Source organism: Finegoldia sp. BIOML-A1, assembly GCF_009678325.1.
GTDB lineage: Bacteria > Bacillota > Clostridia > Tissierellales > Peptoniphilaceae > Finegoldia > Finegoldia magna.
On sequence record NZ_WKZF01000009.1, the window covers coordinates 1 to 56,064 of the forward strand.

Annotated in this window: 54 protein-coding genes and 10 tRNA genes; 50 read left to right on the plus strand and 14 right to left on the minus strand. The window is 30.3% G+C overall.

The window, feature by feature from the left end; genetic code table 11:
- The first annotated feature begins 114 nt into the window (after positions 1 to 114).
- From GKG00_RS07320 to GKG00_RS07365, 10 genes are all read left to right on the plus strand, one after another.
- Positions 115 to 188 (plus strand) — tRNA-Gly (locus tag GKG00_RS07320).
- Positions 189 to 193: 5 nt separating this feature from the next.
- Positions 194 to 270, plus strand: a tRNA-Arg gene (locus tag GKG00_RS07325).
- Between the two features lie 7 nt (positions 271 to 277).
- Positions 278 to 354: transfer RNA gene (locus GKG00_RS07330), tRNA-Gln, on the plus strand.
- 4 nt (positions 355 to 358) lie between these two features.
- Positions 359 to 434 (plus strand) — tRNA-Lys (locus GKG00_RS07335).
- A gap of 5 nt (positions 435 to 439) precedes the next feature.
- Positions 440 to 528: transfer RNA gene (locus GKG00_RS07340), tRNA-Ser, on the plus strand.
- 19 nt (positions 529 to 547) lie between these two features.
- Positions 548 to 638, plus strand: a tRNA-Ser gene (locus GKG00_RS07345).
- A gap of 20 nt (positions 639 to 658) precedes the next feature.
- Positions 659 to 735, plus strand: a tRNA-Ile gene (locus tag GKG00_RS07350).
- Between the two features lie 69 nt (positions 736 to 804).
- Positions 805 to 880 (plus strand) — tRNA-Phe (locus GKG00_RS07355).
- Positions 881 to 955: transfer RNA gene (locus GKG00_RS07360), tRNA-Trp, on the plus strand.
- Between the two features lie 215 nt (positions 956 to 1,170).
- Positions 1,171 to 1,246: transfer RNA gene (locus GKG00_RS07365), tRNA-Arg, on the plus strand.
- Positions 1,247 to 1,332: 86 nt separating this feature from the next.
- On the opposite strand, the gene GKG00_RS07370 is transcribed toward GKG00_RS07365, so the two are convergent.
- From GKG00_RS07370 to GKG00_RS07380, 3 genes are all read right to left on the minus strand, one after another.
- A complete protein-coding gene (locus GKG00_RS07370) occupies positions 1,333 to 1,716 on the minus strand; it encodes a prepilin-type N-terminal cleavage/methylation domain-containing protein (RefSeq protein WP_154254909.1) in 384 nt (127 codons plus the stop codon).
- An 83-nt stretch (positions 1,717 to 1,799) separates the two neighbouring features.
- Positions 1,800 to 2,411 (minus strand): hypothetical protein, encoded by a 612-nt coding sequence (locus tag GKG00_RS07375; RefSeq protein ID WP_154254910.1) that lies wholly within the window; start codon positions 2,409 to 2,411, stop codon positions 1,800 to 1,802.
- Complete coding sequence (locus GKG00_RS07380) at positions 2,404 to 3,249, minus strand: ribonuclease H-like domain-containing protein (RefSeq protein ID WP_154254911.1); 846 nt, start codon at positions 3,247 to 3,249, stop codon at positions 2,404 to 2,406. The genes GKG00_RS07375 and GKG00_RS07380 overlap by 8 nt, the downstream gene beginning before the upstream one ends.
- 92 nt (positions 3,250 to 3,341) lie before the next feature.
- Here GKG00_RS07380 and GKG00_RS07385 point away from each other — a divergent pair, with 92 nt between their 5' ends.
- The 21 genes from GKG00_RS07385 (at position 3,342) to GKG00_RS07485 (ending at position 23,847) form a co-directional block, all read left to right on the plus strand.
- Positions 3,342 to 4,469, plus strand: a complete 1,128-nt coding sequence (locus GKG00_RS07385; protein WP_154254912.1) for a cysteine desulfurase family protein — start codon at positions 3,342 to 3,344, stop codon at positions 4,467 to 4,469.
- A complete protein-coding gene (thiI, locus tag GKG00_RS07390) occupies positions 4,470 to 5,645 on the plus strand; it encodes a tRNA uracil 4-sulfurtransferase ThiI (protein ID WP_094223344.1) in 1,176 nt (391 codons plus the stop codon).
- A gap of 8 nt (positions 5,646 to 5,653) precedes the next feature.
- The gene (locus GKG00_RS07395; protein ID WP_094205491.1) at positions 5,654 to 6,208 is read left to right on the plus strand and encodes a LemA family protein; all 555 of its coding nucleotides are present in this window, start codon (positions 5,654 to 5,656) and stop codon (positions 6,206 to 6,208) included.
- A 12-nt stretch (positions 6,209 to 6,220) separates the two neighbouring features.
- The gene (locus GKG00_RS07400) at positions 6,221 to 7,060 is read left to right on the plus strand and encodes a TPM domain-containing protein (protein ID WP_154254913.1); all 840 of its coding nucleotides are present in this window, start codon (positions 6,221 to 6,223) and stop codon (positions 7,058 to 7,060) included.
- Positions 7,061 to 7,202: 142 nt separating this feature from the next.
- Entirely contained in the window at positions 7,203 to 7,742 is a 540-nt protein-coding gene (locus GKG00_RS07405) for an XRE family transcriptional regulator (RefSeq protein ID WP_094206981.1), read from the plus strand.
- Positions 7,743 to 7,754: 12 nt separating this feature from the next.
- Positions 7,755 to 8,801, plus strand: a complete 1,047-nt coding sequence (gene potA / locus GKG00_RS07410) for a spermidine/putrescine ABC transporter ATP-binding protein (protein WP_154254914.1) — start codon at positions 7,755 to 7,757, stop codon at positions 8,799 to 8,801.
- Positions 8,791 to 9,600, plus strand: a complete 810-nt coding sequence (locus tag GKG00_RS07415; RefSeq protein ID WP_094205495.1) for an ABC transporter permease — start codon at positions 8,791 to 8,793, stop codon at positions 9,598 to 9,600. The genes potA and GKG00_RS07415 overlap by 11 nt, the downstream gene beginning before the upstream one ends.
- A gap of 1 nt (position 9,601) precedes the next feature.
- Positions 9,602 to 10,375 (plus strand): ABC transporter permease, encoded by a 774-nt coding sequence (locus GKG00_RS07420; RefSeq protein WP_035109446.1) that lies wholly within the window; start codon positions 9,602 to 9,604, stop codon positions 10,373 to 10,375.
- 1 nt (position 10,376) lies between these two features.
- Positions 10,377 to 11,402 carry a spermidine/putrescine ABC transporter substrate-binding protein gene (locus GKG00_RS07425; RefSeq protein ID WP_154254915.1) on the plus strand — a complete coding sequence of 342 codons (1,026 nt, stop codon included), beginning with the start codon at positions 10,377 to 10,379 and terminating at the stop codon, positions 11,400 to 11,402.
- 102 nt (positions 11,403 to 11,504) lie between these two features.
- A complete protein-coding gene (locus GKG00_RS07430) occupies positions 11,505 to 12,338 on the plus strand; it encodes an undecaprenyl-diphosphate phosphatase (protein WP_110058493.1) in 834 nt (277 codons plus the stop codon).
- A 129-nt stretch (positions 12,339 to 12,467) separates the two neighbouring features.
- Positions 12,468 to 14,642, plus strand: coding sequence for a UvrD-helicase domain-containing protein (locus tag GKG00_RS07435; RefSeq protein WP_154254916.1), 2,175 nt, complete (start codon positions 12,468 to 12,470; stop codon positions 14,640 to 14,642).
- Positions 14,642 to 16,630, plus strand: coding sequence for an NAD-dependent DNA ligase LigA (gene ligA, locus GKG00_RS07440; RefSeq protein ID WP_154254917.1), 1,989 nt, complete (start codon positions 14,642 to 14,644; stop codon positions 16,628 to 16,630). Before GKG00_RS07435 ends, ligA begins: the two co-directional genes overlap by 1 nt.
- Positions 16,631 to 16,680: 50 nt before the next feature.
- Entirely contained in the window at positions 16,681 to 16,962 is a 282-nt protein-coding gene (gene gatC / locus GKG00_RS07445; RefSeq protein WP_154254918.1) for an Asp-tRNA(Asn)/Glu-tRNA(Gln) amidotransferase subunit GatC, read from the plus strand.
- The gene (gene gatA, locus GKG00_RS07450) at positions 16,962 to 18,353 is read left to right on the plus strand and encodes an Asp-tRNA(Asn)/Glu-tRNA(Gln) amidotransferase subunit GatA (RefSeq protein ID WP_154254919.1); all 1,392 of its coding nucleotides are present in this window, start codon (positions 16,962 to 16,964) and stop codon (positions 18,351 to 18,353) included. The genes gatC and gatA overlap by 1 nt, the downstream gene beginning before the upstream one ends.
- 1 nt (position 18,354) lies before the next feature.
- Positions 18,355 to 19,776 carry an Asp-tRNA(Asn)/Glu-tRNA(Gln) amidotransferase subunit GatB gene (gatB, locus tag GKG00_RS07455; RefSeq protein WP_154254920.1) on the plus strand — a complete coding sequence of 474 codons (1,422 nt, stop codon included), beginning with the start codon at positions 18,355 to 18,357 and terminating at the stop codon, positions 19,774 to 19,776.
- The gene (gene rdgB / locus GKG00_RS07460; protein WP_094206990.1) at positions 19,776 to 20,378 is read left to right on the plus strand and encodes an RdgB/HAM1 family non-canonical purine NTP pyrophosphatase; all 603 of its coding nucleotides are present in this window, start codon (positions 19,776 to 19,778) and stop codon (positions 20,376 to 20,378) included. The genes gatB and rdgB overlap by 1 nt, the downstream gene beginning before the upstream one ends.
- Positions 20,359 to 20,823, plus strand: a complete 465-nt coding sequence (locus GKG00_RS07465; protein WP_154254921.1) for a metallophosphoesterase — start codon at positions 20,359 to 20,361, stop codon at positions 20,821 to 20,823. The genes rdgB and GKG00_RS07465 overlap by 20 nt, the downstream gene beginning before the upstream one ends.
- Positions 20,820 to 21,623, plus strand: coding sequence for a bifunctional 5,10-methylenetetrahydrofolate dehydrogenase/5,10-methenyltetrahydrofolate cyclohydrolase (locus GKG00_RS07470; RefSeq protein ID WP_094206992.1), 804 nt, complete (start codon positions 20,820 to 20,822; stop codon positions 21,621 to 21,623). Before GKG00_RS07465 ends, GKG00_RS07470 begins: the two co-directional genes overlap by 4 nt.
- Positions 21,624 to 21,703: 80 nt before the next feature.
- Positions 21,704 to 22,297, plus strand: a complete 594-nt coding sequence (locus GKG00_RS07475; protein WP_278725464.1) for an NTP transferase domain-containing protein — start codon at positions 21,704 to 21,706, stop codon at positions 22,295 to 22,297.
- Positions 22,275 to 23,087: a selenium-dependent molybdenum cofactor biosynthesis protein YqeB gene (gene yqeB / locus GKG00_RS07480; protein WP_154254923.1), complete on the plus strand. Its 813-nt coding sequence runs from the start codon at positions 22,275 to 22,277 to the stop codon at positions 23,085 to 23,087. The genes GKG00_RS07475 and yqeB overlap by 23 nt, the downstream gene beginning before the upstream one ends.
- Positions 23,077 to 23,847 carry an XdhC/CoxI family protein gene (locus GKG00_RS07485; RefSeq protein WP_154254924.1) on the plus strand — a complete coding sequence of 257 codons (771 nt, stop codon included), beginning with the start codon at positions 23,077 to 23,079 and terminating at the stop codon, positions 23,845 to 23,847. The genes yqeB and GKG00_RS07485 overlap by 11 nt, the downstream gene beginning before the upstream one ends.
- 36 nt (positions 23,848 to 23,883) lie before the next feature.
- Here the strand turns inward: GKG00_RS07485 and GKG00_RS07490 are convergent, their stop codons facing one another.
- Entirely contained in the window at positions 23,884 to 24,297 is a 414-nt protein-coding gene (locus GKG00_RS07490) for a Fur family transcriptional regulator (RefSeq protein ID WP_154254925.1), read from the minus strand.
- 166 nt (positions 24,298 to 24,463) lie between these two features.
- Here GKG00_RS07490 and GKG00_RS07495 point away from each other — a divergent pair, with 166 nt between their 5' ends.
- The 7 genes from GKG00_RS07495 to GKG00_RS07525 are packed head-to-tail and all read left to right on the plus strand — an operon-like array spanning position 24,464 to position 31,642.
- Positions 24,464 to 25,657 (plus strand): DegT/DnrJ/EryC1/StrS family aminotransferase, encoded by a 1,194-nt coding sequence (locus GKG00_RS07495; protein ID WP_154254926.1) that lies wholly within the window; start codon positions 24,464 to 24,466, stop codon positions 25,655 to 25,657.
- A gap of 1 nt (position 25,658) precedes the next feature.
- A complete protein-coding gene (locus tag GKG00_RS07500; protein WP_094205512.1) occupies positions 25,659 to 26,291 on the plus strand; it encodes a sugar transferase in 633 nt (210 codons plus the stop codon).
- Positions 26,292 to 26,298: 7 nt separating this feature from the next.
- The gene (locus tag GKG00_RS07505; protein WP_094224562.1) at positions 26,299 to 27,525 is read left to right on the plus strand and encodes a glycosyltransferase family 4 protein; all 1,227 of its coding nucleotides are present in this window, start codon (positions 26,299 to 26,301) and stop codon (positions 27,523 to 27,525) included.
- Positions 27,525 to 28,712, plus strand: a complete 1,188-nt coding sequence (locus tag GKG00_RS07510) for a DegT/DnrJ/EryC1/StrS family aminotransferase (protein ID WP_154254927.1) — start codon at positions 27,525 to 27,527, stop codon at positions 28,710 to 28,712. The genes GKG00_RS07505 and GKG00_RS07510 overlap by 1 nt, the downstream gene beginning before the upstream one ends.
- Positions 28,712 to 29,290 (plus strand): acyltransferase, encoded by a 579-nt coding sequence (locus tag GKG00_RS07515; RefSeq protein WP_002836185.1) that lies wholly within the window; start codon positions 28,712 to 28,714, stop codon positions 29,288 to 29,290. Before GKG00_RS07510 ends, GKG00_RS07515 begins: the two co-directional genes overlap by 1 nt.
- Positions 29,283 to 30,614, plus strand: a complete 1,332-nt coding sequence (locus tag GKG00_RS07520) for a nucleotide sugar dehydrogenase (RefSeq protein WP_154254928.1) — start codon at positions 29,283 to 29,285, stop codon at positions 30,612 to 30,614. Before GKG00_RS07515 ends, GKG00_RS07520 begins: the two co-directional genes overlap by 8 nt.
- Positions 30,615 to 30,622: 8 nt before the next feature.
- Positions 30,623 to 31,642: a Gfo/Idh/MocA family oxidoreductase gene (locus tag GKG00_RS07525; protein ID WP_154254929.1), complete on the plus strand. Its 1,020-nt coding sequence runs from the start codon at positions 30,623 to 30,625 to the stop codon at positions 31,640 to 31,642.
- A gap of 59 nt (positions 31,643 to 31,701) precedes the next feature.
- On the opposite strand, the gene GKG00_RS07530 is transcribed toward GKG00_RS07525, so the two are convergent.
- On the minus strand, positions 31,702 to 32,658 hold the full coding sequence (locus GKG00_RS07530; protein WP_154254930.1) for a 3-hydroxyacyl-CoA dehydrogenase: 957 nt from the start codon (positions 32,656 to 32,658) through the stop codon (positions 31,702 to 31,704).
- A gap of 300 nt (positions 32,659 to 32,958) precedes the next feature.
- Here GKG00_RS07530 and amaP point away from each other — a divergent pair, with 300 nt between their 5' ends.
- Genes amaP through GKG00_RS07545 form a run of 3 tightly spaced genes read left to right on the plus strand, consistent with a single transcriptional unit; the run spans position 32,959 to position 34,294 of the window.
- Positions 32,959 to 33,504 (plus strand): alkaline shock response membrane anchor protein AmaP, encoded by a 546-nt coding sequence (gene amaP / locus GKG00_RS07535; RefSeq protein WP_154254931.1) that lies wholly within the window; start codon positions 32,959 to 32,961, stop codon positions 33,502 to 33,504.
- A gap of 9 nt (positions 33,505 to 33,513) precedes the next feature.
- Complete coding sequence (locus GKG00_RS07540) at positions 33,514 to 33,813, plus strand: DUF2273 domain-containing protein (protein WP_154254932.1); 300 nt, start codon at positions 33,514 to 33,516, stop codon at positions 33,811 to 33,813.
- Positions 33,814 to 33,835: 22 nt separating this feature from the next.
- Positions 33,836 to 34,294 (plus strand): Asp23/Gls24 family envelope stress response protein, encoded by a 459-nt coding sequence (locus tag GKG00_RS07545; protein ID WP_227905412.1) that lies wholly within the window; start codon positions 33,836 to 33,838, stop codon positions 34,292 to 34,294.
- Positions 34,295 to 34,327: 33 nt separating this feature from the next.
- Here the strand turns inward: GKG00_RS07545 and GKG00_RS07550 are convergent, their stop codons facing one another.
- The 8 genes from GKG00_RS07550 to GKG00_RS07585 form a co-directional block, all read right to left on the minus strand.
- Positions 34,328 to 35,182 carry a DegV family protein gene (locus GKG00_RS07550; protein WP_154254933.1) on the minus strand — a complete coding sequence of 285 codons (855 nt, stop codon included), beginning with the start codon at positions 35,180 to 35,182 and terminating at the stop codon, positions 34,328 to 34,330.
- A 100-nt stretch (positions 35,183 to 35,282) separates the two neighbouring features.
- Complete coding sequence (locus GKG00_RS07555; RefSeq protein WP_154254934.1) at positions 35,283 to 36,986, minus strand: PAS domain-containing sensor histidine kinase; 1,704 nt, start codon at positions 36,984 to 36,986, stop codon at positions 35,283 to 35,285.
- A complete protein-coding gene (locus tag GKG00_RS07560; RefSeq protein ID WP_154254935.1) occupies positions 36,986 to 37,654 on the minus strand; it encodes a response regulator transcription factor in 669 nt (222 codons plus the stop codon). Before GKG00_RS07560 ends, GKG00_RS07555 begins: the two co-directional genes overlap by 1 nt.
- The gene (gene phoU, locus GKG00_RS07565) at positions 37,651 to 38,307 is read right to left on the minus strand and encodes a phosphate signaling complex protein PhoU (protein WP_154254936.1); all 657 of its coding nucleotides are present in this window, start codon (positions 38,305 to 38,307) and stop codon (positions 37,651 to 37,653) included. The genes GKG00_RS07560 and phoU overlap by 4 nt, the downstream gene beginning before the upstream one ends.
- A gap of 14 nt (positions 38,308 to 38,321) precedes the next feature.
- Complete coding sequence (gene pstB, locus GKG00_RS07570) at positions 38,322 to 39,074, minus strand: phosphate ABC transporter ATP-binding protein PstB (protein ID WP_154254937.1); 753 nt, start codon at positions 39,072 to 39,074, stop codon at positions 38,322 to 38,324.
- Positions 39,074 to 39,949 carry a phosphate ABC transporter permease PstA gene (pstA, locus tag GKG00_RS07575; RefSeq protein WP_154254938.1) on the minus strand — a complete coding sequence of 292 codons (876 nt, stop codon included), beginning with the start codon at positions 39,947 to 39,949 and terminating at the stop codon, positions 39,074 to 39,076. Before pstA ends, pstB begins: the two co-directional genes overlap by 1 nt.
- Positions 39,939 to 40,808 carry a phosphate ABC transporter permease subunit PstC gene (gene pstC, locus GKG00_RS07580; protein ID WP_154254939.1) on the minus strand — a complete coding sequence of 290 codons (870 nt, stop codon included), beginning with the start codon at positions 40,806 to 40,808 and terminating at the stop codon, positions 39,939 to 39,941. The genes pstA and pstC overlap by 11 nt, the downstream gene beginning before the upstream one ends.
- Positions 40,809 to 41,014: 206 nt before the next feature.
- Positions 41,015 to 41,950, minus strand: coding sequence for a substrate-binding domain-containing protein (locus GKG00_RS07585; RefSeq protein WP_154254940.1), 936 nt, complete (start codon positions 41,948 to 41,950; stop codon positions 41,015 to 41,017).
- A gap of 142 nt (positions 41,951 to 42,092) precedes the next feature.
- Between GKG00_RS07585 and GKG00_RS07590 the strand changes: the two genes are divergently transcribed.
- Both GKG00_RS07590 and GKG00_RS07595 read left to right on the plus strand, forming a co-directional pair.
- A complete protein-coding gene (locus GKG00_RS07590; RefSeq protein ID WP_154254941.1) occupies positions 42,093 to 43,091 on the plus strand; it encodes an asparaginase in 999 nt (332 codons plus the stop codon).
- A 103-nt stretch (positions 43,092 to 43,194) separates the two neighbouring features.
- Entirely contained in the window at positions 43,195 to 43,725 is a 531-nt protein-coding gene (locus tag GKG00_RS07595; protein ID WP_154254942.1) for a DUF6648 family protein, read from the plus strand.
- Here the strand turns inward: GKG00_RS07595 and GKG00_RS07600 are convergent, their stop codons facing one another.
- Positions 43,726 to 44,115 carry a hypothetical protein gene (locus GKG00_RS07600; RefSeq protein WP_154254943.1) on the minus strand — a complete coding sequence of 130 codons (390 nt, stop codon included), beginning with the start codon at positions 44,113 to 44,115 and terminating at the stop codon, positions 43,726 to 43,728.
- Positions 44,116 to 44,175: 60 nt separating this feature from the next.
- On the opposite strand from GKG00_RS07600, the gene GKG00_RS07605 reads away from it, so the two are divergent.
- The 7 genes from GKG00_RS07605 (at position 44,176) to GKG00_RS07635 (ending at position 55,908) form a co-directional block, all read left to right on the plus strand.
- Positions 44,176 to 45,141: an RluA family pseudouridine synthase gene (locus GKG00_RS07605; protein ID WP_154254944.1), complete on the plus strand. Its 966-nt coding sequence runs from the start codon at positions 44,176 to 44,178 to the stop codon at positions 45,139 to 45,141.
- Positions 45,134 to 46,753 (plus strand): nucleoside kinase, encoded by a 1,620-nt coding sequence (locus tag GKG00_RS07610; protein ID WP_154254945.1) that lies wholly within the window; start codon positions 45,134 to 45,136, stop codon positions 46,751 to 46,753. Before GKG00_RS07605 ends, GKG00_RS07610 begins: the two co-directional genes overlap by 8 nt.
- Entirely contained in the window at positions 46,746 to 49,424 is a 2,679-nt protein-coding gene (locus tag GKG00_RS07615) for a PD-(D/E)XK nuclease family protein (protein ID WP_154254946.1), read from the plus strand. Before GKG00_RS07610 ends, GKG00_RS07615 begins: the two co-directional genes overlap by 8 nt.
- Positions 49,417 to 52,320, plus strand: coding sequence for a UvrD-helicase domain-containing protein (locus tag GKG00_RS07620; protein WP_154254947.1), 2,904 nt, complete (start codon positions 49,417 to 49,419; stop codon positions 52,318 to 52,320). The genes GKG00_RS07615 and GKG00_RS07620 overlap by 8 nt, the downstream gene beginning before the upstream one ends.
- A 36-nt stretch (positions 52,321 to 52,356) precedes the next feature.
- Entirely contained in the window at positions 52,357 to 53,046 is a 690-nt protein-coding gene (locus GKG00_RS07625; protein ID WP_094224581.1) for a response regulator transcription factor, read from the plus strand.
- 122 nt (positions 53,047 to 53,168) lie between these two features.
- Positions 53,169 to 54,452: a HAMP domain-containing sensor histidine kinase gene (locus GKG00_RS07630; RefSeq protein WP_241673563.1), complete on the plus strand. Its 1,284-nt coding sequence runs from the start codon at positions 53,169 to 53,171 to the stop codon at positions 54,450 to 54,452.
- The gene (locus tag GKG00_RS07635; protein ID WP_154254949.1) at positions 54,436 to 55,908 is read left to right on the plus strand and encodes a hypothetical protein; all 1,473 of its coding nucleotides are present in this window, start codon (positions 54,436 to 54,438) and stop codon (positions 55,906 to 55,908) included. Before GKG00_RS07630 ends, GKG00_RS07635 begins: the two co-directional genes overlap by 17 nt.
- The last annotated feature ends 156 nt before the right edge of the window (positions 55,909 to 56,064 follow it).

Genomic DNA, 56,064 nt, shown 5'->3' on the forward strand with positions numbered 1-56,064 from the left:
CCCGAGTGGCCAAAGGGGACGGACTGTAAATCCGTTACTTTATGTTTCGGTGGTTCAAATCCACCCTCCTCCACCAATTAAATTTTACAAAATAATAAGATTAATTACCTATATGCGGGTGTAGCTCAGTGGTAGAGCCCCAGCCTTCCAAGCTGGTTGCGAGGGTTCGATTCCCTTCACCCGCTCCAATTAAGCACCTATAGCTCAGCTGGATAGAGCAACGGACTTCTAATCCGTGTGCCGGAGGTTCGAATCCCCCTAGGTGCGCCAATAATAGTGGGGTGTCGCCAAGTTGGTAAGGCACAAGACTTTGACTCTTGCATTCCACAGGTTCGAGTCCTGTCACCCCAGCCAATATGGTTCATTAGCTCAGATGGTAGAGCACCTGACTTTTAATCAGGGTGTCCCGGGTTCGAGTCCCGGATGAGCCACCAAATGTGGAGAGGTATCGAAGTGGTCATAACGAGGCGGTCTTGAAAACCGTTTGGGGGCAACCCCGCGTGGGTTCGAATCCCACCCTCTCCGCCATTTTAAATTACTTTATTTAGGAGAAATACTCAAGTGGCTGAAGAGGCTCCCCTGCTAAGGGAGTAGATCCTTAACGGGATGCGAGGGTTCAAATCCCTCTTTCTCCGCCAAGAATATATGATTTATTCTTGGGCCTTTAGCTCAGTTGGTTAGAGCGCCCGGCTCATAACCGGTAGGTCCCGGGTTCGAGTCCCTGAAGGCCCACCAATTTATTTCTTGATTTATTCAAGAAATATTTTTTTATAATATTGAAATCATTTCCTAAATAAAGTACGTGCCCAGATAGCTCAGTCGGTAGAGCAAAGGACTGAAAATCCTTGTGTCGCTGGTTCGATTCCGGCTCTGGGCACCAAGGGGATTAGTTCAGTGGTAGAACGTCGGTCTCCAAAACCGGATGTCAGGGGTTCAAGTCCTCTATCCCCTGCCACAACTTAACGGCTTGGTTCTATGTGTTATTAGACATCGAATCAAGCCGTTTTTATGTTTTATATATTTAATCTACGATTATAAAACGTAACAAGAAACATAACAATTTTTTATGAGATTATATATTTTCAGTGTAAGTAAAATTTATAATACGTAAATTATGTATTGTTTTATAAAAAACTATAATGTAAGTTGTAGTCATAAATGATAGGGTATAGAGATTTAGTTTAATTGGTAAAATCTCAGACTCCGAATCTGAATGATGAAGGTTCGATTCCTTCAATCTCTGCCATATAGAAAAAGGTAGCTTATTGCTATCTTTTTTGCATTAAAAAACCTGCTTGATTAAGCAGGTTTGAGTTTTAATTTGTGTTCTTATTAATTTTGTTTTGGGTTTGTCTGACTACTATCACTGTTGTCCTTATCTACTTCTCCTGGTTTTATATTTCCATCCTTATCTATATCATATTCTTCTGAACCTTCAACTGCACCTGCTGGGACTTTTGGAACACTTTTAATATATTCGGGTTCTAACTTTTTTAACCCATCAGGTAATTTACCATCATGATCTTGCCTATAACTTTCCACAGCTGTTTCTAAGACTCTCACATTTGCGTTGTGTGCAGTTATGGCTGCTTTTTCTTTTTGGTTTTTGTAGACAGGGATAGCTATTGCTATAAGGATAGCCAGTATGGCAAGTACTACCAATAATTCAAGTAATGTAAACCCTTTTTTCTTCTTTTTTAACGTTTGTAGTTTCATAATTTCCTCCAGTTATTTATTATTTTACTTACTTTTATTATAATCAAAATTAAGGATTATTCAATACAAATAATTAAATATTTTTAAATCTCTTCAAAAATTAAATTTTTAGCCAAATTCCTATAAAATACAATTAGTGGGCCTGATAAAAATCCTAAAAATATAGTTCCTATTCCGATTTGTTCTCCAAATAACAGACCAACCACGATGCATATTATGTCTAATACGATCCTTGTATACTTGTATGATAAATCTCTTTTAACTATATTGTCCATAACATAGGGCATAGCGTCATAAGCACTGGCACCTAGGTCAGCTTCCAAATAAATTCCAACTCCTATACTCATAACATTTATTCCAATTATCAACAGAATAAAGTTTACCCAAAATTTGTCAGTATCCATAAACTTTAGTAGCATATACGAAAAATCAGCACTGTAACCTACAGTCGCCATATTTATAACTGTTCCAAGTCCGATAGATTTTCTGTGGCCAATAAAAACTATAACGATTAGTATGAAATTGGTCACAGTAATTACAGTTCCAAAATCTTTTTTCAAAAAGTCTGAAAATCCACTATTCATAAAGCTAAGAGGATCTACGCCTAATTTTGATAGTCTGAGTATTCCTATACTAAATCCTATTATTAAGTTTCCTAATATTGCAAACAATATTTGTTTTGTCTTTTTATTCATTAAAAATCTCCGTAAGTGTGTATTTTACTAATTCTTTAATATTATCATAAATAAACTCTTCATTTATGACTAAAGGGTAGTAATTGTTTATTAAATTATAATTGTTGTCCATACTTGTCATTGTGCATTCCACAAAATCATCATCAATGTATCCTTCATGCAAACTCAAACATAAAGTTATAAACATTCCTTGTGATTTGATTTGAGTTGATTCATACATGGCATCAATTTCCATTTTATTATCTGTAATCAAACTAATTTCTAAGTTATTTTTTATTTTCTTAATATCATATAACAAATATCTAACAAAATTTGAGTATACTTCAAACGTATCACAATTTTCTTCGAAGAATTCTCTCATATAATTGTACAGTTTTATCTTAAAACTCATTGATGTTTTGGCAAATTCTATTAATTCATCTGAAATACGATTTGATTTTGAAATCTTTTTGTATAGTTTCACTGATTTTGATTTATCATCTATATTAATATCGAATAATTTTGATGACAAATCTTTTGCTTTAAGGGAAGTGAATTTTGAATTGTAGTAATTTCTAATTAATTTTTGCAAGTAAATGCAATTGTTAATTACATCAAATTCTGTGTATTTTATTAATTTTGTATTGAAAAATTTCACGTCAAATTCACTAAAACTAATAATTTGTTTGTTTTGTAAGATTTTATAAGCTGATTTTATGATTTTTTCTTCAGATTCATTATTGTTTGAGTAGAAATTATAGTATCTATCATTTGTGAATATATTTATAAGATAAATATGGTTTTTGTGAGGATCAATTCCTGTTGTTTCTATATTTATAATAGCCTGATTTTCATTCATTTTATCACCATTTCCATTATACTATTATTTTGGTAAATTTTCTCTACATGTTATAATATTAATATGATTTTAAATAGAAATGAAGGGATATAATGATATATTTAGACAATGCTGCTACTACGAAAGTGTCAGAAAATGCGGTAAAAGAAATGGTTAATGCAATGACTGTTGATTTTGGGAATCCTTCAAGTTTATACGATTTTGGAATGAGAGCGGAAAAGCTTGTTACTGATTCCAGAAATTCAATTGCAAACTTATTAAATGTTAGACCAGAGAATGTGTTCTTTACATCTTGCGGAACTGAAGGTAATAATATTTCTATCAATGGAAGTGTTACTAATGATAAAAAAGAAGAATTTATAACAACAAATATAGAACATTCTTCTGTGTTTAAAACTTATAATAAGTTGAAGGAAAATAGGACTGTTCATTTTGTAAATGTAAGTGATGATTTTAAAGCTGACGATATCATTGATTTGATAAATGAAAAAACACGTTTAGTTTCAGTTATGCATGTTAATAATGAAACTGGAAAAATTCTTCCAATTACAGAATTGGGCAAAAAAATTAAAGAAAAAAATCCGAATACTTTGTTTCATGTAGATGGGATTCAAGGTTTTGGCAAGATTAAATTAGATATTAATGAAGCGAAGATTGATTTTTACACAATTAGTGGTCACAAAATCCACGCTCCTAAGGGAATTGGTGCGATTTTCATAAGAAATCCTGAAAGAGTGAAGCCTCTTATAATAGGAGGTTCACAAGAATCGGGAATTTCACCTGGAACCGAAAATGTAGCGGGGATTGTGGCTTTAAAATGCGCTAGTGAAGAAGTTTTTTCTAAAATTGATGAAACTTACGACAGATTATACAAGATGAAGTCATATTTGATGAATGAATTATCAAAAATTGACGGTGTGTATTTTAATTCTAAGCTAGAAGGATATAGTCCATACATTACGAATGTGTGCTTTAATTACATTAAGAGTGAAGTATTGCTACACTATTTGGAACAAGATGAAATATACATTTCTACTGGGAGTGCATGCAATGGTTCCAAAAAATCGAGAATTATCCAAAGCATCAACACACCTGATGAGTTTTCAGATGGATGTATAAGAATTTCATTTACAGATGATACGTCTGAGGATGTTTTGGATGTGTTTGTAGAGAAACTAAAGCTTAGATTAGAAGATATTAGAGATATTATGAGGAGATAAATGTTAGATTGGTATATTTCGGTTAGTTTTGGAGAACTAACCTTAAAAGGAAAAAACAGACACACTTTTGAGAAGCGTGCAATAAGTAAGATTTTGGATGCGATTTCTGATTATAAAATTGAAGAATACTATCAAGAACAAGGTAAGTTGTACATCAAGGCTGATGTCAATGATTTTGATGAAATTATAGTTAGAATTAAAAAAGTTTTCGGGATTGTGTACATTAGTCCTTGCATAAAATGTGAAAAAACGGTTGAAAGTATGCAAGATGGGGTATTAAAGATAATAGAAGGTAAAATTATCGAAGATAAACTTCAAACCTTCAAAGTTGATGTTCATAGAGTTGACAAAAACTTTGAACCAAAATCTCCAGAATTAAATCCACTTTTAGGTGGTACTATATTAAAAAAATATGGAAATTATGTTAAGGTTGATATCAAAAATCCTGACTTTTTTGTTTATGTAGATATTAAGGATAATTGTTATGTTTACACGGATAGAATAAAAGGTTGGGGTGGTCTTCCAATTGGTAGTTCTGGAAGAGGTTTGTTGTTATTATCTGGTGGTATAGATAGCCCTGTGGCTGCTTTTCTTATGGCAAAAAGGGGAGTTCGTGTGGATTGTTTGCACTTCCACAGCTACCCATTCACAAGTCAAAGAGGTTTTGAAAAGGTTAAGCAATTAGCAGAGGAAGTTTCGTATTATACTGGTAATATTAACTTTTATTCTGTGAACTTGCTTCCAGTGTACAAAGCTATCACCAAAAACTGCAAGGAAAGAATGATGACTATCATTTCTAGAAGATTTATGATGAGGATTGCAGAAAGAATAGCAAATGAAAATAAAATTGACGCTTTGATTACAGGAGAAAGCTTAGGTCAAGTTGCAAGTCAAACTATTCAAGGGGTCTCAGTAATTAATGAAGTAACAAGTCTTCCTATTTTAAGACCTTTAATTGCAAGTGACAAAACAGAAATCATAGAAATTGCAAGGGAAATAGGAACGTATGAAACATCGATTTTGCCTTTTGAAGATTGTTGCACGGTGTTTACACCAAAAAGACCAGTCACTAAACCAAGAATTTACGATGTCAAAAGAGAAGAAGAAAACTTAGACATTGAAGGCTTGGTTCAAGAATGTATAGATAATATGGAATTAATTAAGATTAGACAATAGGAGGAAGTATGAAAAAAGCAGGAGTTATTATAGGTATTATTGTTGTGTTAGCATTATTACTAGTGCCACAATACAACGGTTTGGTTCAATCAAAGGAAGATGTGAATGAGGCTTATGCACAAGTTCAAAACGTTGTTCAAAGAAGGGCGGATTTGATTCCAAACTTAGTTAACACAGCAAAAGGATTTGCAAAGCATGAAGAAGATGTATTCATCAAAGTTTCTGAAGCTAGAGCTGGTGTAAAAAATGCCAAAGATCCAGAAGAATTAGCAAAAGCAAATGATGAATTGACAAGTGCATTAAATGGTATGAATGTTGTTGTAGAAAGATATCCTGAACTAAAATCAGATACCCACTTTACACAACTTATGGATGAATTAGCAGGTTCAGAAAACAGAATCGCTACAGAAAGAAAGAATTACAACACAGTTGTAAAATCATACAATCAAAAAGTTAAGAGATTCCCAACAGTAATATTTGCTAGATTAATGGGATTCAGCTCTGAAAAATACTTTGAAGCAGATGCTTCAGCACAAAAAGCACCACAAGTTAACTTTGAATAGGACAAATAAATAATGAGAAAGCAATATAGATTGATATTCTCATTTGTTTTAGCTTTTTTATTAATTTTTAATGTAAATGCTTTTGCCCAAGATTTGCCGAAATCACCGGATACTTTTTATCTTGATGAGATGGGTGTGATTAGCCAGGAAGTTAAAGATAAAATAGTTAAGACGAATGTAGAACTTGAGCAAAAAACAGGTTCACAAGTACTTGTTGTAACCATAAAAGATTTAAAAGGAAGAGATCCGTTTGATTATGGCGTTGATTTGTTTAACAAATGGAAAATCGGAGATTCCACTAAGAAAAACGGGGTTCTGATTTTATTGTCACAAGATTTAAATGAACCTAAGGGTCGTAATCGTCATATCAATATCATTACAGGTTATGGAATAGAAGGAAGACTTAACGATGGTAAAGTCGGAAGAATAATTGATGAATATATGCTAGATGATTTAAAAGACGGAAATTATTCTAACGCTTTACAAGAAGGATTCAATGCAGTTATCAGTGAAGTTGCTGCTGAGTATGATGTTGAATTAACTGGAGATTTTGATAAATATCAAGAAAATTTAAACAGAAGTTCAGACCAGCAACTTACAAACACTATTGCTAGAATTATAATATTTCTGATTATTCTGTACATTATATCAAGAAGTAATCGTAGAAATAATAGATACAGAGGCAGAAGACGTGGTGGTACAATATTCTTCCCTGGATTTGGAGGAGGATTCGATGACGATGACTTCGGCGGATTCGGCGGAGGTTTTGGCGGCGGATCTTCTGGAGGATTCGGTGGATTCTCTGGAGGAGGAGGCTCATCCGGAGGCGGAGGAGCTGGAAGAAGCTTTTAATTAAATTTATCAAATACTCTCAATTAATTTTGAGAGTATTTTTTTGCGAAAACTTAGTAAAATATTTTTAACTTTTTGTTTAGTTTTATACGCTTTTATGTTATAATACTTTTGGTTTAATATTTTAAGTAAGGAGATAGTAATGGAAATAGGAGAAAAAATAAGATCATTGAGGTTAAAACTTGGTTTGACCCAAGAAGAATTGGCAGAAAGGTCTGATTTGACAAAAGGTTTCATATCACAATTAGAGAGAGATTTGACAAGTCCTTCTGTAGATTCACTTAATGACTTATTAAATGCATTGGGAACTGATATGGCAACTTTTTTTATGGATAAGCCTACGGTAAAAGAGATTTTCACGAAAGACGATTATCAGTCAAGTGAAGATTTGAGCATGAATTCTACTATTACATGGCTTGTTCCAAAATCTCAGGTTAACACTATGGAGCCTGTGATAATTACACTTGATCATAATGGAGAAACAAAAGAATATACTCCATTTGAGGGCGAAGAGTTTGGATATGTGATTGAAGGTAGCTGTAACATTTATCTAGACAACGAAAAATTTAAGCTAAATAAGGGTGATTGTTTTTATACTAAGTGCAATAAAACTAGAATGTTAGAAAATAATGGCACAAAAATCTGCAAGGTGATATGGATTATGTCACCACCAAATTTTTAGGGGGAATGTTTAATGGATAATATCATTGAATTAATCGGTATTAATAAATCTTTTGAAGATGAACATATTTTAAAAGATTTGAATCTTTACATTAGAAATAAAGAATTTTTGACATTATTGGGACCGTCAGGTTGTGGAAAGACTACGACTTTGCGATTAATTGCTGGATTTGAAACTCCAGATACTGGAAAGATTATTTTTGAAGGGAAAGACATCAGTCATATTGCACCTTATAAGAGAAATGTGAACACGGTTTTTCAAAAATACGCTCTATTTCCTAATATGAATGTTTTCGAAAACATCGCTTTTGGTTTGCGAATCAAAAAAATGAACGAAAAATTAATAAGAGAAAAAGTAACAGAAGTTTTGAAACTTGTTAATTTGTCTGGCTTTGAAAAAAGAAAGATAAATAATTTGAGTGGTGGCCAACAACAAAGAATTGCTATAGCAAGAGCTTTGGTTAATGAGCCAAGTGTTTTGTTGTTAGATGAACCATTGGGTGCATTGGATTTGAAGTTGAGAAAAGGAATGCAAAACGAACTCAAAAATATTCAAGAGAGAATAGGAATTACATTTGTTTATGTAACACACGATCAAGAAGAAGCTTTAACTATGAGCGACACTATTGTTGTTATGGATAATGGTGTAATTCAACAAATAGGAACACCAGAAGATATCTACAATGAACCTAAGAATGAGTTTGTAGCTAAATTTATTGGCGAAAGTAACATAATTGACGGGGTATTTTTAGAAGATTGCATGGTAGAATTCTCCAATCATAAATGGAAGTGTGTGGATAAAGGATTTGCGAAAAACGAAAATGTACAAGTAGTTATTAGACCTGAAGATGTGGAGATAGTTGCTCCAGATAAAGGACAAATTAAAGGGACAGTTATTAGCGACAGGTTCAAAGGAATTCACTACGAAATGTTTGTGGATACTGGAGATTTCAAATACAAGGCACAATCAACTATCAACAAACCTCAAGGAAGTATTGTAGGCATTAACATTGATCCAGATAATATTCATATTATGAAGAGGTGCGACAATGAAGCTTAAGAAATTATCCATTCCTTATGCTATTTGGATATTATTTTTCATTGTATTTCCCTTGTTTCTTATAGTTTATTATTCAGTTACAACTGGATCATTGAGAGATTTTTCCAATCCACAATTTTCGCTGGAATACTTTCATAGATTTTTTACATCAAAATATGTAAAAGTGCTTTTGAATTCAATAAGATTGGCTTTTATTAGTACAGTGATTTGTTTGTTGATAGGATATCCAACAGCTTATTTTATCAGTAAAGTAGACAAAAAGTACAAGGCTGTGTTGATGCTTATGATAGTTATTCCAATGTGGATGAACTTTTTGTTGAGAACTTATGCGTGGATTATTTTAACTGGCAAAAATGGAATAATCAACAGCGTGTTGATACATTTTGGTTTTTCTCCAATAAAAATGCTTTACACTGAAGGAGCTATTTTAATGGGGATGGTTTACAATTTCTTACCTTTTATGATACTTCCTATTTTCTCAATACTAGACAAATCAGATTATTCACTAGTAGAAGCTAGTTACGATTTGGGAGCATCAAAGTTGCAAACTTTTTTGAGAGTAGTGTTTCCGATGAGTTTGCCTGGAGTTATTACAGGAATTACTATGGTGTTTATTCCTGCGATATCTACATTTGAAATATCTGCATTGCTTGGTGGTAACAAATACAATTTGATTGGTAATATAATTGAGCATCAATTTAGAATAGCAGGAAACTGGCATTATGGTAGTGCGATTTCTGTTGTTTTGATAGTTATGATTTTAATTTCATTAGCTTTTACAAATGAGAAAGGAGAATAAAATGAAAGAATTTTTTAAGAAATTTTATTTGGCATTGGTATTTTTATTTCTTTACGGACCAATTGCTGTATTAATGGTATTTTCATTTAACGATTCTCGTTTGAAAGGAAGCTGGGTAGGATTTACATTCAAATGGTACAAGGAATTATTGCATAATGAAGAAATCTTGTCTTCATTTAAAACCACAATATTAATTGCGATATTAGCCACAATAATTGCAACAATTTTAGGGACAATAGCAGCGATAGGAATTTATTATTTGAGAGGTTACAAGAAAACTTTGCTTTTAAATATGAATTATCTACCTGTTTTAAATCCAGATATAGTGACAGCAGTAAGTTTGATGGTAATATTTAACTTGATGAATTTTCCATTCGGATTTTTCACGATGTTATTGTCACACATCACATTTACAACTCCTTATGTAATACTAGCGGTGTTGCCAAAATTATCGCAAATGAATAAGTTCTTGCCAGAGGCTGCGATGGATATGGGAGCGACTCCTTTTTACACTTTAAGAAAAGTTGTGTTGCCAGAAATAAAAACGGGAGTATTTTCAGGAAGTTTATTAGCATTTACACTTAGTATTGATGATTTTGTAATAAGTTTCTTTACAACAGGTCACGGCGTGTCAAACTTATCCGTTACTGTGTATTCTATGGCAAAGAAAGGTGTAAATCCAGCAATTAATGCGTTGAGTACTATTATGTTTTTAGTAATGGTAATTCTATTGTTGATTCTTCACAAGAGAACAAATCTATTGGAGGAATTGTAAGATGAAAAAAATTTTATTATTCTTATTAACTATATTGGTTCTAACTTCTTGCTCTAAAGATGATTCAAATGTTTTGTATGTCTACAATTGGGGAGAATACATCGAACCAGCTTTGATAGAAAAGTTTGAAAAAGAAACGGGAATTAAAGTAATATATGATACTTTTGAGCAAAATGAAGATATGTATATGAAAGTAAAAGAAGGAGGGAATAATTACGACGTTGTGGTTCCTTCTGATTACATGGCTGAGAAAATGATAAAGCAAGGAATGCTTGAAAAAATTGATTACAGCAAAATTCCAAACTTCAAATACATCGATGAGAAATTTAGAAATTTGGATTATGATCCAAAAAACGAATATACAGTTCCTTATATGTGGGGAACTGTGGGAATTCTTTACAATAAAAATAAAGTAAAAGAAAAAGTCGATAGCTGGAATATTTTATGGGATGAAAAATACAAGGACAATATCATAATGATGAACTCCACAAGAGACACTCTAGGAGTTGCTTTAAAAAGGTTAGGGTATTCAATGAATTCTAGAAATGAAGCTGAGTTAGAAAAAGCAAAAGAGTCATTGATAAAACAAAAAGATATTGTACTTGCTTATCTTGTAGATGAAACGAAAAATCAAATGGTAAATGAAGAAGCGGATATTGCTGTGATGTATTCCGGAGATGCGATTGTCGCAAAGAGTGAGAACGAAAACTTGGAATATGTAATTCCAAAGGAAGGCTCAAATTTATGGTTTGATACATTAGCTATTTTGAAAAATGCAAAACACAAAGAAAATGCCGAAAAATTTATAAATTTTTTGACAGATCCTGAGAATGCAAAAGTTAATGCAGAATACATTGGTTATTCTCTTCCATCAACAGAAGCAAAAAAACTTTTGGACAAGGAAATCCAGGAAGATGATACAGCTTATCCTGATTTATCAAAGCATAAAAATATGGAAATATTTAAAGACCCATCAGATTTTGTAGAAAAATACGATGATATATGGGCTGATATAAAAGCAAATTAACCTAGAAAGTGCAAGAGATTTACTTTTGCACTTTTTTCATTTGAGATTGAATAATAAACGGATTTTTCATATAATATGAGTAGTTAAGAAATTGGAGGAAATATGTTTATAGAAATATTAAAAGTTATTCTTTTAGGAATTATTGAAGGAATAACAGAATGGTTGCCAGTTAGTTCAACTGGTCATATTTTATTATTGGACGAATTTATCAAATTGAACATGTCAGATGCTTTCAAATCAATGTTTACCGTTGTAATTCAATTGGGGGCAATCTTGGCAGTTGTAGTAATTTACTGGAACAAAGTGTGGCCATTTAAGAAAGGTCAAACTCATTTGATATCAATTAGTAAAAGCAAAATGATAATGTGGGCAAAAATAATTGTTGCGTGCATTCCAGCGGCTATTATTGGTATAAAATTTGATGATTTTATCGAAGAACACTTTTATAATTATTTCGTAATTTCATTAGCACTGATAATTTTCGGTATTCTTTTTATTATAATTGAAAACAAAAACAAAGAATCACACAAAAAATTAGTCGATAGCATCGACAAAATAACTTACAAACAAGCTTTTATTGTAGGCTTATTTCAAGTAATTGCAGCGGTGTTCCCAGGAACTTCACGTTCAGGAGCTACAATTCTAGGTGGTATTGCTATAGGATTATCCAGAACAATTGCAGCTGAATTTACATTTTTCTTGGCAATTCCAACAATGTTTGGAGCAAGTTTACTAAAACTTGTGAAATTTGGATTTAGTTTTACAGCAATGGAAGCATTCGTGTTATTATTGGGAACTGCAGTAAGTTTTATTGTATCTGTAATTACAATTAAATTCTTAATGAATTACATCAAAAACAATGATTTCAAAGTGTTCGGTTATTACAGAATAGCTCTTGGTGTATTGGTTCTAATTTATTTCGGACTAATCAGATAGTTGTGATATAATAATGAGGAGGAATAGTTGCAATTATTCCTAAATGAACATTAGAAAACATAGACGAATATATATTTGAAAAAATAAGTTGTAGCGACTTATTTTTTTATTGATACATAAGGAGTTATGATGAATTTAGATAATTTAAATGACAGACAAAGAGAAGCAGTCGAAAATACAGATGGTCCTATGTTGATATTGGCAGGAGCAGGAAGTGGTAAAACAAAAGTTTTGACTACGAAAATTGCATATTGTTTGGAGAAAGAATTGTGTTCAAAATACGAAATTTTGGCAATTACCTTCACAAACAAAGCTGCCAAAGAAATGAAAGAAAGAGTTGAAAACATCTTACAAGAAGACGTAGACAGCATGTGGATAGGAACTTTTCATTCCATTTGTTCTAGAATACTGAGAGTAGAAATAGAAAGAATTGGCTTCGAAAGAAACTTTACAGTTTATGACAGAGCAGATCAAATATCTCTTGTAAAAGAATGTTTAAAGGATATGGGAGTAGATCCTAAAAATGTCGAAATCAAAAACGAAATCAATACAATTTCTAGATTAAAAAACGCAGGTGCTACAGAAAAAAATATCGACAAAGAAGATTTTGATATAAATTTAAGCACTTTTACTATGGAATTATTCCAAAAATACGAACACAAATTAAAAAGATACAATTCATTGGATTTTGATGATTTGATTGTTAAGACTAATTTGTTGTTCGAAGAAAATCCCGACTTGAGAGAAAAATATTCTGAAAGATTTAAGTACGTGTTTGTAGATGAATACCAAGATACAAACGATACTCAGTACAAGCTTATCAAAAATTTGGTTTCTAAAAACGATAATATTTGCTGTGTAGGAGATTCTGACCAATCAATTTACGGTTGGAGAGGAGCAAACATACAAAACATTCAAAACTTTGAAAAAGATTTTAAGAATGCAAAAGTTATTTTATTGGAACAAAATTATCGTTCAACACAACCTATCTTGGATTTGGCAAACACTGTGATTAAAAACAATTCACTTAGAAAAGATAAAAATTTGTGGACTGCAAAAAATGAAGGGGATATGCCTATATATAGGAGAATGTATTCTGATTTAGATGAGGCAGACCAAGTAGTTCAATGGATTGAGCAAGAAAGATATCGACAAAATCCATACGAAGAAATGGCGATTTTGTACAGAACTAATGCACAATCAAGACTCTTCGAAGAAAAATTGAATAGACTAGGAATTCCTAATAGAGTTGTAGGTGGATTGAAATTCTACGATAGAAAAGAAATCAAAGATTGTGTTAGTTATCTTAGAATTGTTGAAAATTTGAATGATAATATGGCATTAAATAGAATTATCAATGAGCCGAAAAGAGGAATTGGCAAAACAACTATGGATAAGTTGTTGCAATATTCGCAAAACAGAGGAATTAGCATGATGGAATACATCAAAAACACTGATCTTCCTGATTTTTCAAATGCTACATCAAAAAAACTTCAAGAGTTTTATTATTTAATCAAAAGCTTTCCGAAAGACGATTTGAATGTTGCAGAACTTATGGAATATATTTTGGATAAAACAGGATACAGAGCGAATCTAGAAAAATCAACTAATAGAGATGATAAGACAAGGTTGGAAAATATTGACGAATACATTTCGTCTTTATATCAATTTGTTCAAGATAATCCTGATAAAAACTTGAGAGAATATTTGGAAACATCTTCTTTGATGACTGATTTGGATAAAACAGATGACAATACTAAAGGTGTATCAATGATGACAATCCACGCGGCAAAAGGATTGGAGTTTGATGTTGTATTTTTCACTGGGCTAGAAGAAGGTACTATTCCATCAAGAGTAGATGAAGATGTAGAAGAAGAGAGAAGATTGTGCTACGTGGCAATCACAAGGGCAAGGAAAAAATTGTACATTACAAGTGTACAATCGAGAAGAAGATTTAATGAATTTCAAACAAAAGCTGAATCGAGGTTTATAGAGGAAATGGAAAACAAATACAAAGACGAATCTCCTAATAAAGAGGTTAGTTTTAGAGAATCGTTCAACACAAAAGTAGTTGACGATTACAGGACAGAAGCATCAGCTTCAATCACTAAAAAACAAAATAATGTTACTAAAAACAATGAAAAGTACAGAGCTGGAGATAAGGTTTCACACAAGAAGTTCGGAACTGGTGTAATCGTTGGAATTGTAGAAAAAGACAATGGAGATGAGTTGACGATTAATTTCGATAAAAAAGGATTGAAGAAGCTAAATTCATCACTAGCACCACTAACAAGGGTTGAATAATGGAAAAGGAAGACAGAATAAAATATTTAGTAGACATACTAAATAAATACGCTTTTCATTATTATACTTTGGACGATCCTTTGATTGAGGACTCAGAGTACGATGTTTTGTATGATGAGCTTGTAAATCTTGAAAAAGAGACGGGAATTATTCTACCAAATTCTCCTACAAATAGAATTGGTGGAGAAGTTTTATCGGGATTTGAAAAGCATGTGCACTTGAATACTTTGTACAGTTTAGGAAAAGCGCAAAGCAAAGAAGAAGTTAGAAATTGGGTCAATAAAACCATTGAGTTTGTAGAAAATTACAATAAAAATCACGTAAATAAATTACCTGAAGTTGAATTTTATGTAGAATTTAAGTTTGATGGGTTGACAGTAAATTTGACTTATGACGGTGGATATTTGGTAATGGCTACTACAAGAGGTAACGGCACTATCGGAGAAGTTATTACAAGCCAAGTAAGAACTATCAATTCAATTCCATTGAAAATAAAAGACACACGATTGATGGAAATTCAAGGCGAAGGAGTAATGCCACTTTCATCATTAGAAAAATACAACCAAACTCATGAACCAAAACTCAAAAATGCTAGAAATGCAGCAGCAGGAGCTCTTAGAAACTTAGATCCAGCGGTAACAAGAGAAAGAAACTTGGATGCTTATTTCTACAATGTAAATTATTTGGAAGAAAACGGGCTTGAAACTCAAGAACAAATGATGAAATTTTTGAAAGATAATTATTTCAAATTGTATCCATACGAAAAACGCGCTACGTCATTCGAAGAAATTTCAGGATTTATTGATGAGATTTTTGAATTAAGAAATGAAATTGACGTGTTGACTGACGGTGTGGTAATTAAAGTAAATGATTTTAAAACTAGAGAAAAATTAGGTTACACCAATAAATTTCCAAGATGGGCAATAGCTTACAAATTTGAACCTGAAAGATTCACAACAATTGTCAAAGAAGTGGAATGGAATGTTGGGAGAACTGGAAAAGTAACTCCGACGGCTTTGTTGGAACCTGTAGAAATTGGGAATGTAACTGTAAAAAGAGCTACACTTAATAATATTGACGATATTGAAAGAAAACAAGTAAGATTGAATTCAGAAGTTTTCATTAGAAGATCAAACGATGTAATTCCAGAAATAATGGGAGTCGTAAATCCTGAGCAAGAAGATACCAAAGAAATTGAAATCCCGCATTACTGTCCATATTGTCACAGTGAATTATTTAGAGATGGAGTTCATATTTTCTGTCCAAACTCAATGAGTTGTACTCCACAATTAGTTAAGAGAATGGTTCATTTTGCAAGTAGAAATGCAATGAACATCGATGGATTAAGCGAAAAAACTTTGGAAGTTTTGCTTGAAAAATTAAACATCACATCAATTGAAGAAATTTACGATGTAAAAAAAGAGCAGTTGTTGCGATTAGAAGGATTTAAAGAAAAGAAGAGCCAAAATCTTATCAATGCAATTGAAAAAAGTAAAAATGTTGATTTGGCTAATTTCATCTTTGCATTGGGAATTCCTGAAATTGGTGAGAAGACAAGCTTTGAATTGGCACAAAAATATAAAAGCTTTGATAATTTGAGAGAAGCGAAGTTTAAAGAATTAATTCAAATCGAAGATATTGGAAATGTAATTGCAGAAGAAATCGTAGAATTTTTCCATGACGAAACTATTTCTCATTCTATTGATTCACTTATATCAAAAGGAATTAAAATTAAAAACCCTGAAAGTATTGAAAAGAAATTGGATAATTTAACTTTTGTATTGACAGGAAGTTTGGTGAATTATTCTAGAAAAGAACTTACAGATAAGTTATCAAATTTGGGGGCAAAAGTTTCATCTTCTGTATCCAAAAATACTGATTATGTGGTGTATGGAGAAAAAGCTGGATCCAAACTTACAAAAGCGAAGGATTTGGGTGTAAAATTAATGACAGAAGATGAATTGAATTCATTCTTAGACAACTTATAAATTTAATTTATTTATGATAAAATTTAATCATGAATTAAAAAGGAGTTAGTATGATTAATCGAGATGAAGTAGTAAAAATCTATGATTTGGCTAACCTAGAGTTAACTGAAAACGTGGATGATTTATATGAAAAATATAATACTGTATTGGATTTTGCAAGTATGATTATGGAATGTGATACTGAAGGAGTGGAATATAAGGAATTCTTGCCACAATATCACAGCATACTTAGAGAAGATACACCAAAAGAATCAATTCCAAGAGAAGTTGCGTTGAAGAATGCAAAATCTCGTGAGTATGGTTATTTTAAATTGAAGAAAGTGGTGGAATAATGATAGAAAATCTTAGAAATAAATTTGTAGAAAACCCTGAAAGTTTAAGGGACTTCTACAATGATTTGGATAAATTAATAGAATCAAAAAAAGATTTGAATGTGTTTATAACTTACGACAAATCATTCGTTGACCAACAAGTTGAAAAACTAATTGAAAAAGCAAAAAACAACGAAAAGTTAGGAAAAATGTTCGGCGTTGCAGTAAGCGTTAAGGACAATATCAATGTAAAAGATTTGAAGATGACTTGTGGATCAAAAATGTTAGAGGATTATGTTTCAATTTATGATGCCACTGTAATCAAAAAATTAAAAGAAGAAGACTGCGTTATAGTTGGAAAAGTTAATATGGATGAGTTTGCCATGGGATCTTCTTCTGAAACGAGTTATTTTGGACCTACAAAAAATCCTGTAGACACAAAATTAATCCCAGGAGGTTCTTCATCAGGATCAGCTGCTAGTATCAAAGCTGAAATGGCTGTTGTAAGTTTGGGAACTGACACAGGTGGATCTAGCAGACAACCAGCATCTTGTTGTAATGTAGTAGGATTTATGCCAACTTATGGTTCGATTTCTAGATTCGGAGTTCAATCAATGGCAAATACTTTGGACGAAGTTGGTATATTATCAAATTCTGTTGAAGATATAATGGATACTTACAATGTAATTGCAGGTCACGATGACAATGATATGACTACAATTCAATCTGAAGTAAATGTTCAAAAGAAAGATTATGATTTTAAGGGCAAAAAAATTGCAGTTGTTGATTTGAAAAAATACAGCAAAGATGAAACAGTTATCAAAGAATACAAAGAAATATTGGAGATTCTAAAAAAATTAGGAGCCGATTTAGTAGAAATCGACTTTGAATATTTAAAATACGCAAATGCGTTATACAACGTAATAGTTACTAGTGAAGTGTCATCTAATATGTCAAGATTTGATGGAATTAGATATGGATATTTGACAGATGATTATGAAAATACAAGAGATTTGTTCGTTAAGGTTAGAAGCGAAGGATTTGGCGAAGAAGTTAAGAGAAGAATTGCTATGGGAACTTTTTATCTAGCAAGTTCCAATGACCAAAAAGTTTACAAACAAGGTTTGAAAGTTAGAAATCTACTTTCACAAGAATTTAAAAATATTTTCAAGGATTTTGATTTCATTGCTACACCTACAATGACAAGTCTTCCTTATGAATTAGACAGTAGAAAAGACGATCCATTGGCTGTATACGATTCAGGTATTTTCAATGTAATTGTAAACTTGAGTGGATTGTGTGCTATTTCAATTCCTTACAAATCAGGAATATCAACTAGTTTGCAACTAATTGCAAATAGTCACGACGAAGAAAATTTATTGAATGCAGCTTTAGCGTTTGAAAGGAGATAGCATGAACTTAAAAACACTTATAGGATTGGAAATTCACGTTGAATTATCAACTAAAACTAAAATGTTTTGTGGTTGTAAGAATGAATTCGGACAAGTTCCAAACACAAATGTATGTCCGATTTGTTTAGGTCATCCTGGAGCACTTCCTCACATGAACAAAGAAGCTTTAAGATACGCTATAATGGCAGGATTGGCTTTTGATTGTGACATTGCAAATGAATTTAAGATGGACAGAAAAAAATACTTCTACCCTGATTTAGTTAAAGGATATCAAATCACACAAGAAGATCAACCACTTTGCACAAATGGATATATTGAATTAAAATCATCAACTAAAGGTAAAAAAGTTAGAATTAGAAGAATTCACATAGAAGAAGATACAGGTAAATCAATCCACAACGAAAGTGGAAACACTTTAATGGATTATAACAGAGCTGGAGTTCCTTTAATTGAAATAGTTAGTGAGCCAGATATGAGTACTCCTGATGAAGCCAGAGAATTTTTAGAAACTTTAAGAGAAAGAATTAAATATTTGAAAATATCAGATGTTAAGATGAGTGAAGGATCATTGAGATGCGATGTTAACATCAATGTTTACGATAAAGATTCTGATTTTAAAACTAAAATTTCTGAAATTAAGAATTTAAACTCATTCAAATCAGTATCAAAAGCTTTGGTTTACGAACAAGAAAGACACATCCAATTGGCAAAAGAAAACAAAATTGGAGAAAAAGAAACTAGAAGATGGGATGAAGACACTCAAACTACAATAGTAATGAGACACAAAGAAGAAGGAAATGATTACAGATTCTCCGTTGAAGGGGATATTCCTAAAACTTATGTGGAACAATCATATATCGAAGAAATCAAAAATGAGTTGCCTGAACTTCCACAAATGCGTAAAGAAAGATTCATGAACGAATACAAGATAGATGAATACGATGCTGATATTCTTACAAGAAATGGATACTTGGCTGACTACTACGAAGAAGTTGTAAAAATTTCTAATGATTCTGTTCAATCTTCGAATTGGTTATTGGGAGATGTACTTCGTCAAGTAAATGAAAATGAAATTGAAGTAGAAGAAATGAATATGTCTGCTGAAAATTTGGCAAAATTGATTAAACTTTCTTCAACTAAGAAAGTAAACAATCAAACTGCAAAAAAAGTTTTGAGAGAAATGTTCAACGAAAACTTTGACCCAGAAGTTTATGTAAAAGAAAAAGGATTATTACAAGTTGATGACGATAATTTACTACAACAAATAGTAGATGAAGTGGTGGCAGAAAATCCAGAATCTATCGAAAGTATTAGAAATGGTAAAGATCGTGCTATAGGTTTCTTGGTTGGCCAATGTATGAAAAAATCAAAAGGTAAAGGAAATCCTCAAAAGTTCAATGAATTAATCAAAGAGAAAATCTAATGAAGAAAATATATTTATCTACAGGAAATAAAGGAAAAGTTTCTGAAATAAAAGAAATACTTTCTGATTTAAACTATGATGTGTATTCCAAATCCGAATTGGGTATAAATGAAGATGCAGTAGAAGATGCAGAAACTTTGGAAGGCAATTCACTTATCAAAGCTAAATTTCTAAAAAAATATACAGATGATATTGTAATGAGTGATGACACTGGACTTTTTGTAAATTCTTTAGGAGGAAGACCTGGAGTATACTCTGCGAGATTTGCAGGAGATGAGTGCGACGATAGTAAAAATCGTCAAAAACTTTTATCTGAATTGAAAGAAAAAGAAGATAGAAGTGCTTATTTTGAAACTGTAATTACAATCATAGATTCAAATAATGAAATTCATCAAGCAAAAGGCAGAGTAGATGGCAAGATTTTACTTGAAGAATGTGGAGAACATGGTTTCGGATATGATAGTATATTCATGCCAGATGGCTACGATAAAAGTTTTGCACAAATGGAAGATTGTGAGAAAAACAAGATTAGTCACAGAAAAAGAGCTTTGGAAAACGCCAAAATCATCTTGAAAGGTTTAAATGAAAGTAGCAATAATTAGTGATACACATAACAAAATCGCAAAAGTTTATGACTATTTATTTGATAAAGAAATTGACATCATCGTTCACTTAGGAGATGTGTGCGATGATGCAATTTTACTTGAAGATTTATTAAAAGTAGAAGTCATTTATGTAAAAGGAAATAACGATTTTTATGTTGCTGGTGGTGAATATGACAAGGTTATTAGAATTTCTGATAAAAATATTTTCATAACACACGGCCATAAATACAATGTATCTTCAGGAGTGACAAGATTAGTCAAAAAGTGCAAATCTTTAAATTGCAAAATGTGTTTGTATGGACATACGCATAGGTATTTTAATGAAACAATTGATGGCGTTTGGGTTATCAATCCAGGATCTGTAACTTATCCAAGAGATGGACAAGCTGGATTTGTAATATACGATACAAAAAAAGAACAAATAGAAAGGATACTTTTATGAACGTTTTAGACATTAAAGAACTTAGAGAAGATTTAGGTAAAAGAATTATCGATGGTGTAGAAAAATTAGGCAGAGAAGTTAAGGTTGCAACTGTAAGAGTTGGTGAAAATGCAGGAGATATTTCTTACGAAAAAGCTGTAAAAAACAACTGTGCTAAGTTGAACATAACTTGTGATCAAATAGTTTTAGAAGAAGGAGAAAATGAAAAATTAATCCAAACTATCAAAGAACTAAATGAAACGCACGACGGTATATTGATGTTTAGACCATTAAAAGATAAAAAATTGGAAAAAGAAATTCAATATATAATCGCTCCAGAAAAAGATATCGATGCGATGGGAATGGTTAACTTAGGAAAAGTTTTGGCAGCAGAAGAAGATGCATATTATCCAGCTACAGCTAGAGCTGTTGTTGAAATAGTTAAATACTACAACTTTGACGTTAAAAACGTAGTAATCGTAAACAGATCATTAGTTTTAGGTAAACCACTTTTCAATATGCTTATAAAAGAAAACAAGACTGTTACAATGTGTCATTCTAGAACAGAAGATATAAAATCATTTACTAAAAACGCTGATTTGGTTGTAACTGCAGTTGGAAAAGCTAAAATGTTTGATGATTCTTACTTTACTGAAGATTCTTATGTAGTAGATGTTGGAGTTAGCTTGGATGAAAACGGAAAATTATCAGGCGATGTTAATCCAGAAGTTAACGTAAAAGTATTGGCAAATAGCGTTGGAAAAATCACAACAAGAGTATTATTGTTGCAAATGGTTGAAGGCGCTTTGAATAGACAATAATTTTTATCCCAAAAACCTCTTTATCTTAATTGATAAAGAGGTTTTTGATTGCAATAAACTAAAAGTGTATAATAGATTAGGTGATAATTTTGAAAATAGGCGCAGTAATAATGGCAAGTGGTTTGTCCAAGAGAATGAAAACTGACAAATTAATGCTACAATATAATGATAAATTTATTTTTGAATATATTATTGATTTGGTAGCAAAATCAAACTTTTATGATAGAGTTGTAATTACGAATAATTCTACGATAAAAGAATATTGCAAAAAAATCAGAATCAAAACGCTTAATAATCCTAACAATGAAAATGGACAAAGCGAATCGATAAAATTAGGAGTCAATTATTTCAATGAAATGGATGGTATTTGTTTCCTAGTTTCTGACCAGCCGTTATTAACAGAAATTTCAATAGAAAAATTAATTAATTCATTTGAGAAAGATAAAATTTGTCAACTGAAGTTCAAGGACAAAGTAGGAAATCCCGTAATTTTTTCAAAGAAGTTTTTTAATCAATTATTATCACTGAAAAACGATGAAAAAGGTTCAATAGTTAAGAACAAGAATTTGAATGATGTAAAATATGTAGACGCAGATTTCGAAAGAGAACTAATGGATATAGATACAAACGATGATTATGAAAGGATAGTAAATGCAGAAAATTTGTTTGATTAGAGGCGCAGGTGATATCGCAACTGGTACAATTCAAAAACTTGTTCGCGCTGGGTTCAAATGCGTTGTTACTGAAGTTATAAATCCAAGTAGTATCAGAAGAAAAGTATCGCTTTCTGAGGCAATTTACGAAAAAAAAGCGACTGTTGAAGATATAGAGGCTGTTTTGTGTGAAAACTTGGATGAAATTGACGAATACTTAGAACAATACAATCCTGTGATAATAGTAGATCCAAAACTTACGATATTAGATAGGAAGAAATTCGATGTCGTGGTGGATGCTATATTAGCGAAGAAAAACACTGGATTAAAAAAAGAAATGGCTGATATTACGATAGGCTTAGGACCTGGTTTTGAAGCAGGTGTTGATTGCGATATTGTGATTGAAACTATGCGTGGACATGATTTAGCAAGAATTATCAAACAAGGATTCGCAAAGAAAAACACAGGTATTCCAGGAATTATTGATGGATTTTCCAATGAAAGAGTTATATACTCTGATTTTGATGGTCAATTTACACATATTAAAAGCATTTCAGATATTGTTAATAAGGAAGAGATTATAGCAAAAGTCGGAGATAATTATATAAGAGCGACTTTGGATGGCGTAATAAGAGGAATGATTAGGGATGATTTTGAGGTCACAAAAGGACTTAAAATAATTGATATTGACCCTAGATATGAAGAGGTAAAAAACTGTTTTACAATTAGCGATAAAGCTAGAGCAATTGGTGGAGCTGTTTTGGAAGCAATTATGATGTTAGAAAACAGGAGAGAAAAGAATGCAAAATGATGTTTTGTTAGAAATGTACAAATCTTTGGAAGACGGATATAAATGTATGATGGTAACATTGTTTAAAAATAGAGGTTCAGTTCCTGGTAAACAAGGAAATATTATGGCTGTTCGTGAGGATGGAAAAACTTTTGGAACTGTAGGCGGTGGTGCTATCGAACACCAAGTAATCAAAGATTCTATTGAAAACTTAAAAAAAGATAGTGACTTCGAATTTGATTATGTACTGAATGAGGGAGAGAAGGTTAGTATGAGTTGCGGAGGTAGAGCTAGTGGTTTTGGTAAAGTGTTTTTCCCAAAACCAACGTTGATTATTTTCGGAGCAGGACATTGTTCGCAAAAATTAGCCAGAATTGCAACTTTAACAAATTTTGAAGTAGTAGTTGTAGATGATAGAGATGAGTTTATTTACAATGAAGATTTTTCTAATATTAAAAAATATATCAATAAAGAAATTGAAGATTCTATAGATGATTTGAGATTTACACCTGATACTTTTATAATAGCCGCTACAAGAAATCATAAGCATGATGAGGAAGTTGCTTTTAATATTTTGGACAAACCTCATAAATACTTCGGAATGTTAGGCTCCAAGAAAAAAGCAGAAACTTTAAAACGAAACTTGGTAGAAAGAAATGTAGACAAAAACTTAGTCGACAGTATTAATGTTCCCGTAGGACTTGATATTGATGATGGATCTGTAGAAGAAATAGCTATTTCGATAATGTCTCAAATTCTGAAAGTGAAGAACGGCAAATAAATTAAGCATGACTAAAAAGTCATGCTTTTTTACTTGCTATTCATTTTTGTTTTGGCAATCTGGACAAATTCCTCTAAATTCAAGAGAATGTGAGTCAATTTTGAAACCGGTTTTGTTTTCCAAATCCGTCTCTATTTTTTCAACAGGGCAATGATCAATAGGAATGATTTTGCCGCAAGATTCACAGATTATACTGTGTTTATGTTTTTTGCCTTTTAATCTGTAGTATGAAATGCCGTCGATTTCACAAACAACTTCAACTATTTCTTTATTTTTTAATATTTTTAAATTTCTGTAAATTGTAGACAGATTGGAGTCTTCTTTTTTCTTGAAAATCTCATACAAATCTTCTGCAGAGATAGGCTGTTCAGTTTTTTCTAAAATCGATATTATAAGCTTTCTTGCTTTTGTGACTTTCAAACCATTTTGTAATAAGATTTCGTTTTTCATATTATCACCTATAATTATTATAACATTTTATTATGAAATATTTTAGAACTATTTGTAATTTGAAATCGAAAGAATGCTACAATTTGTCAACTTTTTCGTCATTTATATCTGAAAATTTGTAAATTAGTGGTATAATATATAGTTAGTGAAATAAGGAGAGTTGTTTATGAACATTTTATTTTCACCACCTGATATTTCTGATAAAGAAATTGAAGAAGTGGTAGACGCATTAAAATCCGGTTGGATTACAACTGGACCGAAAACAAAACAATTAGAAAAAAACTTACAAGAATATACACAATCAAAAAAGACTTGTTGCTTTAATTCAGCAACTGCTGCATTGGAATGTGCGCTTAGAATTTTGGGCGTAAATGGTAAAAAAGATGAATGTATTACTTCGGCTTACACTTATACTGCAAGCTGTTCAGTTATAGATCATTTGGATGCTACAATAAAATTAGTAGACGTTCAAAAAGATTCGTACTTTATGGACTATGATAAATTGTATGATTCTATACATGAAAATACTAAGGCTATTATTCCAGTTGATATCGCAGGCGTTCCTGTTGATTACGATAAAATTTACGAAGTAATTGAAGCTAAGAAATCAATATTCAGACCTTCTAATGAAATACAAGAATCTTTGGGTAGAGTTGCTTTGATTTCTGATAGCGCTCATGCATTAGGTTCAACTTATAAAGGCAAAAAAATTGGCTCATTCCAAGATATAGCATCTTTCTCATTCCATGCTGTTAAAAACTTTACTACAGCAGAAGGCGGAATGCTTGCTATAAATATTGGCGATGTAAATAAGATTTACAATGATTTACAATTATTCTCACTACATGGACAAAACAAAGATGCATTAGCGAAAACAAAATTAGGTGCATGGGAATACGACATTAAAGGTCTCTATTACAAGTACAATATGCCTGACATATTAGCGGCAATTGGCCTTGCACAATTAGAAAGATACGATGATTTACTAGCTAGAAGAAAAGAAATAATCAAAATGTATAACGATGGTTTTGATAATACATCAATTAGTTATTTGAATCATTTTGGAAAAGATTATACAAGTAATGGTCATTTGTATTTAACAAGAGTTGAGGGTATCGACGAAGAAAAACGTAACGATATAATTGTCAAGATGGCAGAAAAAGGTATTGCTACGAACGTTCACTACAAGCCAATCGCGATGATGACTGGATACAAAAATTTAGGATTTGACATAAAAGATTATCCTAATACTTTTGAACAATACAAAAACGAAATAACATTGCCACTACACACATTACTATCAGATGATGAAGTAGCTTATGTTATCGAAACTTACAAGGATATAGTTAGTGGTAAATAATATGGACAATCGAGTAGATGAAATCCTTAAAAATAGCAAATTTAATCTTTTCATCAAAAGATTATTTGATATTTTAGCATCTTTATTTGGAATTTTGGTTATGGCAATCCCAATGATTATAATTTCCATTGCTATAAAATTAGATTCAAAAGGTCCTGTGTTTTTCAAGCAAAAAAGAGTTAAGAAAAATAATAAGGACTTTACAATTTTGAAATTTAGAACGATGGTTGTGGATGCTCCAAAATTGGGAATGGCAATAACAGTTGGAGACGATCCTAGAATAACGAAAGTAGGAAAGTTTTTGAGAAAAACTAAATTAGATGAGTTTCCACAATTGTTCAATGTATTGGTCGGAGATATGAGTTTTGTTGGTCCGAGACCTGAAGTTAGAAAGTACGTCGATATGTATTCTGATTCGGACAAAGATATTTTGAAAATTAGACCAGGAATTACGGATTTGGCGAGTATAAAATACAGAGATGAATCAGAAATTTTGGACAAATCTGACAATCCTGAAAAGACATATGTTGAAGAAATTATGCCTAATAAAATCGAACTAAACAAACAATACATTGAAAATATTAATTTATTAAATGATATTAAAATAATTCTTCAAACATTGAAGATTTTATAGGAGTTTTATGAATATTTGGATTATAAATCATTATATTGATGTTCCAGGGAAGGGTAGATATTTAAGACATTATAATTTTGCAAAAGAATTACAAAAAAGAGGACATAATGTTACTTTATTTACAGCATCTACTACACATGGAACAGATTTAAATGTGATTAATGATGAAAAAAAATATAAAGAAGAAATAATTGATTCCTTGAAATTTGTATATATTAAGGCAAAAAATTACACTGGGAATGGTAAAGACCGTGTAATTAATATGATACAATTCTATAAAAACCTATTATCAGTATCTAAAAGATACTCTGGGGTTGATGTTGTTTATTGTTCTGCACCTCATAGTTTAACTTGGTTAGCTTCAAGGAAAATAGCCAAAAACAATCACGCTAAATTAATTTGTGAAACAAGAGATTTATGGCCAGAAACTTTTATAGAAATGGGTAAATTCAGTAAAAATCATCCTGTGGCAAAAATTCTATATGCTATTGAGAAATCTGTGTATAAGTCTTCAGATGCTTTAATATTCACAATGGAGGGCGGAAAAGACTATCTGAAATCAAGAGGAATTAATAGAGATAATGTATTTCACATAAATAATGGAGTTGTACTAGAAGATTTCAATGAATCAATAAAAAAATATCATTTGGAAGATGTAGATTTAGATGATAAAAATATCTTTAAAATTGTTTATACAGGCGCTTTAGGACGAGCAAATCAAGTTGATACTTTGATTGATGCAATGAATAAACTTTCTGATTATGAAAATATAAAACTTATTGTTTATGGGAAAGGTGAATTTGAAGCAAGCCTTATAAAAAAAGTTAGAGAAAATTCACAAAAAAATGTTGTTTTTAAAGGTTCTGTTGACAAAAGATATGTACCTTCTATAGTTACAAGATCAGATTTGAATGTAATTACTGGACAAGATATTAATTTATATAAATATGGAATGAGTTTTAATAAACTATTTGAGTATTTAGCTGCAAACAAACCTATATTATCTAATTTAAAATGTAATTATGATATTATTGAAAAATTTAACTGTGGTAAGACAGTAAAAAGTGGTTCTGCAGATGCTTTAAGGGACGGAATATTGTACTTTTATAATTTAAAAGATATTGATTATAAACAATTTTGTGAAAATTCTAAAGAAGCAGCAGCAAATTATGATTACAAAATTTTAACTGATAAATTGGAAGATATATTTAAAACTTTAAATGGGGGATTTTAATGAATATACCATTGTTGAATTTGAAAAGACAATATAAGAACATTGAAGAAGAAGTAAATACAAGTGTATTAGAGTGTTTCAAAAATGCACAATATATAATGGGTGAAAATGTTAAACAATTTGAAAAAGAAATATCTGAAAAAATTGGTGTAAAACATGCAATTACAGTTGGAAATGGAACTGATGCTTTGATTATAGCTTTGAAGTCTTTGGGAATCGAAGAAGGTGACGAAGTAATAACTACTGATTATACTTTCTTTGCAACAGCTGAAGCTATAAGATTTGTCGGAGCTACACCTGTATTTTGTGATGTTGAATTGGATACTTATAATATCGATCCTTCTCAAATAGAAGAAAAGATTACAGACAAAACAAAGGCAATTATTTGTGTTCATTTATTTGGAAATGCATGTAAAATGGATGAAATAAATGATATTGCCAAAAGACATAATTTGTATGTTGTTGAAGATGCAGCACAAGCAATTAATTCACAATATAAGGGCAAAAATGTAGGTAATTTAGGAGATGTAGCTTGTTTCTCATTTTTCCCTACAAAAAATTTGGGATGTTTTGGTGATGGTGGAATGATCACAACTAATGATGATGATTTGGCAACTATTATAAGAGCTTTGAAGGTTCACGGTAGTGGCGAAAATGGAATGAAAGCTTATGCTATATTAAATGATGAAGAAGTTGAGGTTGTGGAACAAAATTCAGGGGACAACACTGTTTACAATCCATTGAAATACTACAATTATTTAATCGGTCACAATTCAAGATTGGACGAAATCCAAGCTGCTATTTTGAGAATTAAATTGAAACACTTAGACGAATATACGGAAAATAGAAGAAGTATTTCACATAAATACATCGACGCTTTGAAGGATACTTCATTGGTAATGCCAACAGAAACTGAAGGCGGAAAGCACGTTTTCCATTTATTTATTTTACAATCTGAAAACAGAGAAGAAATAGAATCAAAATTAAAAGAAAAAGGCATTGCCACTGGAACTTATTACAAGGTCCCAATGCATTTACAAAAAGCTTTTAATGATTTAGGATATAAGAAGGGAGATTTCCCTAATGCAGAATATCTTTCAGAAAGAACTTTTGCAATTCCATTGTTCCCAGAAATGAACGATGAGGAAAGAGAATATATTATTAATTCTATAAAGGAGATAGTATAATGGACTTTTTTGCTCATGAGTCTTGCTATATAGATGAAGAGACAAAGATCGGTAAAGGTACTAAAATTTGGCATTTTAGTCATGTGATGTCAGGTAGCACTATTGGAGAAAATTGTAATATTGGTCAAAATGTTGTGATTTCTCCAGATGTTACGCTTGGTAATAATTGTAAAGTTCAAAATAATGTTAGTGTGTATACTGGTGTTGTTTGTGAAGATGGTGTGTTCTTAGGACCTTCTTGTGTGTTTACAAATGTTATTAATCCAAGGGCTTTTATTGAGAAAAAAGATGAATATCGAAAAACAACTATCAAAGAAGGCGCATCTATTGGCGCCAATGCGACTATTGTTTGTGGAAACACAATTGGCAAATATGCTATAATTGGAGCAGGAGCAGTTGTTACAAAAGATGTCGGGGATTACGAAATTGTAGTAGGAAATCCAGCCAGACATCATGGATATGCATGTTCATGTGGAGAAAACCTAAAAAGAGTTTCCCTCACAGATTATATATGTGAAAAATGTGACAAGAAATATTTATTAAATGATTATAAATTGAGTGAGGTATCAAATGAATAATTTAAAAGAAGAATTATTGGGCAAAATCGAAGATAAATCTCTAGTTGTAGGGGTTGTAGGATTAGGTTATGTAGGATTGCCATTAGCAGTTGAAAAAGCAAAAGCTGGTTACACTGTCATTGGATTTGATGTACAACCTGAAAAAGTTCAAATGGTTAACGATGGAGTTAACTATATTGGTGATGTTGTTGATTCAGAATTGAAAGCTATTGTTGAATCTGGAAAATTAAGAGCTACAAGTGATTTTGAATCAGTTGCAAGTTGTGATTTCATAGCTATTGCTGTTCCAACACCATTGGATATTTACCAACAACCAGACATTTCTTACGTTGAAAAATCAACTACAGATGTTTCTAAACATTTGAAAAAAGGATCTATCGTTGTCTTAGAATCCACTACTTATCCAGGAACTACTGAAGAATTAATGAGACCTATATTGGAAAATGGTTCAGGCTTGAAATGTGAAGAAGATTTTTACTTAGCATTCTCACCTGAAAGAGTAGATCCAGGTAACAAACAATACAAAACTAAGAACACTCCAAAAGTTGTTGGAGGAATTGGTTCAGAATCTACAGAAGTTGCAGCAGCATTGTACAGAAATGTACTTGAAGGAGAAGTTATGACTGTATCTTCACCAAGAGTTGCTGAAATGGAAAAAATTCTTGAAAACACATACAGAAATGTAAACATCGGATTGGTAAATGAATTTGCCAAATTAGCTAATAAAATGGATATCAATATGTGGGAAGTAGTAGATGCTGCTAAGACAAAACCTTATGGATATCAAGCATTCTATCCAGGTCCTGGTGTAGGTGGACACTGTATACCATTAGATCCATTCTATTTGACTTGGAAAGCTAGAGAATACGATGTACACATGCCAATCATAGAAGCAAGTGGTACTGTAAATGATAGTATGCCTGAATGGGTTGTAGATAGATCAATGAAGATTTTGTCTAGAAAATTCAAAAAACCTTTAAATGGTTCAAAAGTTTTAATTTTAGGTATTGCTTACAAAAAAGACATCGACGATTTAAGAGATTCACCAGCATTTGTTGTAATGGATAAGTTCAGAGAAGAAGGAGCTATTATAGATTACTATGATGGATTCAATCCTTCATACTTCAATCCAGATGGATCCAAGACTTACTCATTAAAAGAAATTAATCCTGAAATAGTTAAAGGTTATGATCTAGTTGTAATAACTGCAGATCACACAAATGTTGATTATCAAATGGTTGTAGACAATGCACCGTTTGTATTTGATACAAAATACGCCACAAGAAATGTAGAAAACAATAGAGATAAGATAGAATTATTATAAGAGGTAATATGCAAAAAATTAAATGCGCAATCATTGGTTGTGGTAGAATTTCTTATAAACACGTAGAAGGAATTGCAAACAATGATTCAGAAATGGAATTGGTTGCAGTATGCGATATTATTGAAGAAAGAGCAATCGAAAAAAGAGATGAATATTTGGAAAGATTTCCTGACAGAGATGTAAAAGTATACACTGATTACAAAAAAATGTTAGAAGAAGTCGACATCGATATGTGCTCTATTTCAACAGAAAGTGGTTACCACGGTGAGATAGCTCTTTACTGCTTAGAACAATCAAAACATGTATTGATTGAAAAACCAATGGCTATGAGTTTAGAAGAAATCGATAAAATTAATAAGTTAGCTGATGAAAAAGGATTAAAAGTTGGGGTATGTCACCAAAACAGATTTAATCCTCCAATTCAAAAATTGAAAAAGACAATTGATGCTAATAAATTTGGAAAAATGACAAACATCACAGCAAGAGTTTTATGGAACAGAAATCAAAACTACTATAACTTAGCACCATGGAGAGGAACAAAGGCTTTAGATGGTGGTACATTGATGAACCAATGTATACATGCACTAGACTTGTTGTTATGGATGATGGACGATGAATTAGTAAGCGTAAAAGCTGAAACTGAAACTTTCCTAAGAGACATAGAAATGGAAGATTACGGCGTAATTTTGATGAGATTTAAGAGCGGTAGAATTGGACTATTGGAAGGTAGTGCCGATGTTTATCCTAAAAATCTTGAAGAAACTATTTCTGTATTTGGCTCAACAGGAACTGCTGTTATCGGTGGGTTAGCTGTTAACGAAATAAAAACTTGGGTATTTGAAGATGAATCTGAAACCGGAGAATTGGAAGATGATAAATCTATCGATAATGTGTACGGAAACGGACACACTCCATTATATAAAGATTTTATTCACGCAATAAATACAAATACTCAGCCGCTAATCAATGGTCACGAAGGAAGAAAGCCAGTTGAAGTATTAATGAAAGCTTACGGTTGGATCGACTAATATAATATTTTGAAAACAAACAAGCTCTTGATTTTTATCAAGAGCTTGTTTCAATTTAATTAGTATTTATAGAAACCTTCTTTTGTTCCTCTACCTAATTTGTTTTCATCTATATATTTCTTTAACATTTGTGCAATCTGATATGTTACAGAATTTTCATCATTTACATCTGGTTTATTTAAAGTGATATTATAAGCAGTTTTAAGACCGACTACATCTAGTATTTGGAAAGGTCCAAATGGAGCACCTGTTCCGTATCTCCAAGCGTTGTCGATATCTTCGATGTCAGCTATGTCTAAAGCCTTTAGAGTCATTGCTGCATCTAGTAATGGAACTAATAATGAATTTAGTAGATATCCTGGTTGTTCTTTCTTTAATTTTAATGGAATCATTCCTATATCTTTTGCGAAGTTAACTACTTCATCGTATACTTCATGGGAAGTTTCGCTGTGTCCCATAATTTCTGCTGTATTATTGTTCCAAATTTCATTTGCAAAGTGAAGAGCAAGATATTTTTCTGGATGAGGAAGTAAATCCTTAAACGAACTTGGTAATAATGTTGATGAATTTGTTGCAACTATAGTATTATCATTTAATACTTTGGCCAAATTCGTATAAAAATCTGATTTTTGTTCTGGGTTTTCAGAAACAGCTTCAATCAATAAATCACAATTTTCAACTGATTTTTCTAAGTCTGTTAAAAGATGAATCCTATTAAACCCTTCTTCTACATCTTTTTTTAAATTTTCAATATCATCAAGTGTCAATTTATTTGAAGAAATACCTCTAGGTATAATGACTGAGTTAACAGTGTTATCATCAGATAATCCAACCTTAATTCTATCTAGTATACTTAGATATGTTTCTTTTAATGCATCAAAACGTGGCTTAGCTCTATCTACAGAACCTTCACTTCTTAACCATACGTTGACCTCAAAGCCTTTAAATGCAGTTTGAAATGCTATTTGAGATCCTAAAACTCCTCCACCAGCCACTGTTACATTTTTAATTTTCATAAATTTGCCTCCTTTAAATTAACCTATATTGTAAGTTTATTCAATATTTATATACCCCTTAAATAATTTTACAAATCGTAATTGAACAAATTGTGTAATTTTTCGCGTTTTTAATTTTTAAAATGTTTAGAAATTTATAAGAAGGGTATAATTAAATTAAGGCGCTAGAGGTTAAAACCATTTTTAAAACAATTAATAAAGAGTAAATTTTTATAATTTAACAAATTGCTGTTTAGGATTTATTCAAAAGTGGTATATATATTAGGTAACAAATATATCAATAATTTACAAGGAGGTTTTATGAGTGGATTTAAAAAATTTGTTCATATATTGTTTTCAATATTACTAATTTTGTTTTCTTTAGTAATGTTTTTCACAGTATTCAATTTTGGACAAGTTAGTTATAATCTCAGAGAGCTCATGATGAATGAGGTATGCTTTTATATATTAGCAGTTATAGGAGCCTTAATTTTACTAGGGGCACTTATAATAATGTTTAAAGCAATACTCTCTGATAGTTTAAGTGATTTCTTGATCTCAAAAGACAAGGATGGAGAAGTTATGATATCTACAGATGCACTTGAAAATACTGTAAAAAGTACAGTAAATAGATTTAATGATGTCAGAACTTCTAATGTTAATGTAAGAGTCCACAATTCAAATGAACCATATATGAATTGTGATGTAGAGGTTGGAGTAAGGGATATGTCAAATGTAGGAGGTCTTGGTGAAAACATCAAAAATGATATCAAGACTAATTTGGAAACTTTAACTGGTTACAAAGTTAAAGATATTACTGTAAAATTCTTGGATTTGGCAAAATCTACAAATAAAAGGGTAGTATAGGGGGTAAGAATGAATAATAACAAAATGTTAGACAATTTTCAATCCCCAGATGAACAAAAGAAAATAATTTTTGTAAAAGAAGATTCAAAAGATAAATTTGACGAAAGGTTAATAAAAAATTTATCCGGGTTAAGGAAACCAACTAAGTATGGAATTTTAGGTGTAATAATTGCACTTTCATTTTTGAAGCTTGGTTTTTGGTCAACAATCTTAATACTATTGCTTTTTGGTATAGGTTATGGTTATGGATTGTATAAAGAAGGTAATCCTAAATTTATCAGATTTTTGATGAATTTATTTAGGAAATAATATAGTATAAAAGGAGATTAGAATGATGGAAGAAAAAAAATACAATGAAGTAAACAAAGTAAATGAAGAAAAAGCTGAAAAAGAAAAGGAACAAAAACACGAATCAAAATTAACTTTTGATAACTCTGTAGTTCAAAAAATCGCTGCAATAGCAGTTAGAGAAATTCCAGGTGTTTTAGATATGGAAGGTGGATTCTTCTCTGGAATTCAAGAAACTTTCGGTGGATATAATGCAACTAAAGGTATTGATGCTGAAGTTGGCGAAAAAGAAGCTGCAATTGATGTATCAGTAATATTAGAATATGGAGTATCAGCTGTAAAAGTATTCCAACAACTACAAGAAGTTGTAAAACAAAGTGTAAAGAAGATGACTGGATTAGATGTTGTAGAAGTTAACTGCAAAGTAGTTGATGTTATGACAAGAAAAGAATTCAACTTGAAAAACAAAAAAGAAGAAGAAAATAAAAGTGGATTAAAATAAACTAAATTAAAAAGGGAAGGCATCATGCCTTCCTTATTTTAATGTTACGACAGCTCCGTAGATATGGGGACCTGTATGTATAACAAAAAGACTAGAAATAGGTCTCTTATAGATTTTAACATTAGGATAATAATCTTGTATTACTTTTTCTAATTCATCTGCATTTTCTTGTAGGTTTGAATGCATTATATAGATATTGTCTATTTGATCGTTAGCTGCGAAGTCAATTATATAATTAAGGATTTGGTGGTTGACTTTTTTCCTGCCTCTTACTGCATCTATAACTTCCAAATTTCCAGTTTTTTTGATGCAAGTTATAATTGGTTTTATGTTCAATAGATTTCCAACGACTTTACTTGAGCGTTTAATTCGACCGCTTGTGTAAAGATAGTCTAATTTATCTACAGTAAAGAAGAAATCCTCTTTTGTTTTTAATTTTTCTAAATCTTCTACTATTTCTTCGAAACTTTTTTTGCTTTCATTCATTCTTACAGCTTTTTCAATTAGAAAACCCATTCCCATTGAGCATGATCTGCAATCTATCAAATGATATGTAATTTTATCAGAATATAAGCTTAATATTTGTTGAAATAGATTATAAGTTCCACTAATTCCGCAGCTCATGCATGTAGCTATTATGTGTGTATATCCTTCTGATATAATTTGCTCTATTTTGTCAATCAAATCACTTGCTAAGGGAAGCGAACTACTAATAGTGTTACTATTAATGTCATTGATAACGTCGTCAATATTTTTTTCATACTTATCTTTATATGTAACTTCCGAATTGTAAATGATTTGAAGAGGGACTTCTACAATATTGTATTCTTCAATAATCGATGGATCTACATCAGATGTAGTATCAGTTAGAATAGCAATTTTTTGCATTTTTTATTCCTTTCTAAATCGTTTAATAATTTTGTATATACAAGTTAACATAACTATTATATCATTTTAACGAAAAAAATACGACAAGCAGTTGTCGTATTTAAATCGTTATAGTGATTTTTGTTCCAACATCTAATTTAGATTCAAGAGTAATAGATCCATTGTGGATATCAACTATGTGTTTGATGATTGATAATCCAAGCCCTGTAGATTCTTGTGAAGAACGTGATTTATCAACAACGAAGAATCTCTCAAACACTCTAGTTTGGTATTTTTCAGCTATACCAATTCCAGTATCCTCGCAAATTATTTTAGTTTTGTCATTTTCTTTGAATATTGAAATCTTAATTTTACCTGAAGTCTTGTTGTATTTAATTGCATTTGTAACTAAGTTTTCAATCATTTCTTTAATTAAATTTTCGTTACCGTATATCATGCAATTTTCCTGTAAATCCGTAACAAGTTCAATTTTTTTATTATCCAATTTGTTTTGGTTAGAAGTTACTATTTCATCGATTATTTTTTCAGGATTAAATAAACTTTTTTCAATATTATCTTCTGATTCATCTAACTTGGAAAGTTTAATAATATTATCGATTAATTCTAATAATCTCAATCCTTCTTGGTGTATTATTGTAGCAAACTTACCTACATTTTCTGGACTAACCATGTTGTTTTCTATCATTTCAGCATAACCATTAATTGAAGTAAGAGGAGATTTTAATTCGTGACTAACATTCGCTGAAAATTCTCTTCTTCTTTTTTCAGCCTTAATTTTGTCACTCTCATCTACTAAGAACAATAAAACTCCATTTATAGTATCTTCATCTAATACAGGTGCAATATACATTGATAATAGAATTCCTTGCATTTCAATATTTATATGATGCGCTGTTTTAGTTGATATTACATTTTTTATTGCAGAATGGATTTTTAAATCTCTGTTTAATGAAATAAAGGGTCTTCCTTCATACTTTGAATCATTTGCTCCAAATAAAAACTCAGCAGACTTATTAACTGACAAAACATTCATATTCTTATCAAGTAGGATAAGACCTTCTCTCATATTGTCTGTAATAGTTTTAATTGTAGTTGACCTTTCTTCTAATTCATCTACATATTTTTTTATTGTATCATTCTTGCGTCTAATAATATTGATAAAAGGTATAAGCTCATCGTAAACTGGTTGTTCTAATAATTTTGATTCTTTGTCATTAACGATGTTATCATCTAATTCATTGGCAATAGTTTCTATAGGATCTAAGATTTGTCTTATTTGTCTTCTATTAATATCGATTAATAATATTAATGATAATGCTAATATCAATAGGGTATAAGGCAATAAATCCAAAATAGTTTTCAAAAAGCTAGAAGATTCGCAGCTAACTCTAAGAACATCAGAATTTTGCTGAAGTATAGCAACATAATACATACTTTTATCAAAACTATCAGACTTACGTGTTATTGAACCGATTTTGGATTCTCTTGCATCTTTTATTTCTTCTCTGTTTGAGTGATTATCCAAAGAGTCTACATTTGTATCAGTATCATATACTACGCTTCCATTTTCATCAATAATTGTAAATCTATTTGAAGGATTAATCCTTTTAAACTTTTTTATATTTGTAATAGTCTTATCACGACTATTATCGCTGATAGAATCCACGTATTGTATTTGACGTAGGAGAGAAGTTTCTTCTTTAGATTTGTTATAATTATAAAATATAAATGTTTGTAAGCCTAATCCAATTGCTAAAGCTATTATAATGACAAGAGAAATTCTAGTGTAAATTCTTCTTTTCATCATTCACCAGCTTTGTATCCCAGATTTCTTATTGTTTTGATTATGCTGGAAGCGTTTTTTAGTTTTTGTCTTAAAGTTGCTATATGAACATCAACTGTACGTGATTCTCCTTCAAAATCGAATCCCCAAATTTTTGTCATGATATTTTCTCTAGTCAAAACTTTTCCGACATTTGATAGGAGATAGTACAATAATTCAAATTCCTTGTAAGTCAATTCTATATTTTCTCCATCAACACTAACTGTTCTCTTATCATAATCTAATTCAATGTTCTTATAGATAATTTTAGATTTTGTTTTACTTAGTGAGGATCTTCTTAGTAGTGCTCTGACTCTTGCTAGTAGTTCCATAATACTAAAAGGTTTGATCATATAATCATCAGCGCCACTATCAAGACCTACTATTTTATCGTATTCTGTAGTCTTGGCAGTAAGCATCATTACTGGAATGTTTTTTGTTTTTTCGTTATTTCTTATTTCTTTTAAAATTTCAAGACCACTTTTTCCCGGAAGCATAATATCTAGAATAAGTAAATCAATGCTAGAAGAATACAATGTGGATTTGAATTCTCCATAGTCTCCAAATCCCATTGCATCGTAGCCTTCGTTATTAAGTGCATAGATAATTAATTCTCTTATGCTTTTGTCATCTTCTACACAGCAAATCATTGTGCATTTTCCTCGTATCTTTCGCCAGTAACTGAGAAGATTACCCAAGTTGCGATTCTTTCTGCATTATCGCCAATTCTTTCAATGTATTTTGCCACTTGAATTAAATCTATAATTTGTTCAGGATTTTCACAACCAGATTTAATCAATTCTATTGATTCTTCCATGAAGTGTGCAAAAAGCTCATCAACCTCATCGTCTTTTTTGATTACAGAATTTGCCAATTCGACATCATCATCAGTAAAAGCGTTGATACTTTCTACAAGCATTTTTTGTGCACATTTACCCATGGATCTTATCATTGTCAAATCTTTTGGAAGTTTTGATTTACCAATCAACAAAACAAGTTCTGAAATTTCTTGTGCATGGTTTCCGATTTTACTCATACAAGAAAGAATTCTTAGTGCTGATGAAATAAATCTCAAGTCTTTTGCGACAGGAGATTGTGTAGTAAGAAGTCTCAAACAAGTATCTTCTACTTCTTTTGACATTTCATAAATAGTTTCTTGAGAATCATAAACTTTTTGTGCTATTTCCAAGTCTTGAGTTTCCAATGCGTAAGTGCTTTGTTCAATTTGTCTTTCGACATTTGCTCCGAGAAAAATTAAATTATGTTTTAATTCTTCTAATTGATGTGTAAAATATTTTCTCATAATACCACCTCTTTTTAACCGAATCTACCAGTAATATAATCTTCTGTTCTTTTATCCTCAGGTTTTGAGAACAGTATATCAGTATTATTAAATTCTATAACTTCACCTGTCAAGAAAAATGCTGTCTTATCAGAAATACGAGCAGCTTGTTGCATATTGTGTGTTACCATTATAATAGTATATTTTGATTTCAAATCTTGACACAAATCTTCGATTTTATTAGTTGAGATAGGGTCAAGAGCTGATGTTGGTTCATCCATTAATAATACTTCAGGTTCAACAGCCAAGGCTCTTGCGATACAAATTCTTTGTTGTTGTCCACCTGAAATTGAAAGTGCGTTCTTTTTCAAGTTATCTTTTACTTCATTCCAAATAGCAGCACCTTTTAAAGATTTTTCAACAATTTCATCTAACTTAGATTTATTTTTTTCTCCATGTAATCTTGGACCATAAGCTATATTATCGTAGATTGACATTGGAAATGGATTAGGTTTTTGAAAAACCATACCGACTCTTTTTCTCAACAAGTTTACATCGTAATTTTTATCGTATATGTCTTTGCCATCTAAAGTTATTAAGCCTTCGATTCGACAGCCATCAATAAGATCGTTCATTCTATTTAGACACTTAAGCATTGTAGATTTACCACAGCCAGAAGGTCCAATAAAAGCGGTGATCTCATTAGATTTCATTTCCATATTGATTTTCTTTAGAGCTTGAAAATCATCATAATATAAATCAACATCTTTTATACTTATCTTAGACATTATTTACTTCCTTTCGTCAATTTTTTTCCTATTAAATTGGAAACTATATTTATTATTAAAACTAAAATTACTAATACAACGCCAGTTGCATAAGATTCTTCTACATGGAATCCTTCAGAAGATAATACATACATGTGTAATGCTAAACTTCTTCCAGATTGCATCAAACTTGATGGCACACGAGGGTCTGTTCCTAATGTAAACATCAATGCAGCCGTTTCTCCTACAACTCTTCCTATTGAAAGAATAATTCCAGCCATGATTCCAGGCATTGCAACAGGAAGTAGTACCTTTCTTATAGTATACAACTTTCCGGCTCCCAATGCATAACTTCCAGCTCTTAATTCGTCATCGATTGATAACAAGGCTTGTTCACTGGCTCTAATTATTAATGGTAGTACCATTATGAACATTGTAAGAACTCCAGATATTAAAGAATATCTAAACTTTAATCTCATTACGAATAACAACATACCAAATAAACCATAAACAATTGATGGAATACCAGATAATGTTTCTGTTGCAAGTCTGATAAGAGTAACTACTTTAGAATTCTTCTTAGAGTATTCAGACAAATAAATTGCTGTAAATATTCCGATAGGACTTGCAACTAATAATGTCAACAAAACTAACATAACAGTAGTTTTAATTGAAGGCATCATTGAAACGTTCTTAGAAGTATAGTGGTTTGAGAACATACTAGGTTTTAAATGGGGAATACCATTAACTAACATGTAGATAATTAAATAAAACAATACAGCTAAAGTAATAAAAGCCATCAAATAAATAAAACCTTTAATGATTCTACTTTTAGTTTTATTTTTTCTTAAATTTTTTAAACTATTTGTTGATACATCAATAGAATTATTTTCCATTATTTACACCTCTCTTAATCAAATTAAATATTAGATTTATTAAAAGTATAAATACGAATAATACCATAGCGGTTGCAATCAAAGCATCTCTATGAGCACCAGACGCATAAGCCATGTCCAATACGATGTTAGTTGTCATAGTACGCGTTCCTGAAAAAATACTTTTTGCTATTATAGGTTGATTTCCTGCAACTAAGTATACTGCCATTGTTTCTCCGATAGCACGTCCAATTCCGAGTATGACTGACGATAATATACCAGACTTTGCAGCAGGAACTACAACCCCCATTACAGCTAATTCGTGACTAGCTCCAAGAGCAATACTTCCTTCATAATAAGAATCTACAACAGTATTTATTGCACTTTCAGATAATGTGATTATCGTTGGCAAAATCATAATTCCTAAAAGAATGGAAGCTGTGACTATGTTCATACCAGTTCCTCCAAAAGCTTTTCTAATCATTGGAACTATAACAACCAAAGCGAAGAAACCGTAAACTATGGATGGAATACCAGCCATTAAATCAATACAAGGTCTTAAAAAATTATATAATTTTTTGGGGCAGAACTTTGCAAGATAAATCGCTGTGAAAATTCCAATAGGGACTCCTATAATTATGGAGCCAATAGTTACATAAATACTACCGATAATCATTGGAAGTATACCAAATTGAGCAGGGACATCGACTGGAGCCCAATTCTTACCAAATATAAAATTAGTTAAGCCAACTTTTTTTATAAAAGGCATTGATTCACCAAAAATGAAAAAACATATTAAAACTATCGCAAAGATAGAAGTCAATGCTGATACTAAAAATACGTATTTCATTATTGATTCAGATAAATATTTCTTTTTCATATTAAATCCTTTCTTTATTTTTATCACCTTAATAATATCAAGGGCTTGTAAAATTAATGCGATAACAATGTTAATTAAATGTAAAGTTTTTTTAAGCAATAAAGTAAAAATCTGTAGAAATAGGGAAGTATTACATTTTACAAATGTAAAATAAAATTTTTCAAAATAAAAAACAGACCTCATAAGAGATCTGCTTTTGAGAGGAATTATTTAGAAATTTCAGACCAAGATTTAACTTTGCCTGTGAAGATATCTTTTACTTGTTCTAAAGTTAAATCTGTTGCGTTAGTATTTTCTTTGTTTACTATAACTGCTATACCATCAATAGCGATAGGTTGAGCTTTTAATTGTTCTTTTTCTTTGTCTTTTAATTCTCTTGAAGCCATTCCGATATCGCATACGCCTTCAATAGCTGAGTTCATACCAGCTGAAGATCCTGTTGATTGGATTTCGATTTCTACTTCTGGATACATTGCTTTGTAGCTTTCTGCTAATTTTTCCATTAACGGAGAAACTGAAGTTGAACCTGCAACTACGATTTTACCTTTTTGAGAATTTTTGTTGTAAGCTTTAGCTTCTTCAGGAAGTTGTTCATAACCTTCTTTTTTAACAATTTCTTGTCCTTCTTTTGAAAGAATATAATCTAAGAAATCTTTTGGAAGTGGTTTTAGTTCTCCTTTATAAGCAATATTAAAAGGTCTTGAGATTTTGTAATCTCCTTTTTGAACATTTTCTGATGTTGCTTCAACACCGTTGATTTTTACTGCGTTAACTTTGTCATTTAAAGATCCTAATGAAATATATCCAATAGCGTCTTTATCTTGACCTACAGTCATCATAACTGCGTTTGTACTGTTTTGTACTATTGCAGAAGAAACTGTTTTGTCTTGTTCTTTTCCGTCAGCACCTTTTTCTAAGATTTTAGTGATTTCTGTAAATGCTCCTCTAGTACCTGAACCATTTTCTCTTGATACTACGTGGATTTCTCCTCCAGCACTTTCGTTTGATTTAGAATCTGTAGAAGTAGTTTCTGTTTTGTTTGAGTTGTCTGATGTCTTTCCATCATCTTGTTTTGCACATGCTACCATGAATACTCCAAATACTAGCATCATAGCAACTAGCATAAATTTTTTGATTTTCAAATAAATCATCCTTTCATATTTAATTCACTAATAGAATACATGTAATGTTTAAAATTCATATAATATTATTGTAAATTGTATGTAAAGTTATTTGTTTACATTTTTTAAAAGTAAAGTGTTATACTATTTCTAGGAGGATTGTATGAAAAAACTACTATTAATTACAACTGGAGGAACTATTGCTTCAGTTGCTACAGATAAAGGATTAGCGCCGGGTCTTCAAGCAAAAGATATATTAGAATATGTAAAATTTAGAAAATTTGATTTTGAATTAGATACTATCAGTTTATTCAGTATTGATTCAACAGACATAAGACCAGAGCATTGGCTACTTATCAAACAAACTATAAAAGAAAATTACGATAAATACGATGGATTCGTAATAACACATGGTACAGATACTTTGGCGTACACTGCATCTGCGTTGGGTTATTTAATTCAAAAAAGTCCGAAGCCAATCGTAATTACAGGTGCTCAAAAATCCATTTCAAATGATATTACAGATGCAAAGAATAATTTAATTGATGCATTGATATTTGCGAGTAAAGAAAAATCACACGGAGTTAATATAGTGTTCAATGGAAAAGTTATTTGTGGAAATAGAGCCAGAAAAGTTAGAACAAAAAGTTTTGATGCATTTGACTCAATTAATTATCCATTAATTGCTATAATTCACGATGGTAAAGTTTTAAGATATATTGATGATAAGTCAGAAAGTAATGTAGAATTTTACGATAAATTAGATGAAAGCGTCTATTTGTTGAAATTAATTCCATCAATGAGAGCAGATATTTTAGAAGATATTTTCGAAAAATACGACTGTATTATCGTGGAAAGTTATGGAGTGGGTGGAATGCCTGCAGGAATATCCGAAGAGTTTTTGAGATTAATGGAACAATACTCTACAAATAAAATAATCGTGATGACAACTCAAGTTCCACAAGAAGGTTCAGATATTGGAGTATATCAAGTAGGAATGAGAATCAGAGAAAATTTAGACGTATTGGAATCAAAAGATATGACATTAGAATCAGTAGTATGTAAAATGATGTATGTAATGGGAAAATACAACAGAGATATTCAAAAAATACAAGACGAATTTTACTCAATTATAAATCATGATATTTCAATAATAGAATAAGAATATTAGCGGTAAAATAATTTTAAAAAAATATTTTACCGTTTTTTATTTGCAAATTTTGAAAAGTATGAAATATGAATTATAATTTAGTTAGAGGAAAATTATGAAAAGAAATGTAGATTTTTATGTAAAAAAAAGAAATGAATTGATTGATTTGTTAGATGAGGAGAAAATAACAAAACAGGAATTTATTTCAAGAAACAACGTATTGATTAATAGTTTCAATCTAAGACCTTTCACTGATATTAAAACAGTAAATGAGGGAGTTTTTAACTATCAATATTATAATTTAAAGGCTAAGGAATACAATACAATAGCTAACAGATACAAAAACAAAAAACCTAAGAAGTATATTGCATCTTTAAACAAATGCAGGAACTATTACCTAGAAAAAGATAATACAATTTTGAAGATTTTGGAATTAATAGAATACAAGAATGTTGAAGCATATTACATAGACATTTTGTCTTACAGAATGAGGGATAATCTTTTTGAAATTGTACTCAAAGATTATGAAAAGATGATTTTTCACACAATAAATGAAAATATCAAACAACATTTGATATCAAATAATGTTTTTGAACCAATAAAGAAAAAATCCCTTATCGATTCTTATGTCAATAAGGGATATTAATTATTTCTTTATTTGATTTACTATTTCTTCTGTAGTCATATTTTTATTTAATTTGTAATTGCCATCCTTAAAAGCAGCAACATTGTTTTGCTTTAAGTAATCTAAGAATTCTTGTTCATCGGTAATTATGTTTCCACTGATTAAAATCTTTGAAACATCCAATTCTTTTGCCTCAGGTGGAATTGTGATTTCAATGTCTTTAACTTCTTCAGTAACTTGTTGGATTTTTAAATCCTTTGAGTAAGTTTGAGAATTTGTATAGTTTTTGGAAAACATTGAATTAATTGTTTTGTAAACATAAAATGTTGTAGCTACTAGAATGAGCAATAATAATAAAAGCTTTGCAAATTTATAAATAAAGTCTACTATTGTATCAATAAAATTTTTCATTTTTCACCTTCCTTATTAAATTATAATGATTTATTAACAATTTTTCAAATAGGAGCAATAATGAGACATATAAATATAGATAATTCAAATAGCAACCAAAGAGTAGATAGGTTTATTATGAAATTGATGCCAAAAATGAGCAAAAATTATATCCAAAAACTTATCAGAACTAAAAAAGTAAAAGTTAATAAAAAAAGGACAGAACCTGATTATAATCTGAAAATTGACGACGTGGTAAATATTTATTTGTACGATGAAGTTATTGAAAAATATCAAGATAATAAGGTATACTCCGCTGAGGATTTTAACTTGGATATAATCTATGAAGATGATGATTTAATATTGATTAATAAAAAAACAGGAGTATTATCACACGCAGCTAATTCTCGAGATTATGGGAAAAATATAGTGGATATGATGGTAAGCTATTTGATAAAAACAAATCAGTTTACTCCAACACAAAACTCTACATTTACACCAGCTTTAGTAAATAGATTGGATAGAAATACTTCTGGCATTGTTGTAGGTGCAAAAACTTATGATAGCTTGAAATATTTTAATGATTTATTCAAAAAACACGAAATTACTAAGATTTACGAAACTATTGTGGTTGGTAATCTCAAAGACCAAACAATTGATTTGGCGCTAGAAAAAGATAATGATAAGAACAAATCTGTGGTCAATTCTAGTGGAAAGAAAAGCATGACAAAAGTATGGAATGTAAAAAATTTCGGGAAATATTCACTGGTCAATGTAGATTTATTGACTGGAAGGACACATCAAATCAGAGCTCATTTGTCACATATTAATAACCCTATAATTGGAGATATTAAATATGGAAACAGAGATGTTAATAAATATTTCAGAAATAAGTACGATTTAAATTTTCAATTATTACATTCGTATAAGCTAATATTTCCAGAAAAAATGGAAAAATACCAAAAATATCAATCTATGGTTTTTGAAAGCAAAAGAGATGATTTATTTGAGAAAATATTGAACGATTTGGAGAGTAAATATGATTAAGATAATTAACAACAACAAAATATACGACTATGAAGATAAGACGATTTATGATTATGGCATTCAACGTGGTTTTGAAGATAGTATTGTTGCATTAAAGAACAATAAACTTGTCGATATTATGAGTAGTATAGATGATGGAGATACGATTGAGTTTGTAAATGAAAACAGCGTTTATTCACAAGACACATTGATGAGAACAGGAATATTGCTGTTGCTATTGGCATTTAAAATAAAATTTCCCGAAGATCAATTGGTAGTTGAATATACAATTGGAGACTATATGTATCTTGAATTCGAAAATAACAACGAAATTCATTTTAGAGATTTGGAAGAAATTAGAGAATTGATGAATGATTTGATTAATCAAAATCTTAGAATTGAAAGAGTAAAAGTTTCCAGGAAAGAAGCTTTTGATATTTTTGAAGAGGAAGGATACATTCAAAAATCGAGACTATTAAAAAGTTTAGACAAGGATGAAGTGTATTTGTACAAATGTCACAATCATTACTTCGGTATAGAAGGATTTGTAGCTCCATTTACGAGATTTTTGAAATATTACAAACTTATAAATTATTTTCCAGGAGTTGCATTAAGCGTTAGTAGAACTGGTGAATTTACTGAATTTAAAGAACAAAAAGCTCTCTCAAAAATATTCTATAAATCAAAAAAATGGACTGAAATGTTGGATATTGGTTATGTGGGAAGTTTGAATGAAAAAATTCAGGATGGAAATATGGATTTTTTGGTTAGCGTAAATGAAGCTTATTTTGAAAATCAAATTTCATATATTGCCGACAAGATTATTTACAACAATGCGAGATTAGTTCAAATATCTGGACCTTCTTCATCAGGGAAGACCACAATGGCTGAAAGACTTTCTGTGCAATTAGCTGTAAGAGGTAAAAATCCTATTCCTATTTCTATGGATAATTATTTTGTAAATAGAGTGGACACTCCTTTGGATGAAGACGGCAACAGGGATTACGAATCGATTAATGCACTTGATTTAAAAACATTTAACAGAGATTTAATGAGATTATTAGAAGGCGATTATGTTAATTTGCCAATTTATAATTTTATCACAGGCGAAAGAGAATATGGCGATACTTACACAAAACTTGACAAAAATGGAATTATAATCGTGGAAGGAATTCATGGACTTAATCCAAAACTTACAAGTCTAGTTCCAGACAAGGACAAATACAAAATTTATGTATCAGCATTGACACAACTAAGTATTGATTGTCACAATAGAATATCAACTACAGATATGAGACTTATGAGAAGAATGGTGAGAGATTTCGTTCAAAGAGATAAAAGCGTAGACGATACATTGTCTGAATGGCCAAGAGTTCACGCTGCTGAATATATTAATGTTTTTCCATATCAAAATGAAGCAGACAGTATAATAGACTCATCATTAATTTATGAAATTAATATTTTGAAAAAATACGTCTTGAAATTAGTGGAAAATTACGACAAAAACGGTCATAACTTTACAGAGATTGAAAGGTTAAAATCCATTTTGAATTATTTTATAGAAATAAAAGACGATTCAATAGTCCCTAAAAACTCAATTTTACAAGAATTCATAGGAGATTACAATGAATAAGAGAATTGTGTACACTAATTCAAATTCTTCAAAGCTTTTTGATGAAAATATGTCTTATTTAAAAAATCAAATTAGAAATGGCAACACTGATTTTATTTTAATTTTGCCAAATAGAAAGCTAATTAAAAATATTAGAAATAAGTTTTTAAAAGAACAATCGGTGCTATGCGACGTGAAGATTTGGACTATAGATGATCTAGTAAATGCTTCAGATATTTCAACATATTTGACAGATTTGATTTTGAGACTGGCAATTCAAGAACTTATCGATGAAGGGATGTTTGAGGATAATAAATTTTTCAATTCTAATGGAATGATAAATTCATCCAAAAGATTTATATCTACATGCAAGTATTCAAATAAAAAAATAGATGAGCTTGAAGAGATTTCTAGTCACAATGTTAGTTTAAATATTTTAAGTAAAGTGTATGAAAAATATCAAAGCATTATGAAACAGTATAATTTTCTGGATAAATTTGATGCCTATGACACAAAAAATCTTAATCTTCAAAAAAACAAGGATATTTACATTCATGGATTTAGTGAGTTTCGACCAATTGAATTGGAAGTAATAAATCAGTTGAAAAATTATGATGTTAATGTCTATATTTACGTGGATTATTATAATGAATACAAAAGTGAATTAGTAAATCAATTGCGTGATATTGGATTTGATGTTATTCAAAATGAAGATAAATCAAAACCAAATAAATTCATTGAAAAGAAGGTAGTTAAATTAACCAATGAAATTTTGGAAAAAGACAGGCTAATTAATGAAATATCAAAAGATTCATACACTTATGATTATAATAAAATGGCAATTCTTTTAGAAAAAGATTCCTCAAAAAGGGAAATATTGAATTCCTTGAAATTACACGATATTCCAGTTTTTGGAGATGATTATATTTCTTATCGTGACTACAAATTTTTCTTAGATATAATTAATCTACTTGATAATACGAAAACTTTAAAGCAATATATTTTTTCTACACTAGATAGTTGTTTTATAGAATTTGATTTGAAGGATAAAGTCACGTTCAGAAGTATATTGTCAGATTTTGAGTTTGATGATTGGGAAGATTTAGTTAAAATTTTGAAAGTAAATGTTAATTATGAAACTAATTTACAAATTTTAAAAGAGATTAAATCGTATTATTTATATTTTATAGAAACAAACATTAATGTTTTAGCTAATCTTATAGCAATAATTCAAAAAAAAGAAAGTTATGATAAAGGATTTAATTTATTTTCTGAAAAACTTTTGATAATACTTGAGGATTTGTATAAAAATCATGCTGAACTTGTTAAAAAATCGAAAAATATTAACTCTTATTTGATGGATTTGATAAAAAATTTGAAGGTTGATTCTACAGATTATTTAGTAGATGGAATTAGAATATATTCCCTTACGGATATTAGACTTTCAAACTACGATGTTTTATACGTAGTTAATATGAATGATGATGTGATTCCAGGAAAAATTAATTATGATTTCTTTAACAATGAAGATAATATAGAATTTCTACAAAAAAGAGGAATCGACATTTTGTCAGACGCAGAAAATAGAAAAAGAAATATTGACAGATTTATTGATGCTATAAATAGAGCGAATAAAAAAATTTATCTGTCTTACAATACTGAGAGCAACATAAAATCAAGATTGATTTTGGAAAAGAACATAAAATCAAGTCAAAAGATAAAGAAAATTAACATGAAAAATATCAAAAAAATTGACACAAAAAAACTTCACAGCGTGTCAGCTTATGAGAAATATTCTTTGAAACAACATTTAAATAGAATAGAAAGCAGAATATCCTCAAAGAATATTTCTGATTTTGAAGTAGATGACAAAACGACACAATATATATTGAAGAAAGAATTATCTTCAACTCAGCTTGAAACATATTTTGAATGTCCAATGAAGTTTTATTTTAGATATTATTTGAAGCTTAAACCGCAAATAAAGTCTAGACAATTGGATATTGGAACTATTTTGCACAACACATTGGAAGAATTTTACGGAATAAATATTTCGCAAATAAGAGATGCTATAGATAGCAAATGTGAGTTAGATGTTTCAAGTTTGGATGAATTACTCAGAAATTCTTTTGAAAAGTTCGGATTAAACACTGATATTAAGGAAAATGAATTTGATTACGAAAAGTATTTGAAAAAACTAAAAGACTTTATTCGAACTGATATTTACAATATGAAAAACGAATCTGAAAAGTTTTACCCTTATAAATTAGAAGAAGATTTTATTGTTAGTTTAGATGAAAACACCAAATTTATTGGAAGAATTGACAGGGTTGATAGAACAGATTCAGGTAAAATTAGATTAATAGACTATAAATTATCGAAAAATAGTTTCAGGAAAGCTAAAGATTTGGACAAAAACAAAGGATTTCAATTTGCAATATATTCTTCGTACGGTGATGTTGTAAGTTGTAAATACAAAAGCATTAGAGATAATGAAGAATATGAATATCTTCAAAATGTTTCAAAGGATCAGTTGGATGAAATTATGATTCAGAAAGTAAAAGAATTCAGAGAAAATATTAGGAATAAGAACTTATTTGTAAAAGCAAGTGATGACAATTCTTGTAAATATTGTGATTTTAATAAAATTTGCAAATTAAAAAACACAGAAGGGAAAGCTAGCAATGATTAAATTCAGCGACAATCAAAAATTAGCTTATTCAACGATAAATCAAAATGTTTGTGTAAATGCAGGTGCAGGAACTGGTAAAACAGAAGTAGTTTCTGAAAGATTTAGATATATGTACGAAAAAGGTATCGACATTAAAAGTATCGTGTGCATTACTTTTACGAACAAAGCTGCTGATGAAATGAAGGATAGAATTATTCAAAAGCTAAACAATCCCAGACTAATTGACGACATAAATGTATCTACCATTTCATCTTTTTGTAAAAAAATTGTATCAGATAATTCGTACTATTTATCCATAGATCCTAGCTTTCAAATCATTGAAGATGATCAAGCAAATAAAATGATTAATGAAATTTTTGACGAAATATTAGAATATAGAATTGATTTTATCAAGAAGCTTGGCAATGTGTTAGATATTTCATATTCAGACACACTTAAAATTATCAGAGATTCTTTCAATAAATTAAGGACGAATAACATAGACTTTGAAGTTATTAAAAGAGAAACAATTCTTCAACTAACTAATCTTAGAAATGTTGACGATGAGGATATTATCGGAATAAAAAGTTATCTATTTGATCTAAGAGAAGAATCAGATAATATCAAAGGACTTACGAAAAATAGTAGACTATATAAATTTTTGCATGATGATAAACAAATTTTGGAAATTCCAGAATATACTAGATTTTTGTTAGAAAGTTTTGACAATCTTGGAGAGAGCAAGAAAGAAAATGTTCAGGAACTAATTGATGAAGTGAACAAAAGAATTGATGCGATACTTTCAAATAAAGAAAAAGATTATATAGATTTGTACGAAGGTTTTTTCAATATTTTGATAGAAGTTAATAGAGAATATTCAATAAAAAAGAATGAAAAAAGTTTCTTAGATTTTAACGATATTGAAATAATGTGTAAAAAAGCTCTGGAAAATGGTGATATTCTAAAATCGTGTAAAGAAAAATATAAATATTTTATGATAGATGAATATCAAGATACATCAAATCTACAAAGAGATATTTTTTATACACTGTGCAGCGACAATGAGGCTTTGGATAGAAATAATCTTTTCGTAGTTGGTGATCCGAAACAAGCCATATATAGTTTTAGGGGAGCTAACATAAAAGTATTTGAAAAAACCAGAGAAGACATAAAAAAAAGTGGCGGAAAAGACATCACTTTTTATGAAAATCATAGAACTCATCCAAATATAATGGAGCCTATTAATTACATTTATTCTAATAAAATGAAGGATAGATACGATAGCTTAGTCGCAGTTAATGAATTGGGAGAAGTAATCGGAAGAGATGAATTTAAACTCAACAATAAGGACGCAAAAACAAAAGATGATTCCGCAGATATCTTGGTTTCATACATCAATGAAGATAATTTTAAAGACACTGCTATCTTAGCTAGAACTAAGAATGATTTCTCGGAATACGAAAAAAGATTAGCAAATAGAAATATTCCTTATTATATTTTCGACAAACAAGGACTTGAAGAATGCAGAGAAATATTAAATCTGATTCAGTTCATAAAATACGCACGATATGGTGATGACATAAGTAAAGTAGGAATACTATCTAATGTATATGATGTGGGTTACAATGAAATATTGAATCAAACAGATAACTATCAATCTACTATGAAAAAAATTGATGAACAAGTTGTAGATTTTACGGAAAATCTTACAAAATATACGATTTACGATTCAATGTCTAATTACATTGAACAGATTGACTACTTAGGATTATTTAATGATCTTCAAGCAAAGGCAAATATAATTAAATTTTTGGAAATTGCAAAGCAATTTGATGCCAACAACTATAGTATAGAAGATTTTGTAGATTATTTTGAAAATAATACTAACTTATATCAAATGTCTTTTGAAGATGAACACAGTGATTTGGTAAAACTTATGACTATTCACAAATCAAAGGGATTAGGTTTTAGTAAGGTCATAGTGGATAATTTGTCAAAGCCATCAATTAACAAAGATAAATTTTTATTATTTATAGACAACGAAAACATTCAGATGCAATTCGTGCTAGATTTTCCTTTTTCAAAATTCAGAATGATAAAAGTTAAGAAATTAATTGAAGAAGAGGAAGATTACGAAGTTGACAACGTATACTATACGGCATTCACACGTGCAAAAAAAGAATTATCATTTTCGAATTCAAAAAAATCAGGACATTTCAAACAAATAAGTCCATACATTGAGGACTTGCAACAAAGAGGAAGTATAAGATTTTTAGAATTAAATGAGAAATCTTTTTTACTCGAAAAAATACAAACAAAATTCGATATACCAGAACCAAAGAAAGTAAAAGTCGAAAAACTTATTCCAATTGGTATTACAAGTATTTTAAATTCCAATGAAGAAATTTTTGATAGTAATCTTCAAAAATCTTCAATAAATTATATATTACTTGGTAATTTGGTTCATATGTATGCGAAATTATCTGACGGAAGTAATTATCCATGTATAAAAGAAGTAGATTTCTTAAATGAAGATGAGAAGGAAATTTTCAATGTCGCAACTAAAAACTTTAACTATTTCATAACAGATTTTTCAAATTATAAAAATGAAATGGATTTTAATTTATTGTACGAGAATCTTATGATATCTGGATTTATGGATAGAGTGGAATTTTGTGATGAAGAAATAAAAGTTTATGATTATAAAATTAGTTCACAATCACAAGAATACTTGTACGAAAAATACCACATGCAATTGAAGTTTTATTCTTATGTTTTGAACAAAAAATACAACAAAAATATTAAAATGATTCTTGTAAATTTAAGAAAAGGATACATTATTGAAAAAAATTACGACCAAAATTGCGAACAAGAGGTTGAGGTTTTTCTTAACAATTATGTAAATCAATTGAATTAGCTAAATTATGAGTTATAATAATACATGAGGTGTGATATGAGTATTAAAGTTCTTTTAGTGGAAGATGAAGATAATATAAGACAATTTACAAAAATAAATTTATCAAGAGAAGGATTTGAAATATTAGAAGCTGAGTCTGGAGAAAAAGGCGTAGAATTAGCAGAATTAAACAAGCCAGATGTAGCTGTTTTAGATATAATGCTTCCTGGGATTGACGGATTTGAAGTTTGTAAAATTTTAAGAAATAAATTTCCGGATATTGTTATTATAATGTTGACTGCAAAAACTCAAGATAACGATAAAATTGAAGGACTTGAAAGAGGAGCAGACGATTATTTGACAAAACCATTTAATCCGCGTGAGTTGATACTTAGAATAAAATCTGTTTTGAGAAGAAGTCCACAAAAACAAAACAATAGTCAAATTATTGAAGATGAAACATTCAAACTTGATATGTATTCGAGAACTTTTTATAAAAATGGAAAAGAAATTACATTGACTCCAACAGAACTTAACATAATAAAGCTTTTGATGCAAAATCCTGGAAAAGCAATTACTAGAGATGAATTGATGGATAAAGCATGGGGTGAAGATTTTATAGGTGATGCTAAAATTGTTGATGTAAATATGAGAAGATTGAGAAGTAAAATTGAAGAAGATTCAACTCATCCAAAATATATTGTAACAGTTTGGGGAGTTGGTTACAGATGGGAAAATAAAAAATAATGAGTATTAAAAACAAAATAATGTATTCCTTTGTATTTTTAACAAGTATTACCGCGATAATACTTGTTATATTTTCGATTTATGCTACTAAGTTTTATTATTATTCTACAATGGAAGGTGTTTTGAATAACGAAATAAGGTACTCTACTAATTTATATAGTTCTTATATGGCAGACTATGAATTAGATGAAGTAATTGCCGAAGACAAAAACCAATTTTACAGACAAACTGACTGCCAAGTGCAAATTTTGGATAATAATCAAGTTGTCGTGTTTGACTCAATAGCAAGCCCTAATTTGGGTGAAAAAATAGAAACATCTGATGTAGTTAGCGCGATAAATGGTCAAAGTGGAAGATACACTGGAAAAGTTAGTTATTCTGATTCAAATATTATTTCTGTTTCAGTACCACTTGAATCCAGGGGAAAACAAGTCGGAGTTTTAAGATACATTTCAAGTTTAAAAGAAGTAGACAGGGCAATAAGAGTGAAGTCAGTATCGTTCGCTTTGTTCGGATTTTTGGTAATATTATTCAGTATTTTATTGAGTAAAATTTTAACTAAAAGCATTATCAAACCAATAAATAGTCTTGCAAAAACTGCTGAGAGAATGGCTAAAGGTGATTTGGAAGTAAGAGCAAAAGAAAATGATGCAGATGAAATCGGAAGACTTGGAATGACTTTGAATTTATTGACGGACAATATTAACAAGAAAGAACAATTGAAAAACGAATTTATTTCAAGTGTGTCACATGAATTGAGAACACCGTTAACTTCTATAAAAGGATGGGCACAAACATTAAAATATGATCCTTCAGATTTAGAAACAACAACTATGGGAATTGACATAATCGATAGCGAATGCGACAGACTTACAAATATGGTTGAGGAGTTACTTGATTTTTCGAGATTTACTTCCGGAAGAATTTCAATAGTTAAGAGAAAACAAAACTTAATTGAATTAGCAGAACATATCAAAAACCAATTAATTCCTAAAGTTCGTTCAAAAGGAATTGATTTGATATTAAATTATGAAAGTCCAGAACTCATCGCTACATTTGACGAAGATAGAATCAAGCAAGTTTTCATTAATATTTTAGATAATGCTATAAAATTTACTCCAGAAAAAGGAACGATAATTATTAATATTGAAAAAACGGAAAAATTTGCAGAAGTATCTATAATAGATACAGGGATTGGAATTTCATTTGAAGAAATAGAACTTGTAACTGGAAAATTTTACAAAGGATCCAATTCGAATTCTCATGTAGGTTTGGGGCTTTCTATTTGTGAGGAAATAGTAAAACTTCACAAGGGAGAATTGATGATTAAATCTAAATTAGATGAAGGAACTACAGTTTCGTTTACATTGCCATTAGGAGATGATGAAAATGAAAAAGACAACTAGTATTTTGGTAGGTACGATAGTTTTAATTTTGTTGATTGTTTTCATACTGTTCAGAAATAAAGAACAATCTGCAGTTGAAAATATTAAAGTTCCAGAAAATAATTTATTGGTCGCAGCAGGTGTGTGGCAAATTGATAAGAAAGAAAGCTTTTCTGATTCTAAATCCAAAGTTTCGGATGAAATAGGTAAACTTTACGTCGATGAATCTATAGTTGTTTTTGGAAAAAGATTTACTATAAACCCTAAATTTTCGTCTAAATTTGTCAGTTTACAAAATTATCTAAGTAAAAAAACAAGCGATGAAAATATAAGTAAGAAATTTTCTAAAGATAAGAAAATGGTCATTACAATTTCTGATGGCAGCAAGTTTTATCAAGATGTTGTTGTAATGGATAAAAACAATATAATTTTACCATACAACGGAGTGCTTTATTACATGAAAAAAACTGAAAATCAAGTCAGCAGAACTTTTATTGAGAATTATCAGTCAACCTATGAGAGTAAATATTATGAAAATAAAGGAAACAATTTAAAAGACAAAGAAAATATTGCTCTTTTAATTGGAATCAAAAATAAAGTTGTAAGAAATGATGAAAGTGATATATCTTATAGGACTATTTTATTGGATATCGACAAGAAAAATCGCGCACAGATTTATCAAACATCTGCATTGTTTTTCCCTAGAAAAAATGGGTTCTGGACTATGGAATACAAAAAGAATGAATTTGATAATAACTATGTAGAGCAATTCTTAGCTAAGCCAGTTTATTCAGGAGATAATTCTAAAGAAAATAAAAAATTGGAATTTGACACATCTGCAGAAATAACATACCTAGGTCCAGAATACATTTCAATCATGAGAAATAAGGATCAATTTGAATATTATTCTATATATGATATAGATAAAATGAGCAATAATAATGAACTTAATATTGATCAAATCGGTGGTAAAGAGGCTGTAAATGTATTAAAGAATTCTATAGCAGAAGAATCAACAGATTCAAATTCCGAAATTTCTTTAAACGATAAAAATGAAGATTACAAAAATATTGGAATTGTAAGAAATTCTGGTAAATGGAATTATCAAACACAATATACATTCAAAGAAAATAATGAGATTAAGTTGAAAAATGTAATACTTAACATCGTTTCACATTTGAATTTATCACCAGATGAATTATCTATGAATTGGCAATCTATAAAAAATTTAAAGAGCAGTGCGATAGATGCATATTCTTCTCCTGATAAAAGAATACTAATAGTTCAAACGACGGATGAAATATTAATTTATGATTATTCTAACGATAATAAATTAATAGGTAGTATACCAATTACGAAAGATGATTCTATTATAATGAGTGAATGGGCAATAGGAAATTATGCAGAAATGTGGAAAAAAGAATTTCAAAACAACGATAAAATTCCATCATCATTTATTACTAACCTAAGACAATAAAAATTAATAGAAAAAAAGAAGTAGATAATCTATAAATGACCTGAACCCCAAAATCCGGAATACGGATGGAGGGGTTTTCGTATGCCAAAATATACAAAAGAATTTAAAATAAAATTAGTACTAGAATACTTATCAGGTGAATCAGGTGGAATCAAA

Bases quoted from the DNA above. Each gene is read 5' to 3' on its own strand.
- GKG00_RS07465 (WP_154254921.1), top strand. From the start codon at position 20,359: ATGAAAGTAGCAATAATTAGTGATACACATAACAAAATCGCAAAAGTT.
- GKG00_RS07430 (WP_110058493.1), top strand. From the start codon at position 11,505: ATGTTTATAGAAATATTAAAAGTTATTCTTTTAGGAATTATTGAAGGA.
- GKG00_RS07510 (WP_154254927.1), top strand. From the start codon at position 27,525: ATGAATATACCATTGTTGAATTTGAAAAGACAATATAAGAACATTGAA.
- thiI (WP_094223344.1), top strand. From the start codon at position 4,470: ATGTTAGATTGGTATATTTCGGTTAGTTTTGGAGAACTAACCTTAAAA.
- GKG00_RS07415 (WP_094205495.1), top strand. From the start codon at position 8,791: ATGAAGCTTAAGAAATTATCCATTCCTTATGCTATTTGGATATTATTT.
- rdgB (WP_094206990.1), top strand. From the start codon at position 19,776: ATGAAGAAAATATATTTATCTACAGGAAATAAAGGAAAAGTTTCTGAA.
- yqeB (WP_154254923.1), top strand. From the start codon at position 22,275: ATGCAGAAAATTTGTTTGATTAGAGGCGCAGGTGATATCGCAACTGGT.
- GKG00_RS07495 (WP_154254926.1), top strand. From the start codon at position 24,464: ATGAACATTTTATTTTCACCACCTGATATTTCTGATAAAGAAATTGAA.
- GKG00_RS07435 (WP_154254916.1), top strand. From the start codon at position 12,468: ATGAATTTAGATAATTTAAATGACAGACAAAGAGAAGCAGTCGAAAAT.
- GKG00_RS07470 (WP_094206992.1), top strand. From the start codon at position 20,820: ATGAACGTTTTAGACATTAAAGAACTTAGAGAAGATTTAGGTAAAAGA.
- ligA (WP_154254917.1), top strand. From the start codon at position 14,642: ATGGAAAAGGAAGACAGAATAAAATATTTAGTAGACATACTAAATAAA.
- amaP (WP_154254931.1), top strand. From the start codon at position 32,959: ATGAGTGGATTTAAAAAATTTGTTCATATATTGTTTTCAATATTACTA.
- phoU (WP_154254936.1), bottom strand. From the start codon at position 38,307: ATGAGAAAATATTTTACACATCAATTAGAAGAATTAAAACATAATTTA.
- GKG00_RS07375 (WP_154254910.1), bottom strand. From the start codon at position 2,411: ATGAATAAAAAGACAAAACAAATATTGTTTGCAATATTAGGAAACTTA.
- GKG00_RS07605 (WP_154254944.1), top strand. From the start codon at position 44,176: ATGAGACATATAAATATAGATAATTCAAATAGCAACCAAAGAGTAGAT.
- pstB (WP_154254937.1), bottom strand. From the start codon at position 39,074: ATGTCTAAGATAAGTATAAAAGATGTTGATTTATATTATGATGATTTT.
- GKG00_RS07385 (WP_154254912.1), top strand. From the start codon at position 3,342: ATGATATATTTAGACAATGCTGCTACTACGAAAGTGTCAGAAAATGCG.
- gatA (WP_154254919.1), top strand. From the start codon at position 16,962: ATGATAGAAAATCTTAGAAATAAATTTGTAGAAAACCCTGAAAGTTTA.
- GKG00_RS07425 (WP_154254915.1), top strand. From the start codon at position 10,377: ATGAAAAAAATTTTATTATTCTTATTAACTATATTGGTTCTAACTTCT.
- GKG00_RS07540 (WP_154254932.1), top strand. From the start codon at position 33,514: ATGAATAATAACAAAATGTTAGACAATTTTCAATCCCCAGATGAACAA.
- GKG00_RS07545 (WP_227905412.1), top strand. From the start codon at position 33,836: ATGATGGAAGAAAAAAAATACAATGAAGTAAACAAAGTAAATGAAGAA.
- GKG00_RS07400 (WP_154254913.1), top strand. From the start codon at position 6,221: ATGAGAAAGCAATATAGATTGATATTCTCATTTGTTTTAGCTTTTTTA.
- GKG00_RS07615 (WP_154254946.1), top strand. From the start codon at position 46,746: ATGAATAAGAGAATTGTGTACACTAATTCAAATTCTTCAAAGCTTTTT.
- GKG00_RS07515 (WP_002836185.1), top strand. From the start codon at position 28,712: ATGGACTTTTTTGCTCATGAGTCTTGCTATATAGATGAAGAGACAAAG.
- GKG00_RS07520 (WP_154254928.1), top strand. From the start codon at position 29,283: ATGAATAATTTAAAAGAAGAATTATTGGGCAAAATCGAAGATAAATCT.
- GKG00_RS07610 (WP_154254945.1), top strand. From the start codon at position 45,134: ATGATTAAGATAATTAACAACAACAAAATATACGACTATGAAGATAAG.
- GKG00_RS07560 (WP_154254935.1), bottom strand. From the start codon at position 37,654: ATGATTTGCTGTGTAGAAGATGACAAAAGCATAAGAGAATTAATTATC.
- GKG00_RS07405 (WP_094206981.1), top strand. From the start codon at position 7,203: ATGGAAATAGGAGAAAAAATAAGATCATTGAGGTTAAAACTTGGTTTG.
- GKG00_RS07395 (WP_094205491.1), top strand. From the start codon at position 5,654: ATGAAAAAAGCAGGAGTTATTATAGGTATTATTGTTGTGTTAGCATTA.
- gatC (WP_154254918.1), top strand. From the start codon at position 16,681: ATGATTAATCGAGATGAAGTAGTAAAAATCTATGATTTGGCTAACCTA.
- GKG00_RS07485 (WP_154254924.1), top strand. From the start codon at position 23,077: ATGCAAAATGATGTTTTGTTAGAAATGTACAAATCTTTGGAAGACGGA.
- GKG00_RS07635 (WP_154254949.1), top strand. From the start codon at position 54,436: ATGAAAAAGACAACTAGTATTTTGGTAGGTACGATAGTTTTAATTTTG.
- GKG00_RS07530 (WP_154254930.1), bottom strand. From the start codon at position 32,658: ATGAAAATTAAAAATGTAACAGTGGCTGGTGGAGGAGTTTTAGGATCT.
- GKG00_RS07500 (WP_094205512.1), top strand. From the start codon at position 25,659: ATGGACAATCGAGTAGATGAAATCCTTAAAAATAGCAAATTTAATCTT.
- pstC (WP_154254939.1), bottom strand. From the start codon at position 40,808: ATGAAAAAGAAATATTTATCTGAATCAATAATGAAATACGTATTTTTA.
- GKG00_RS07555 (WP_154254934.1), bottom strand. From the start codon at position 36,986: ATGAAAAGAAGAATTTACACTAGAATTTCTCTTGTCATTATAATAGCT.
- gatB (WP_154254920.1), top strand. From the start codon at position 18,355: ATGAACTTAAAAACACTTATAGGATTGGAAATTCACGTTGAATTATCA.
- GKG00_RS07505 (WP_094224562.1), top strand. From the start codon at position 26,299: ATGAATATTTGGATTATAAATCATTATATTGATGTTCCAGGGAAGGGT.
- pstA (WP_154254938.1), bottom strand. From the start codon at position 39,949: ATGGAAAATAATTCTATTGATGTATCAACAAATAGTTTAAAAAATTTA.
- GKG00_RS07600 (WP_154254943.1), bottom strand. From the start codon at position 44,115: ATGAAAAATTTTATTGATACAATAGTAGACTTTATTTATAAATTTGCA.
- potA (WP_154254914.1), top strand. From the start codon at position 7,755: ATGGATAATATCATTGAATTAATCGGTATTAATAAATCTTTTGAAGAT.
- GKG00_RS07525 (WP_154254929.1), top strand. From the start codon at position 30,623: ATGCAAAAAATTAAATGCGCAATCATTGGTTGTGGTAGAATTTCTTAT.
- GKG00_RS07625 (WP_094224581.1), top strand. From the start codon at position 52,357: ATGAGTATTAAAGTTCTTTTAGTGGAAGATGAAGATAATATAAGACAA.
- GKG00_RS07550 (WP_154254933.1), bottom strand. From the start codon at position 35,182: ATGCAAAAAATTGCTATTCTAACTGATACTACATCTGATGTAGATCCA.
- GKG00_RS07490 (WP_154254925.1), bottom strand. From the start codon at position 24,297: ATGAAAAACGAAATCTTATTACAAAATGGTTTGAAAGTCACAAAAGCA.
- GKG00_RS07590 (WP_154254941.1), top strand. From the start codon at position 42,093: ATGAAAAAACTACTATTAATTACAACTGGAGGAACTATTGCTTCAGTT.
- GKG00_RS07380 (WP_154254911.1), bottom strand. From the start codon at position 3,249: ATGAATGAAAATCAGGCTATTATAAATATAGAAACAACAGGAATTGAT.
- GKG00_RS07420 (WP_035109446.1), top strand. From the start codon at position 9,602: ATGAAAGAATTTTTTAAGAAATTTTATTTGGCATTGGTATTTTTATTT.
- GKG00_RS07595 (WP_154254942.1), top strand. From the start codon at position 43,195: ATGAAAAGAAATGTAGATTTTTATGTAAAAAAAAGAAATGAATTGATT.
- GKG00_RS07370 (WP_154254909.1), bottom strand. From the start codon at position 1,716: ATGAAACTACAAACGTTAAAAAAGAAGAAAAAAGGGTTTACATTACTT.
- GKG00_RS07620 (WP_154254947.1), top strand. From the start codon at position 49,417: ATGATTAAATTCAGCGACAATCAAAAATTAGCTTATTCAACGATAAAT.